The organism is Streptomyces sp. cg36 (genome assembly GCF_041080675.1).
In the GTDB taxonomy this organism is placed as follows: Bacteria; Actinomycetota; Actinomycetes; order Streptomycetales; family Streptomycetaceae; genus Streptomyces.
In genome coordinates this window covers 2,783,158-2,840,828 of record NZ_CP163520.1, presented here as the reverse complement: position 1 = coordinate 2,840,828, position 57,671 = coordinate 2,783,158, and the positions used below count along the sequence as shown (strand labels likewise).

48 protein-coding genes (1 of these 48 running past the window's edge) are annotated in these 57,671 nt (G+C 73.3%); 34 read left to right on the top strand and 14 right to left on the bottom strand.

All coding sequences use genetic code 11. The features are described 5' to 3' along the window. Positions 1–195: 195 nt before the first annotated feature. Entirely contained in the window at positions 196–1,056 is an 861-nt protein-coding gene (locus AB5J87_RS12495; RefSeq protein ID WP_369376553.1) for an alpha/beta fold hydrolase, read from the bottom strand. Between the two features lie 100 nt (positions 1,057–1,156). Then, positions 1,157–3,133, bottom strand: a complete 1,977-nt coding sequence (locus tag AB5J87_RS12490; RefSeq protein ID WP_369376552.1) for a DEAD/DEAH box helicase — start codon at positions 3,131–3,133, stop codon at positions 1,157–1,159. Between the two features lie 480 nt (positions 3,134–3,613). Here AB5J87_RS12490 and AB5J87_RS12485 point away from each other — a divergent pair, with 480 nt between their 5' ends. Continuing rightward, complete coding sequence (locus AB5J87_RS12485) at positions 3,614–4,384, top strand: ferritin-like fold-containing protein (protein WP_369376551.1); 771 nt, start codon at positions 3,614–3,616, stop codon at positions 4,382–4,384. A gap of 21 nt (positions 4,385–4,405) precedes the next feature. Here the strand turns inward: AB5J87_RS12485 and AB5J87_RS12480 are convergent, their stop codons facing one another. The 4 genes from AB5J87_RS12480 to AB5J87_RS12465 form a co-directional block, all read right to left on the bottom strand. Beyond that, positions 4,406–4,669 (bottom strand): hypothetical protein, encoded by a 264-nt coding sequence (locus AB5J87_RS12480; RefSeq protein ID WP_369376550.1) that lies wholly within the window; start codon positions 4,667–4,669, stop codon positions 4,406–4,408. A gap of 180 nt (positions 4,670–4,849) precedes the next feature. Further along, positions 4,850–5,077: a DUF3107 domain-containing protein gene (locus tag AB5J87_RS12475; RefSeq protein WP_067163735.1), complete on the bottom strand. Its 228-nt coding sequence runs from the start codon at positions 5,075–5,077 to the stop codon at positions 4,850–4,852. Positions 5,078–5,211: 134 nt separating this feature from the next. Next, a complete protein-coding gene (locus tag AB5J87_RS12470; RefSeq protein ID WP_369376549.1) occupies positions 5,212–5,853 on the bottom strand; it encodes a TetR/AcrR family transcriptional regulator in 642 nt (213 codons plus the stop codon). Between the two features lie 145 nt (positions 5,854–5,998). Then, positions 5,999–6,220: a hypothetical protein gene (locus AB5J87_RS12465; RefSeq protein WP_369376548.1), complete on the bottom strand. Its 222-nt coding sequence runs from the start codon at positions 6,218–6,220 to the stop codon at positions 5,999–6,001. A gap of 117 nt (positions 6,221–6,337) precedes the next feature. Here AB5J87_RS12465 and AB5J87_RS12460 point away from each other — a divergent pair, with 117 nt between their 5' ends. The 13 genes from AB5J87_RS12460 to AB5J87_RS12400 all read left to right on the top strand — a co-directional run bounded on the left by AB5J87_RS12460 (position 6,338) and on the right by AB5J87_RS12400 (position 22,276). After that, positions 6,338–7,306: an alpha/beta fold hydrolase gene (locus tag AB5J87_RS12460; protein ID WP_369376546.1), complete on the top strand. Its 969-nt coding sequence runs from the start codon at positions 6,338–6,340 to the stop codon at positions 7,304–7,306. 8 nt (positions 7,307–7,314) lie between these two features. After that, positions 7,315–8,697 (top strand): DUF3152 domain-containing protein, encoded by a 1,383-nt coding sequence (locus AB5J87_RS12455; protein WP_369376545.1) that lies wholly within the window; start codon positions 7,315–7,317, stop codon positions 8,695–8,697. Positions 8,698–8,785: 88 nt separating this feature from the next. Next, the gene (locus AB5J87_RS12450) at positions 8,786–8,881 is read left to right on the top strand and encodes an Ms4533A family Cys-rich leader peptide (protein WP_361422807.1); all 96 of its coding nucleotides are present in this window, start codon (positions 8,786–8,788) and stop codon (positions 8,879–8,881) included. A gap of 188 nt (positions 8,882–9,069) precedes the next feature. Continuing rightward, the gene (locus AB5J87_RS12445) at positions 9,070–10,791 is read left to right on the top strand and encodes an ABC transporter substrate-binding protein (protein WP_369376544.1); all 1,722 of its coding nucleotides are present in this window, start codon (positions 9,070–9,072) and stop codon (positions 10,789–10,791) included. A 2-nt stretch (positions 10,792–10,793) separates the two neighbouring features. Next, a complete protein-coding gene (locus AB5J87_RS12440; protein ID WP_369376542.1) occupies positions 10,794–11,789 on the top strand; it encodes an ABC transporter permease in 996 nt (331 codons plus the stop codon). Beyond that, positions 11,786–12,775: an ABC transporter permease gene (locus AB5J87_RS12435; protein WP_369376541.1), complete on the top strand. Its 990-nt coding sequence runs from the start codon at positions 11,786–11,788 to the stop codon at positions 12,773–12,775. Before AB5J87_RS12440 ends, AB5J87_RS12435 begins: the two co-directional genes overlap by 4 nt. Beyond that, positions 12,772–14,409, top strand: a complete 1,638-nt coding sequence (locus AB5J87_RS12430; RefSeq protein WP_369376540.1) for a dipeptide ABC transporter ATP-binding protein — start codon at positions 12,772–12,774, stop codon at positions 14,407–14,409. The genes AB5J87_RS12435 and AB5J87_RS12430 overlap by 4 nt, the downstream gene beginning before the upstream one ends. Before the next feature lie 190 nt (positions 14,410–14,599). Then, on the top strand, positions 14,600–17,230 hold the full coding sequence (locus AB5J87_RS12425) for a DUF3492 domain-containing protein (protein ID WP_369376539.1): 2,631 nt from the start codon (positions 14,600–14,602) through the stop codon (positions 17,228–17,230). Beyond that, a complete protein-coding gene (locus AB5J87_RS12420) occupies positions 17,227–18,609 on the top strand; it encodes a hypothetical protein (RefSeq protein WP_369376537.1) in 1,383 nt (460 codons plus the stop codon). Before AB5J87_RS12425 ends, AB5J87_RS12420 begins: the two co-directional genes overlap by 4 nt. Before the next feature lie 82 nt (positions 18,610–18,691). Continuing rightward, entirely contained in the window at positions 18,692–19,663 is a 972-nt protein-coding gene (locus tag AB5J87_RS12415) for an NAD-dependent epimerase/dehydratase family protein (protein WP_369376536.1), read from the top strand. Then, positions 19,651–20,400: a spherulation-specific family 4 protein gene (locus AB5J87_RS12410; RefSeq protein ID WP_369376535.1), complete on the top strand. Its 750-nt coding sequence runs from the start codon at positions 19,651–19,653 to the stop codon at positions 20,398–20,400. The genes AB5J87_RS12415 and AB5J87_RS12410 overlap by 13 nt, the downstream gene beginning before the upstream one ends. Positions 20,401–20,472: 72 nt before the next feature. Further along, on the top strand, positions 20,473–21,651 hold the full coding sequence (gene moeZ / locus AB5J87_RS12405; RefSeq protein ID WP_369376533.1) for an adenylyltransferase/sulfurtransferase MoeZ: 1,179 nt from the start codon (positions 20,473–20,475) through the stop codon (positions 21,649–21,651). Positions 21,652–21,784: 133 nt separating this feature from the next. Continuing rightward, positions 21,785–22,276 (top strand): hypothetical protein, encoded by a 492-nt coding sequence (locus AB5J87_RS12400; protein WP_369376532.1) that lies wholly within the window; start codon positions 21,785–21,787, stop codon positions 22,274–22,276. An 87-nt stretch (positions 22,277–22,363) separates the two neighbouring features. On the opposite strand, the gene AB5J87_RS12395 is transcribed toward AB5J87_RS12400, so the two are convergent. Both AB5J87_RS12395 and AB5J87_RS12390 read right to left on the bottom strand, forming a co-directional pair. Next, positions 22,364–23,929: an alpha/beta hydrolase gene (locus AB5J87_RS12395; protein WP_369376531.1), complete on the bottom strand. Its 1,566-nt coding sequence runs from the start codon at positions 23,927–23,929 to the stop codon at positions 22,364–22,366. Between the two features lie 91 nt (positions 23,930–24,020). Then, positions 24,021–26,945, bottom strand: coding sequence for a YbhN family protein (locus AB5J87_RS12390; protein ID WP_369376529.1), 2,925 nt, complete (start codon positions 26,943–26,945; stop codon positions 24,021–24,023). 233 nt (positions 26,946–27,178) lie between these two features. On the opposite strand from AB5J87_RS12390, the gene AB5J87_RS12385 reads away from it, so the two are divergent. From AB5J87_RS12385 to nudC, 6 genes are all read left to right on the top strand, one after another. Beyond that, positions 27,179–27,559, top strand: coding sequence for an MGMT family protein (locus AB5J87_RS12385; RefSeq protein WP_369376528.1), 381 nt, complete (start codon positions 27,179–27,181; stop codon positions 27,557–27,559). A 152-nt stretch (positions 27,560–27,711) separates the two neighbouring features. Further along, entirely contained in the window at positions 27,712–31,509 is a 3,798-nt protein-coding gene (locus AB5J87_RS12380) for an ATP-dependent helicase (RefSeq protein ID WP_369376527.1), read from the top strand. A gap of 108 nt (positions 31,510–31,617) precedes the next feature. Beyond that, entirely contained in the window at positions 31,618–32,499 is an 882-nt protein-coding gene (locus tag AB5J87_RS12375) for a hypothetical protein (RefSeq protein WP_369376525.1), read from the top strand. Between the two features lie 324 nt (positions 32,500–32,823). Next, positions 32,824–36,606 carry a UvrD-helicase domain-containing protein gene (locus AB5J87_RS12370; protein ID WP_369376523.1) on the top strand — a complete coding sequence of 1,261 codons (3,783 nt, stop codon included), beginning with the start codon at positions 32,824–32,826 and terminating at the stop codon, positions 36,604–36,606. 10 nt (positions 36,607–36,616) lie between these two features. Continuing rightward, positions 36,617–38,035, top strand: a complete 1,419-nt coding sequence (locus tag AB5J87_RS12365) for a dipeptidase (RefSeq protein ID WP_369376522.1) — start codon at positions 36,617–36,619, stop codon at positions 38,033–38,035. A gap of 232 nt (positions 38,036–38,267) precedes the next feature. Next, complete coding sequence (gene nudC, locus AB5J87_RS12360; RefSeq protein ID WP_369383492.1) at positions 38,268–39,173, top strand: NAD(+) diphosphatase; 906 nt, start codon at positions 38,268–38,270, stop codon at positions 39,171–39,173. A 99-nt stretch (positions 39,174–39,272) separates the two neighbouring features. On the opposite strand, the gene AB5J87_RS12355 is transcribed toward nudC, so the two are convergent. After that, on the bottom strand, positions 39,273–39,515 hold the full coding sequence (locus tag AB5J87_RS12355) for a mycoredoxin (RefSeq protein ID WP_358836176.1): 243 nt from the start codon (positions 39,513–39,515) through the stop codon (positions 39,273–39,275). A gap of 151 nt (positions 39,516–39,666) precedes the next feature. Here AB5J87_RS12355 and AB5J87_RS12350 point away from each other — a divergent pair, with 151 nt between their 5' ends. The 5 genes from AB5J87_RS12350 (at position 39,667) to AB5J87_RS12330 (ending at position 43,531) form a co-directional block, all read left to right on the top strand. Next, the gene (locus tag AB5J87_RS12350) at positions 39,667–41,850 is read left to right on the top strand and encodes an ATP-dependent DNA helicase UvrD2 (RefSeq protein WP_369376521.1); all 2,184 of its coding nucleotides are present in this window, start codon (positions 39,667–39,669) and stop codon (positions 41,848–41,850) included. Between the two features lie 191 nt (positions 41,851–42,041). Next, positions 42,042–42,374, top strand: a complete 333-nt coding sequence (locus AB5J87_RS12345; RefSeq protein WP_369383491.1) for a hypothetical protein — start codon at positions 42,042–42,044, stop codon at positions 42,372–42,374. 161 nt (positions 42,375–42,535) lie between these two features. After that, a complete protein-coding gene (locus AB5J87_RS12340; RefSeq protein ID WP_067163768.1) occupies positions 42,536–42,904 on the top strand; it encodes a WhiB family transcriptional regulator in 369 nt (122 codons plus the stop codon). Next, on the top strand, positions 42,901–43,224 hold the full coding sequence (locus AB5J87_RS12335; RefSeq protein ID WP_369376520.1) for a hypothetical protein: 324 nt from the start codon (positions 42,901–42,903) through the stop codon (positions 43,222–43,224). Before AB5J87_RS12340 ends, AB5J87_RS12335 begins: the two co-directional genes overlap by 4 nt. A 121-nt stretch (positions 43,225–43,345) precedes the next feature. Beyond that, positions 43,346–43,531 carry a hypothetical protein gene (locus AB5J87_RS12330; RefSeq protein WP_369376519.1) on the top strand — a complete coding sequence of 62 codons (186 nt, stop codon included), beginning with the start codon at positions 43,346–43,348 and terminating at the stop codon, positions 43,529–43,531. Between the two features lies 1 nt (position 43,532). On the opposite strand, the gene AB5J87_RS12325 is transcribed toward AB5J87_RS12330, so the two are convergent. Beyond that, entirely contained in the window at positions 43,533–45,002 is a 1,470-nt protein-coding gene (locus tag AB5J87_RS12325; RefSeq protein ID WP_369376518.1) for an ABC1 kinase family protein, read from the bottom strand. A gap of 65 nt (positions 45,003–45,067) precedes the next feature. Continuing rightward, positions 45,068–46,228 (bottom strand): ThiF family adenylyltransferase, encoded by a 1,161-nt coding sequence (locus AB5J87_RS12320; protein ID WP_369376517.1) that lies wholly within the window; start codon positions 46,226–46,228, stop codon positions 45,068–45,070. Positions 46,229–46,430: 202 nt separating this feature from the next. On the opposite strand from AB5J87_RS12320, the gene AB5J87_RS12315 reads away from it, so the two are divergent. The 4 genes from AB5J87_RS12315 (at position 46,431) to AB5J87_RS12300 (ending at position 50,318) form a co-directional block, all read left to right on the top strand. Then, positions 46,431–47,027, top strand: a complete 597-nt coding sequence (locus tag AB5J87_RS12315; protein ID WP_369376516.1) for a M48 family metallopeptidase — start codon at positions 46,431–46,433, stop codon at positions 47,025–47,027. A gap of 105 nt (positions 47,028–47,132) precedes the next feature. Next, complete coding sequence (locus tag AB5J87_RS12310; protein WP_369376515.1) at positions 47,133–48,851, top strand: TerD family protein; 1,719 nt, start codon at positions 47,133–47,135, stop codon at positions 48,849–48,851. Between the two features lie 13 nt (positions 48,852–48,864). Next, positions 48,865–49,545 (top strand): AIM24 family protein, encoded by a 681-nt coding sequence (locus AB5J87_RS12305; RefSeq protein ID WP_369376513.1) that lies wholly within the window; start codon positions 48,865–48,867, stop codon positions 49,543–49,545. Positions 49,546–49,562: 17 nt separating this feature from the next. Then, the gene (locus tag AB5J87_RS12300) at positions 49,563–50,318 is read left to right on the top strand and encodes an AIM24 family protein (protein WP_369376512.1); all 756 of its coding nucleotides are present in this window, start codon (positions 49,563–49,565) and stop codon (positions 50,316–50,318) included. 71 nt (positions 50,319–50,389) lie between these two features. Here AB5J87_RS12300 and AB5J87_RS12295 read toward each other — a convergent pair whose 3' ends face one another. After that, positions 50,390–50,911: an NUDIX hydrolase gene (locus tag AB5J87_RS12295; RefSeq protein ID WP_369376511.1), complete on the bottom strand. Its 522-nt coding sequence runs from the start codon at positions 50,909–50,911 to the stop codon at positions 50,390–50,392. Then, entirely contained in the window at positions 50,908–52,341 is a 1,434-nt protein-coding gene (locus AB5J87_RS12290) for a zinc-dependent metalloprotease (RefSeq protein ID WP_369376509.1), read from the bottom strand. The genes AB5J87_RS12295 and AB5J87_RS12290 overlap by 4 nt, the downstream gene beginning before the upstream one ends. 190 nt (positions 52,342–52,531) lie before the next feature. Between AB5J87_RS12290 and AB5J87_RS12285 the strand changes: the two genes are divergently transcribed. The 4 genes from AB5J87_RS12285 (at position 52,532) to AB5J87_RS12270 (ending at position 55,828) form a co-directional block, all read left to right on the top strand. Then, positions 52,532–53,638, top strand: coding sequence for an SDR family oxidoreductase (locus AB5J87_RS12285; RefSeq protein WP_369376508.1), 1,107 nt, complete (start codon positions 52,532–52,534; stop codon positions 53,636–53,638). A 78-nt stretch (positions 53,639–53,716) separates the two neighbouring features. After that, the gene (locus tag AB5J87_RS12280; RefSeq protein ID WP_369376506.1) at positions 53,717–54,178 is read left to right on the top strand and encodes a molybdenum cofactor biosynthesis protein MoaE; all 462 of its coding nucleotides are present in this window, start codon (positions 53,717–53,719) and stop codon (positions 54,176–54,178) included. Between the two features lie 255 nt (positions 54,179–54,433). Then, a complete protein-coding gene (locus AB5J87_RS12275) occupies positions 54,434–54,604 on the top strand; it encodes a hypothetical protein (protein ID WP_369376504.1) in 171 nt (56 codons plus the stop codon). Positions 54,605–54,739: 135 nt separating this feature from the next. Further along, entirely contained in the window at positions 54,740–55,828 is a 1,089-nt protein-coding gene (locus tag AB5J87_RS12270; RefSeq protein WP_369376503.1) for a PDZ domain-containing protein, read from the top strand. A 167-nt stretch (positions 55,829–55,995) separates the two neighbouring features. Here AB5J87_RS12270 and AB5J87_RS12265 read toward each other — a convergent pair whose 3' ends face one another. Continuing rightward, positions 55,996–56,562, bottom strand: a complete 567-nt coding sequence (locus AB5J87_RS12265; protein ID WP_369376502.1) for a PPA1309 family protein — start codon at positions 56,560–56,562, stop codon at positions 55,996–55,998. Between the two features lie 127 nt (positions 56,563–56,689). Between AB5J87_RS12265 and AB5J87_RS12260 the strand changes: the two genes are divergently transcribed. Further along, positions 56,690–57,671 carry the beginning of a UPF0182 family protein gene (locus tag AB5J87_RS12260; RefSeq protein ID WP_369383490.1) on the top strand. 1,913 nt of this gene lie beyond the right edge of the window, so only the first 982 of its 2,895 coding nucleotides appear in the window; it begins with the start codon at positions 56,690–56,692; its stop codon lies beyond the right edge, outside the window.

Genomic DNA, 57,671 nt, shown 5'->3' with positions numbered 1-57,671 from the left:
GGTTTGAAAGGGGCGCGGGGAACTGCGCGAGAAGCGGGCACGGTCCGCAGGCGAAGTCCCGGCTCAATAGGGGCGCGGGGAACTGCGCGAGGAGCGACCACCGGCCCGCAGGCGAAGTCCCGGCTCAATAGGGGCGCGGGGAACTGCGCGAGCGACCCACCACCGGCCCGCAGGCGAAGATCCGGCCCAATAGCGTCACGGTGTGCGTGTCGTCCAGAAGCGCGTCAGGGCCTCCGCCAGCACCCCGGGGTGCGACACGTTCGGGGAGTGGCCCGCGCCCGCGATCACCGTGTGGCGCGCGTCCACGGACCGCGCCAGCGCCCCCAGCTCCTCCACCGTCCACACCGTCTCCCCGTCCCCGTACGCGACGTGCAGCGGCACCGGAAGCGCGGCGATCTGCTCGGTACGGTCCGGCTCGGTCCTCAACTGCCGCCCGGTGGCGATGAGTTGGCCCGGCGAGGTGTTGAACCACCGCTGCCGCAGGAACTCCGCGACCTCGGGCGCCTCGGGCTCGTACGCCGGATCCCGGCTGTCCAGCCAGCTCGTCACCGCCCACACGGCCCCCGCCGGCAGCACCGGCAGCGCGGCCCGCAGCAGCCGGATCTTGGCGCGCTGCCCGGGCCCGACGTGCCCGGGCCCGGACGACAGCAGCGTCAGGGAGGCGAAGGAGGCGGGGGAGAGGCGGACGGCGGCGCGGGCCACCAGACCGCCGAAGGAGTGCCCCACCACGTGCACCGGCCCGGCGCAGAGCGCGGCGGCCTGGGCGACGGCGTCCTCGGCGAGCACGCGCGGGGTGTAGCCGGAGGCGCCGCGCGGCCCGGGGCTCTCGTGCTGGCCCCGGCCGTCCACCGCCACCGCCCGGTACCCGGCCCGCGCGAGCGGCTCCAGGAGGGCCAGGAAGTCCTCCTTGCTGCCGGTGAACCCGGGCAGCAGCAGCGCGGTCCCGAGCGCGGTCCCGGCGGGCTCGCAGTCGAGCACGGCGAAGCGCCCACGGGGCGTGTCCAGCGGGTACGCGCGCGTGCCGGACGGCAGGTCGAGGGACCGGGGCTTGCTCATATGCCGAGCGTAACCGGGGTGCGCGGGGGCGGGAGCGGTGCCCCGGACGCACCGCGGCCCGGCACCCCCGAAGGGGCGCCGGGCCACGGTGACGACGTGCTTACGCCTCGGGCGCGGCGACCTTGCGCGCGCGGGTGCGGCGCGGCTTGGCCTCGGCCTCGGGCGCCGCCTCGGGGGCGGCGGCGGCCTTCTTCGCGCGCGTACGACGCGGCTTGGGCTCGGCGGCGACGGACGCCTCCGGCTCGGCCGCGACGGCCTTCTTGCGCGTGCGCGCCGGCTTGGCGGCGGCCTCGGCGGCCTTCGCCGCGGCGATCTCCAGCGCGGCCGACTCCGGGGTCATGAAGCCGACCTCGGCGACCGCGGCCACCTTGCGCACCCGGCGGCGCGGCTTGGCCGGCGCCTCGGCGACGGCCTCCACGAAGGCCGGCTCGGCCACCTTGCGGGTGGTGCGGCGGCGCGGGGCGGCCACCGGCTCGGCGACGGCCACGGCGGCCTCGACGGCGGGCGCCGGGACGACGGGCGCCTCGACGACGGCAGCGGCGGTCTTGCGGGTCCGGGTGCGGCGCGGCTTGGTCTCCGCCTCCACCACGGCCTCGACGACCGGCGCGGCCTCGACGACCGGCTCGGCGACGGTGACCGGCTCGGCGACGGCGACGGCCGGGGCCGCCTCCACCGGGGCGACCCGGGTACGACGGCGGCGGCGCGGGGTGCGCGGCTCGGTGGCGTCGGCGGCGGGCGCCTCGGCGGGCTCCGGGGTCAGCGGCGCCTGGGCGTCGGCCTCGACCGCCGAGCCGCCACGGGTGCGGCGGCGCTGGCGCGGGGTGCGGGTGCGCTCGGGGCGCTCCTCGGTCACGACCGGGGCCGCGGCCTTGCGACCGCGCCCGCCCGTCTCGCCCAGGTCCTCCAGCTCCTCGGCCGCCAGACCCGCACGGGTCCGCTCGGCGCGGGGCAGGATGCCCTTGGTGCCCGCCGGGATGCTCAGCTCCTCGAACAGGTGCGGCGACGTCGAGTACGTCTCGACCGGGTCGTGGAACTTCAGGTCCAGCGCCTTGTTGATCAGCTGCCAGCGCGGGATGTCGTCCCAGTCGACCAGGGTGACGGCGGTGCCCTTGTTGCCCGCGCGGCCGGTGCGGCCGACGCGGTGCAGGAAGGTCTTCTCGTCCTCCGGCGACTGGTAGTTGATGACGTGGGTCACGCCCTCGACGTCGATGCCTCGGGCGGCGACGTCGGTGCAGACCAGGACGTCGACCTTGCCGTTGCGGAACGCGCGCAGCGCCTGCTCGCGGGCGCCCTGGCCGAGGTCGCCGTGGACCGCGCCGGAGGCGAAGCCGCGCTTGGCGAGCTGCTCGGCGATGTCCGCGGCGGTCCGCTTGGTGCGGCAGAAGATCATCGCGAGTCCGCGGCCCTCGGCCTGGAGGATGCGCGAGACCATCTCCGGCTTGTCCATCGAGTGGGCGCGGAAGACGTGCTGCGAGATGTTGGCGACGGTCGCGCCCTCGTCGTCCGGCGCGGTGGCGCGGATGTGCGTGGGCTGCGACATGTAGCGGCGGGCCAGGCCGATGACGGCGCCCGGCATGGTCGCCGAGAACAGCATGGTCTGGCGCTTCGCCGGAAGCATGTTGATGATCTTCTCGACGTCGGGCAGGAAGCCCAGGTCGAGCATCTCGTCGGCCTCGTCCAGGACGAGCGCGCGGACGTGGGAGAGGTCCAGCTTGCGCTGGCCCGCCAGGTCGAGCAGCCGGCCGGGGGTGCCGACGATCACGTCGACGCCCTTCTTGAGGGCCTCGACCTGCGGCTCGTACGCCCGGCCGCCGTAGATGGCGAGCACGCGGACGTTGCGGACCTTGCCGGCGGTGAGCAGGTCGTTGGTGACCTGGGTGCAGAGCTCGCGGGTGGGGACCACCACGAGCGCCTGCGGGGCGTCGGTGAGCTGCTCGGGCTTGGCCCGGCCCGCCTCGACGTCCGCGGGGACGGTGACGCGCTCGAGCAGCGGCAGACCGAAGCCGAGCGTCTTGCCGGTGCCGGTCTTGGCCTGGCCGATCACGTCGGACCCGGAGAGCGCGACGGGGAGCGTCATCTCCTGGATGGGGAAGGGGGACACGATGCCGACGGCTTCGAGGGCCTCGGCGGTCTCGGGAAGGATCCCGAGCTCTCGGAACGTAGTCAGGGTGCTGCCTCTTCTGTGAGACGCGGTACGGAGGCGAACGCGGCGGGTCGTACCGTGCCGGGTACATCCGGCCGGAGTCGGGAATCGACCGGGCCGGGTGGCGCGGGACCACTGCCGTCGCTCAAGCGCTCGTGCCGCTGAGGGTCCCTCATCTGCGATTACGCACTGTCACGTACCGCACCGGAGGGCTGTCGGGTCGGAGCCGACCGGGCGACCGACCGGGCATCCTCATTCATCGGGCGGCCCGCCGAACAGCATGATCCTCGGCAGGCTCATTACCACTGTACCCCGGATTCGCGCATGTGTGTTGGGCGAATTCCCGGGAAGCGTGGTGACGCTCTGGCTGACCAGGGCCTTCCCCCCTGCCGGGAGCGGGCTATTGTGCGCTGCATGGAGACGCCTGACAACGCCAACACGCCCGGCACCGAGGCCGCCGCAGCCACCGGGGAAACCGCCGCGGAACCCACCGGCATCGCCGCCCAGGACTGGGCGACGGCCTCGGCCGAGCCCCAGTACCGCGCCGCCGTCGTGGACCTGCTCGGCGCGCTCGCCTACGGCGAGCTGGCGGCCTTCGAGCGGCTGGCCGACGACGCCAAGCTGGCGCCCTCCCTCGCCGACAAGGCGGAGCTGGCGAAGATGGCCTCGGCCGAGTTCCACCACTTCGAGCGGTTGCGCGACCGGCTCGCCGGGATCGACGCGGAGCCGACGGCCGCCATGGAGCCGTTCGCCAAGGCGCTGGACGACTTCCACCACCAGACCGCGCCGTCGGACTGGCTGGAGGGCCTGGTCAAGGCGTACGTGGGCGACTCGATCGCCAGTGACTTCTACCGCGAGGTGGCGGCCCGGCTCGATCTGGACACCCGCTCCCTGGTGCTCACGGTGCTCGACGACACGGGCCACGGGAACTTCGCGGTCGAGAAGGTGCGCGCCGCCATCGAGGCCGACCCGCGCGTGGGCGGCCGGCTCGCGCTGTGGGCGCGCCGACTGATGGGCGAGGCGCTCTCGCAGGCCCAGCGGGTCGTCGCGGAGCGTGACGCGCTCTCGACGATGCTGGTCGGCGGCATGGCGGACGGCTTCGACCTGGCCGCGGTCGGCGAGATGTTCACCCGGATCACCAAGGCCCACACCAAGCGCATGGCCGCGCTGGGGCTGGCCGCCTGACGGGCGCCGTGCCCGCGCCGCCTACGCCGCTGACCGGCGCAGGCGGCCCGGCGGGCGCAGCAGCAGGGACAGCGCGACCACGGCGATGAAGGTCGCGCCGACGACGGTGGTGACCGCGTGGCCCGGGCCGATCGCGGAGTGCGTCAGGAAGGCGCCGAACAGGGCGGCCAGCGGGCCCGCCGCGAGGACGGTCCGGCGGTCGGGCAGACGGTGGCGCAGACGGGCGTCGGCGGTCCAGGCGAGGGCGAGTCCGAGAAGTACGGAGCCGAGCGCTTCCAGGAGCATCAGGCGTCCCTCCCGCGGTGTGGCCGGGCGATTCAAGGTCACAGCCGTCCTACCCGACGCTCGCGGAGCGCAATCCTCCCCTCACCGTGTGGAGCACAGCGGGGGTGCGGCGGGCGCACCGGAGTGCGGCCCCGCGGTCGATGACCGCGGGGCCGCACTCCTGCTCACACGTTCCGGGGGCTACAGCTGGCCGAAGCCCACCCGGCGAACCGTCGGCTCGCCGATCTCCACGTACGCGATCCGGTCGGCCGGCACCAGGACCTTGCGGCCCTTGTCGTCCTGGAGGCTGAGCAGCTGCGCCTTGCCGGCGAGGGCGTCGGCAACGGCGCTCTCGACCTCCTCGGCGGACTGCCCGCTCTCCAGAACGATCTCCCGGGGCGCGTGCTGCACGCCGATCTTGACCTCCACGGCTATGTCCCTCCGACGGTCTGCGGTGCGCGGTCAGCCGCGCCGTACCCCGCACACATTAGCCCGGTGAGGGGACCCGGACGGGCGCGGCGCCGCACGCTACGAGCGAACACCGCACCCCGGCCGACGTGCCGTCAGTGGGTCTCGGAGGCGTGCAGCGGGAAGCCCGCGATACCGCGCCAGGCCAGCGACGTCAGCAGCTGCACCGCCTTGTCGCGGGGGATCGGCGAGGAGCTGGAGAGCCAGTAGCGGGCGACCACCTGGGAGACTCCGCCGAGGCCCACGGCGAGCAGCATCGACTCGTCCTTGGACAGGCCGGTGTCCTCGGCGATGACGTCCGAGATGGCCTCGGCGCACTGGAGGCTGACCCGCTCCACCCGCTCGCGCACCGCGGGCTCGTTGGTCAGGTCGGACTCGAAGACCAGCCGGAAGGCGCCGCCCTCGTCCTCCACGTACGCGAAGTAGGCGTCCATGGTCGCGGCGACGCGCAGCTTGTTGTCGCTGGTGGAGGCGAGCGCCGTGCGCACCGCCAGGAGCAGCGCCTCGCAGTGCTGGTCGAGCAGGGCGAGGTAGAGCTCCAGCTTTCCGGGGAAGTGCTGGTAGAGGACCGGCTTGGAGACGCCCGCCCGCTCCGCGATGTCGTCCATCGCGGCCGAGTGGTAGCCCTGTGCGACGAAGACCTCCTGGGCCGCGCCCAGGAGCTGATTGCGGCGGGCCCGGCGCGGCAGGCGCGTGCCTCGCGGGCGCGCCGCCTCGGTCTGCTCGATGGCTGTCACGCCGCCTCCCAAAGTTGATCTCGTGCGCGATGGACGCGCGCCGCCATCGTACTTTTGGGTAACCCGGCTGTGCGCGGCGCGCACGCAGAATTTCACGGACCGGACGCGCGGGGTAGCCGGAGGAACACCCGGTTATGCGAACAAATCAGCGGTAGTCGTCCTCGTCGAGGGCCACCACCCGGGCCTGTTCCACCGCGTCCGCCTCGTTCGCCGCGTCCGGATCGACGCGGGTGAGCGGGTCGTCGCGGTCCTGCCGGACGTCCGTGTGCTGCTCGGCCGCGTCCGCCTCGGGCGTCTCCTGGGCGAGTTCGCCGGAGGTGTCGTCGCCTTCCTCGAACACTTCGGGATCACTGGGGTCGACGGACATGATCGCTCCCTGTCAGAGGGCCTGATACGAGCCTATGGGCTACCACTACCCAGCGCTACGCGATCTGTGACGGCGAACACATGAACCACGGTGTGATCGTCTCGTAACATTGCCCGCATGTCTTCGACCGAGCTGCCGGAACCCCTCGCCGCCGCTGTCGCCCCGGTCCCCCGGGTGGGCGCGGTCCGGGTGGCGGAGGGCGAGGAGCTGCGCTCGGTGAGCCTTCCCGGGCTGACGCTGACCGTGCGGTCGCGCCCCGGCACCCGTCCCGGCCTGGAGCCGGCGCTGTTCGTGCACGGCCTGGGCGGGTCCTCGCAGAACTGGTCGGCCCTGATGCCGCTGCTCGCCGACCTGGTGGACGGCGAGGCCCTCGACCTGCCCGGCTTCGGCGACTCGCCGCCGCCGGACGACGGCAACTACTCGGTCACCGGCCACGCCCGCGCGGTGATCCGGCTGCTCGACTCGGCCGGGCGCGGCCCCGTCCACCTCTTCGGCAACTCGCTCGGCGGCGCCGTCGCCACCCGGGTCGCGGCGGTCCGCCCCGACCTGGTGCGCACCCTCACCCTCGTCTCGCCCGCGCTGCCCGAGATCCGCGCCCAGCGCACCGCCTGGCCCACCGGGCTCCTCGCGGTGCCGGGCGTGGCCGCGCTCTTCACCCGGCTGACCCGGGAGTGGACCCCCGAGGACCGTACGCGCGGGGTGATGGCCCTCTGCTACGGCGACCCGGGCCGGGTGAGCCCCGAGGCGTTCCGGGCGGCCGTCGAGGAGATGGAGCGGCGCCTGGCGCTGCCGTACTTCTGGGACGCGATGGCCCGCTCGGCGCGGGGCGTCGTCGACTCGTACACCCTGGGCGGCCAGCACGGGCTGTGGCGGCAGGCCGAGCGGGTGCTGGCGCCGACGCTGCTGGTCTACGGCGGCCGGGACCGGCTCGTCGGCCACCGGATGGCCCGCAGGGCGGCCGCCGCGTTCCGCGGGTCGAGACTGCTGACGCTGCCCGACGCCGGGCACGTGGCGATGATGGAGTACCCGGAGGTGGTCGCGCAGGCTTTCCGGGACCTGGTCGACGACTGCGGAAACAGGAGCTGATCCGGCGCGTGGGACGACACAGCCGACCCAAGAGCGCCCCGGCGGGGCCTTCCGAGGCGACCGCCACCGGCCGACTGCCCGTCGCCGAGGGCGAGGGCGCGGGCAGACGCCGCCGGTCCGAGGGCCCCGCGACGGGTGAGCTGCCGCGCGTGCGCCCGCTGCCCGAGCACCCCTTCCCGCAGCACCGGGGCGACGGCACCCCCGCGCACGGCGTGCCGCAGGCGCGCGGCGGCCACCCCGAGCACCACGAGGGCGGGGGCGGCTGGGGCGAGCCGCCGACGGGGCCCGACGCGGAGTGGGGCGCCCGCCCGGCCGCGTCCGGACCGGGCGCCGCCGTCCGAATACCGGGACCGCGCGGTGAGTATCCGGACGCCTTCGACGGCCGGGGGCGCACGGCCCGGCAGGACCGGCGCGACCACCAGGACCGGGCGGACACCGGCACGCACCGCGTGGCGGCTGCGGCGGCCCCCGGGCCCGTCGTGCCGCGCCCGGCCCCGGTGCCCGACCCGGTGCGTCCCGTGCCCGTGCCCGAGTCCGGCGGCAAGGCCGGCAGGCCAGGCAAGCCGGCCAAGTCCGGCAGGGGCTCCAAGGGGCGTACGTTCACCGGCATCGCGGCTGCCGCCGTCACCGCCGCGCTCGCCGTGGCGGTGGCCGGTCAGGTCACCTCCGAGGGCGACCACCACAGCGGCGCGCAGTCCGCGGAGGACAACGGCCGCGGCGGCGCGGACGGTCCGGCCTCGCGCTCCAAGGACCGCTCCACGCCCGCGCAGGCGGCCCCGGCCAAGCCGGTCTCGTACGAGGAGAAGATGGCGCTCCAGTACCCGATCGACCCGAAGCTGAAGGGGTCCGGCCAGTTCGAGACCGTGCCCGGCTTCGAGGCGGCGCCGGGCAAGGGGCGCAAGTACCGCTACCGGGTGGACATCGAGAAGGGCCTCGGCCTGGACGGCGCCCTGTTCGCGGAGGCCGTGCAGAAGACGCTCAACGACGACCGCAGCTGGGCGCACGAGGGGGCGAAGACCTTCGAGCGCGTCTCCTCCGGCCGGCCCGACTTCGTCGTCACGCTGGCCAGCCCCGGCACCACCGGGGTCTGGTGCGCCAAGTCGGAGCTGGACGTCACCGAGCAGAACGTCTCCTGCGACTCGGCCGCCACCGAGCGCGTGATGATCAACGCGTACCGCTGGGCGCAGGGCTCGGAGACGTACGGGGCCCGTGCGATGTACGCCTACCGGCAGATGCTCATCAACCACGAAGTGGGACACCGGCTCGGCCACGGGCATGTGAACTGCGGCACTCCCGGGGCGCTCGCGCCGGTGATGCAGCAGCAGACCAAGTCCTTGGACATAGACGGGATCAAGTGCCGCGCCAACCCGTGGCCCTACCCGACCGGTTGAGCCCGCCCGAGCCCCGCTGTCCACGATGTGGGACAACTGTCTCAATCTCGGTTGACAGTGGACAGCGGGGCTTTGCATAGTTCTTGCCATGCCGCACCGCCCCGTCACCCCCGCCCGCGCCGCCATCGAGCTGGCGCTGATCGGCGTGACCGGGCTCTGCGTCGCCGACGTTCACTGTTGCTGACGCCCGCCCGCGCGCCCCTCCTTCTCCTCCCTCCGCGCCCGGGTACTCCGTCTCCGTTCCTTCGCGGGCGCGCAGCTTCCCTCTTCCTTTCGGCCTTCGCCGAAGATCCATGACGCCGTCATGGGCCGGGACCGACGCCCGCGTCCCCTTTGCCCCTGTACGGCAGTCACCGAGAGGTCTTCAGTCCGATGCGCCAGATGTCCGGAAACGTCGCAAGAGCGGCAGCGATAGCCGTGGTTCTCGCCGTGGGCGCCGTCGCCTGCGGCCCCGACGACAGCGGCGCCAAGAACGCCGGGGGCGGCTCGGACGCCAAGCCGCAGAAGGGCGGCACGCTCTCCGTCCTCAACAACGAGCCGCAGACCGACTTCGACCCGGCGCGGCTCTACACCTCCGGCGGCGGAAACGTTCCGTCCCTGGTCTTCCGCACGCTCACCACCCGCAACCGCGAGGCGGGCGCCGAGGGCACCAAGGTCGTCCCCGACCTCGCCACCGACACCGGCAAGCCCAACGCCGACGCCACCGTGTGGACGTACACCCTCAAGGACGGCCTCAAGTACGAGGACGGCTCGCCCATCACCACCGCCGACATCAAGTACGGCATCGAGCGCTCCTTCGCGGCCGAGCTCTCCGGCGGCGCGCCCTACCTGCGCGACTGGCTGGTCGGCGGCGACAAGTACGAGGGCCCGTACAAGGACGGCGGCAAGGGCCTGGCCTCCATCGAGACGCCCGACGCCAAGACCATCGTCTTCCACCTGAACAAGCCCGAGGGCGAGTTCCCGTACCTGGCGACCCAGACCCAGTTCGCGCCGGTCCCCAAGGCCAAGGACACGGGCACCAAGTACGAGTCGCACCCCGTCTCCTCCGGCCCGTACAAGGTCGTCAAGAACGAGAGCGACGGCGAGCACCTCGTCCTGGAGCGCAACACCAACTGGTCCGAGGCCACCGACGCCGAGCGCAAGGCGTACCCGGACACCATCGACGTCCGCTCCGGTCTCGACGCCTCCGTCATCAACCAGCGGCTCTCCGCCTCCCAGGGCCCGGACGCCGCCGCCGTCACCACCGACACCAACCTCGGCCCCGCCGAGCTCGCCAAGATCGGCGGTGACAAGGCGCTCGCCGGGCGCGTGGGCACCGGCCACTTCGGCTACACCAACTACATCGGCTTCAACCCGAAGGTGAAGCCGTTCGACGACCCGAAGGTGCGCCAGGCCATCGCGTACGCGGTGGACCGCAGCTCGGTCGTCAACGCGGTCGGCGGCTCCTCGCTCGCCGAGCCCGCCACCACCTTCCTGCCCAACCAGAAGGCGTTCGGCTACACCGAGTTCGACCACTTCCCGGCGGGCGCCTCCGGCAACGCGGCCAAGGCCAAGGAGCTCCTGAAGGAAGCGGGCCACCCGGACGGCCTCACCGTCACGCTGACCCACACCAACGCCAAGGGCGGCCCCAAGGGCCCCGAGGTCGCCACCGCCCTCCAGGACGCCCTGAAGAAGGCCGGGATCACGGTCAAGCTCCAGGGCCTGGAGGCCAACGACTACAACGACACCATCCAGAGCGTGGACAAGGAGCCCGGCTTCTTCCTGCGCGGCTGGGGCGCCGACTGGCCGTCCGGCGGCCCGTTCCTCGCGCCGATCTTCGACGGCCGCCAGATCGTCAAGGACGGCGCCAACTTCAACACCGGCTTCCTGGACGACCCGGCGGTCAACAAGGAGGTCGACGAGATCAACAAGCTCACCGACCTCGCCGCCGCCGCGCCGCGCTGGGGCGCCCTGGACAAGAAGATCGGTGAGCAGGCCGTCGTGGTCCCGCTCTTCCACCCGGTCTACAAGCGCCTGGTCGGCAAGGACGTCAAGAACGTCGTCATCAGCGACTGGACCGGTGTGCTCGACGTCTCCCAGGTCGCGGTCAAGTAGTCATGAGTGAGGCCCTGTTGGCCTCGGAGACGGGAGCGGCCCAGGTGGCCGCTCCCGCTTCGGGGGCCCGTCAGTTCTGGCGGCGGCTGCGCGCCCAGCGCGCCGTGACCGTCGCCGCCGTCGTCTTCGCGCTGCTCGTGCTCGTCGCGCTCGCCGCGCCCCTGCTCACCGCCCTGGAGGGGCAGGACCCGAACACCTACCACCCGGCGCTCGTCGACTCCGTCGCGGGCGGCGTCCCCAAGGGCGCGTTCGGCGGGATCAGCTCCGAGCACTGGCTCGGCGTCGAACCGCAGACCGGCCGCGACCTGTTCGCCCGGCTCGTCTACGGCGCCCGGGTCTCCCTCGGCGTCGCCTTCATCGCCACCCTGGTGCAGGTCTTCATCGGGGTGAGCCTCGGACTGCTCGCCGCGCTCGGCGGACGCTGGGCCGACCAGGCCGTCAGCCGGATCACCGATGTGATGGTCGCGCTGCCGCTGCTGGTCATCGGGCTCGGCCTGATCGCCGTCGTCCCGCAGTCCGTGCCCCGGCCCGTCCTGGTGACCCTGATCATCGCGCTGGTGCAGTGGTCCGGCATCTCCAAGATCGTGCGCTCGTCGGCGCTCAGCCTGAAGTCGCTCGACTACGTGGCCGCGGCCCGGCTGAGCGGCTGGGGCGGCTTCGCCGTCGCCCGCCGCGAACTGCTGCCCGCGCTCGCCGCGCCCGTCATCACCTACAGCGTGCTGCTCGTCCCCGCGAACGTCTCCGTCGAGGCGGCGCTGTCGTTCCTCGGCGTCGGCATCAAGCCGCCCACCCCGTCCTGGGGACAGATGCTCACCGACGCCAACACCTGGTACCAGTCGGCGCCGACCTATCTGCTGCTGCCCGCCGGGTTCCTGCTCGTCACCGTGCTCTCCCTGACCGTCGTCGGCGAGGGCGTGCGCACCGCGCTCGACCCGCGCGCGGCCTCCCGGCTCCGGGTCGGCGTCAAGTCCCGCAAGAAGAAGGAGGCATCGAAGTGACGGGCTTCCTGCTGCGGCGGCTCGCCGGTGCGGCCTTCGTGCTGCTCGCCCTCTCCGTCGTCGTCTACCTCGTCTTCTACGCCGCCCCCGGCAACGTCGCCCAGATCGTCTGCGGCGAGCGCTGCTCCCCGGCGCAGGTCGCCCAGGTGCACGACCGCCTCCAGCTCGGCGACCCCCTCTACGCGCAGTACTGGCACTTCCTCCAGGGCCTGTTCGTGGGACGCGACTTCTCCTCCGGCGTCGGCGTCGTCCACTGCGACGCGCCCTGCCTCGGCCTCTCCTACCGCCAGGACTCGCCGGTCACCGAGATCCTCCTGAACAAGCTGCCCGTCACGGCCTCGCTGGTGCTCGGCGCGTTCGTGCTGTGGATCCTGCTGGGCGTCGGCACCGGACTGCTCTCCGCCTGGAAGCGCGGCGGCGCCGTCGAGCGGACGCTGACCGGGATCACCCTGGTCGGCGTCTCCACCCCGGTCTTCGTGATCGGCCTGGTGCTGATCATCGTCTTCTGCTCGACGCTCGGCTGGCTGCCGTTCCCGCAGTACACCCCGTTCGCCGACGACCCCGAGCAGTGGTTCTGGGGACTGCTGCTGCCGTGGATCTCGCTGGCGCTGATCGAGAGCGCCAAATACGCCCGCCTGGTGCGCAGTTCGATGCTGGAGACCCTCGCCGAGGACCATGTGCGCACCTTCCGCGCGTACGGCGTGAGCGAGCGGGCCATCGTCGGCCGGCACGCCCTGCGCGGCGCGCTCGCCCCGGTGATCGCGCTCGGCGCGCTCGACGCGGGCTCGGCGGTCGGCGGCGCGGTGCTCACCGAGTCGCTCTTCGGACTCCAGGGCATCGGCAAGCTCCTGGTGGACTCGGTCCGCCAGGTCGACCTGCCGGTGGTGGTCGGCGTCGTGATGACGACCGGATTCTTCGTCGTACTGGCCAATGCCGTCGCGGACGCGCTGTACGTGGTGGCCGACCGACGGGTGGTGCTGCGATGACCGAGGTCAGCAACCAGGCCCTGGTGGAGGTCTCCGGCCTCTCCATCGACTTCGCCGGGAACCGGGCCGTCGACGGGCTCTCCTTCACGCTGGCGCCCGGCGCCGCCCTCGGCGTGGTCGGCGAGTCCGGCTCCGGCAAGAGCGCCTCCGCGTACGCCCTGCTCGGGCTGCACCGGGGCACCGGCGCCGTGGTCGAGGGAACCGTGAAGGTCGCGGGCACCGACGTGCAGAACGCCTCCGACGCCGAACTGCGGCGGCTGCGCGGGGGAGTGGCGGCCATGGTCTTCCAGGACCCGCTCTCCTCCCTCGACCCGTACTACACGATCGGCGACCAGATCGCCGAGGTGTACCGGGTGCACCGGGGCGGCTCCAAGCGGGCCGCACGCGCGCGTGCCGTCGAGGTGCTCGACCGCGTCGGCATCCCGGACGCGGCCCGCAAGTCCCGCTCGCGCCCGCACGAGTTCAGCGGCGGCATGCGCCAGCGCGCCCTCATCGCGATGGCGCTCGCCTGCGAACCCAGGCTGCTGATCGCCGACGAGCCGACCACCGCCCTCGACGTCACCGTCCAGGCCCAGATCCTCGACCTGCTGCACGGGCTGCGCCAGGAGACCGGGATGGGGCTGCTGCTGGTCACCCATGACGTGGGCGTGGCGGCCGAGAGCGTCGACGACGTCCTCGTCATGCGCCAGGGGCGCGCGGTGGAGCGCGGCCCGGTCCGGGACGTGCTGGGCGCGCCCGAGGCCGCGTACACCAAGGAGCTGCTGTCGGCGGTGCCGCGCCTGGACACCGCCAAGGCGGCCTCGGCCGCCCCCGGCGAACCACTGCTCGAAGCCCGCGACCTGCGCAAGGTGTTCGGCCGCGGCAAGTCGGCGTTCACCGCCGTCGACGGCGTCTCGCTCACCGTGCGGCGCGGCGAGACGCTCGGCGTGGTCGGCGAGAGCGGCAGCGGCAAGACGACGCTCGGCCGGATGCTGGTCGGTCTGCTCGACACCACCTCCGGCACGATCGCGCGCGAGGGCACGGCCGTCCAGATGGTCTTCCAGGACCCGGTCGCCTCCCTCAACCCCCGCCGCTCGATCGGCGAGTCCGTGGCGGATCCGCTGCGCGCCTCGGGCGTACGGGACGAGAAGCGCATCCGCGCGCGCGTGGGCGAACTCCTGGACCGCGTCGGACTCGACCCGGACCGCTACGACAGCTATCCGCACGAGTTCAGCGGCGGCCAGCGCCAGCGCGTGGGCATCGCCCGGGCGCTCGCGGCCGAGCCGCAGCTGATCGTCTGCGACGAGCCGGTCTCCGCGCTCGACGTCACCACGCAGGCCCATGTCACCGAGCTGCTGGCGGAGTTGCAGCGCGAACTGGGCCTCGGCCTGGTCTTCATCGCGCACGACCTCGCCGTGGTGCGCCAGGTCAGCGACCGGGTGGCGGTGATGCGGCGCGGCCGGGTCGTGGAGGAGGGCCCGGTCGAGGAGGTGTACGGCTCGCCCCGCGACCCGTACACGCGCCAGCTGCTGGCGGCCGTCCCGACGGTCGACCCGGTGCTGGCGGCCGTGCGCCGGGCGGCCCGCAAGGAGCTGCGCGAGCAACTGCGCGCGGAGGCCGACGCGGCACCCCGCGACGAAGTGGCCGCAGCCTGACGCAGAGTGACTTTCCCGCCCCGTAGCGCGACAGAACGCGACGAGGGAGCGAAAGTTACGTGCATTCACCCCTTCCGGTGGCGCGATGGACAACCGTCCATCGCGCCACCGGTGTATCCGCTTACGTTCTTCCCGCTGCGAGTCGCCGGTGCCACGGCGGCCGCCCACCAGGGAGATCGGGGGTGCGTACATGCGGGTCGGACTGCTCACCGACGGCGGATATCCGTACACGACCGGCGAGTCCAGGCTGTGGTGCGACCGGCTCGTGCGCGGGCTCGCGCGGCACGAGTTCGACATATACGCCCTGAGCCGTACGGCGGCTCAGGAGGAGCGCGGCTGGGTGGCGCTGCCGCCCCAGGTCCGCCGTGTCCGCACGGCCCCGCTCTGGGCCCCCCAGGACGGCGGCCACCCCTGGACCCGGGGCCGCGCGGGCCGGGCCTACGGCCGCCGCGAGCGGCACCGCTTCGCGGGCTGCTTCCGCGAACTGGCGGACGCCATCTGCGCGGACGGGACGCCCGGCGACCCGGGCCCGGCCGCCGACCGCCCGGCCCCCGCCCGGCACGCGCGCGAAGGCGCGGGAGGCGACCCGGGCCGGGGCGCGGCCGGGGGCGCGGGGCTGGCGGGGATGCCCGGAGTGGCGTTCGCGGGAGCCGCGTTCGTGGGCGGACCCGTCGCGGGCGCGGCCTTCACCCCCGAGGAGGAGGCCGCGACGGGCCCGGCCGCCGCCCCGGCCGGCGGGGCCGCCCGGTTCGCCGAGGCGCTGTACGGACTGGCCGACCTGGCCCGCGAGAGCGGCGGCCTGCACACCGCGCTCCGCTCCGAGACGGCCGTCCGCATCCTGGAGGCCGCCTGCCGCGCCCCGGGCGCCAACCGCGCGGTGGCGACCGCCCGCGTCCCCGACTACCTCGCCTTCGCCGACCTCCTGGAGCGCGCCCTGCGCCCGCTCTCGCTCGACTGGTACGACGAGGCGGGCCTCGGCGACGTCGACCTCTGCCATGCGGCGGGCGGCGGCTCCGCCGCCCTCCCCGGTCTGCTGGCCAAACGCTTCTTCGGGGTCCCGCTGCTGGTCACCGAGTACGGGGTGCAGCTGCGCACCCAGTACCTCGCGAGCAGCGAAGTGCCCGCCCCCGTGCGCGCGTTGCTCGCCGCCTTCCACCGCCGTCTCGCCGTCGAGGTGTACGAGCGGGCCGCGCTCATCACCCCCGGCAACACCCACACCCGCCGCTGGCAGGAGAAGTGCGGCGCCGACCGCGCCAAGCTGCGCACGGTGTACCCCGGCATGGCCGCCGAGCGCTTCCAGACGGTCGGCGAGGAGCCGAACGGGGGCGACCCCGCCACCCTGGTCTGGGTCGGCCGCATCGACCCCACCAAGGACCTGATCGCCCTGCTGCACGCCTTCGCGGAGGTCCGCCGGGCCGAGCCGGACGCCCGCCTGCGGATCTTCTACGCGGCCCGGCCCACCCCGTCGTACGGCCCCGCCGCGAGCGTTCGCGGGGGCCGGGGAGAGCCTGCCCCCGACGGGCAGGCGTCCGGCACGGACGGGTACGCCTACGGACGCGGGCCCGGGGCCGGTGGCCCCTGCGGCCCGGACGGCGGCGCGGGCGGGTTCGGGACCGGCGGGTTCGGTACGGGCGGGACCACGAGCGCCCCGGCCGGACACTCCGGGGCCGGGCACGCCGCCCCCGGCGGTCAGGGGTACGGCCCGGCCGCGTACGGCGGCTTCGGCGCCGGCGGGGCGCACGGGTACGCCGGTGCCGCCGGACTGCCCCCCGAGTCGGCCGCCTACCTCGCCCACTGCCGCGCCCTCGCCGCCCAGCTCTTCCCCGACGAGGCCGCCGACGCGCACGCGGTCGGCGACAACCCGGTCTCCTTCGAGGAGATCGGCGGCCCGGAGGCGCCGGAGCTCGCCGACGCGTACGGCTCGGGCAGCGTCGTCGTCCTCTCCAGCGTCGTCGAGGGCTTCCCGGTCAGCCTGGTGGAGGCGATGTTCTGCGGCCGGGCCACGGTCTCCACGGACGCGGGCGCCGTGGTCGAGGTCATCGGCGGCACCGGTCTCGTCGTACCGCCCCGCAACCCGCGCGCGCTCGCGGACGCGTGCGTGGCGCTGCTGCGCGACCCGGAACGCCGCGAGCGCCTCGGCGCCGCCGCCCGGGCCCGCGCCCTCGAACTCTTCACCGTCGAGCAGAACCTCGCGGCATTTCGCGGCATTTACCTGGAGCTGATGTCGCACTGCCCGGTCCAGCGCGACACGCTCGACGGCAGCGGCGACCCGGTGCCCTTCGCCCACCCCGCCGAGGCCCACGTCCCCGGCAACTGGACGGCGGCGACGGCCCCGGCCACCGGGCGCGCCCCGAGCTGGGCGGACCCGGCGGCGCGTACGGAGGCCGCGTCCCGCCCCCCGGCCGCACCGAAGACGCCCGCCGCCCGCACCGACACGGCACGCCTCGACACCGCACGTACGGACGAAGCCGCACGTGCCGACAACGCCGTGCACCTCGACGACACCGTGCGCCTCGACACCGCACGTACCGAAGAAGCCGTGCGTGCCGACGACACCGTGCGCCTCGAAGCCGTGCGCGCCGACGCCGCACGGCGGGCCGGTGCCGCGCCCGTGCAGCCGGTGTCCAGCGGTGCGGAGCCGACCGTCGTGATCCCCCGGGCCTCGACGTGCCCGGGCTGCGCGCACCAGACGGCCACGGCCCCCACGCTCACGGACCTGACCGTCACCGGCCTCTCCGTCACGGACCTGACCGTCACCGATCTCTCCGTCACCGACCCGCCCGGCTTCGGCTCCGCCCACGCCGAGGAGGCGACGCGATGACCCCGCCCACCACCCGCCCGACGGACGGCCCCGCCGAGAGCGACATCCCGCGCGCCCCCGAGAGCGCCGGCGCCTGGGACATCCGCTCGGAAGCCCTGCTCGCGGACCCGGTACCGAGACGTCCCATCCCCTCCCAGGCGCTCGGCAGCGAAGTCGAGTCGAGGGAGGACGCGGCCACGGACGACGCCCCCAACGGGGAAGCCGCGGAAGGGGATTCGGGCCCCGCCCCGACGAAGGCCGCGAGTACGCGAGCGGCCCCGGCCACCCCCGCCCCCGGCACTCGCCCCCGGCGCGGACCCGCCGACCCCGTCAAGGCCCTCATGCACCGCCATCGCGAACTCTGCGAACGGGCCGTCGACCCACTGGAGATCGCCGCCGGGCTCGAAGCGCACGGGATGACCGACCGCACCGCCGCCCGGTTCCGCCACCGGGACGTCTTCTCGCTCGCCGAGGAGCTCTACGCGCGCGTGCCCCGGGGCAGCGAGCCGCTCCGCGACGACCCGGACCCCGCGCCCCCGCGCTCCGGCCGGGCGCTCAGGGTGCTCGGCGCGCTGCTGCCCGGCGCCCTGTGCGCCGTCACGGTGACGGCGGGTCGGCTCACCGTCGGCGGGGTGCGGCTGGCGGTGCTCGCCGCCGGTACCGCCGCCGTCGGCGCGGCCCTCGCCCACGCCCTGCGCCACGGCCCCCTGCGGGCCGGCCGGGGCGCCGGGCTGCCGTGGGCGCTCTGGCTCGCCGCCTACGCCGTCGCGGGCGACGGACTGCTCGACGCCCTGCTCACCGGCGGCCCCGACACCGGCCCCGGGGGCGCCCCGGGCGACTGGGCCGCCGACCCCGCCGCGGCCGTCGGACTCACCCTGGCCGTCGCCCCCGCCGCCTGGTGCGCGCGGCTCTTCGCCGTACGGGCCCGGCGCGGCCTGGTCACCAGCCGCGGCCTGGAGGAGTTCGCGGGCCGCTCCCGCCCGCTGCTGCTCGGCGCGGTCGCCCTCTACCTCGCCGCCCTCGCCGCGCTCCTCCTGATCGGTCGACTCGCGTACGGACACGGCTCGTTCGCGTCCGCCGCCGCGCCCGGCGCGCTGCTCTTCCTGGCCCGGCTGCTGGCGCTGCACGGCTTCGCCGCGCCCGCCGTGGCCGGGCTGCGGGCCGCCGCCTGCGCCGAGGCCGGCGTCCTCGCCCTGGTTCTCGCCGGGCGGCTGCCGGGCTGCGGCTTCCTGGCGCGGCCCGTCGAGGCCGCGGTCACGGCGGGCGGCGCCGGAGCCGTACCGGCCGCCCTGTGCGGCGCCGTCGCCCTCGTCCTGCTCGTCCGGGCCACCGCGGTCCTCGCCCGCGCCTCGGCCCACTCCGCACCTCCACCGACCCCCGAACAGCACTACACGCATTGACGCGCACTGATGCCCGAAGGAGAACGAGACACATGACCGCCCTGCCCCCGGCCTCCTGCCGACCGCACGGAAAGGCCGTGCGATGAGGGTGCTACTGCTCGGTGCCAACGGATATCTGGGCCGTTTCGTCGCCGACCGCCTGCTCGCCGACCCGGCCGTCCAGCTCACCGCGCTCGGGCGCGGCGACGACGCCGACGTCCGGTTCGACCTCGCCTCCGGCAGCCCGGGAGCCCTCACCCGCTTCCTGGACGCCGTCCACCCCGGGGTCGTCATCAACTGCGCCGGCGCCACCCGCGGCGGCGCCCGCGAACTGACCCGGCACAACACCGTCGCCGTCGCCACCGTCTGCGAGGCCCTGCGCCGCAGCGGCTGCGGCGCGCGCCTGGTCCAGCTCGGCTGCGCCTCCGAGTACGGACCCTCGCAGCCCGGCTCCTCCACCGCCGAGGACGCCGTACCGCGCCCCGGCGGCCCGTACGGCGTCAGCAAGCTCGCCGGTACCGAACTCGTCCTCGGCTCCGGCCTGGACGCCATCGTGCTGCGGGTCTTCTCGCCGGTCGGCCCCGGCACCCCCGCCGGGTCCCCGCTCGGCCGGCTCGCCGAAGCCATGCGCCGCGCCATGCAGTCCGGCGACGGCGAGCTCAAACTGGGCGGCCTGGGCGTGCAGCGCGACTTCGTCGACGTGCGCGACGTGGCGCGCGCCGTGCACGCCGCCTCCCTCTCCGCCGCCCAGGGCGTCGTCAACATCGGGACCGGCCGCTCGGTCAAGCTCCGCGACGCCGCCGCCGTCCTCGCCAGGGTCGCCGGATACGGCGGCGCGCTGCACGAGCTCGACGGGCCGCCCGGGCTGCGCGGCGGGGTGATCGGCGCGCCCCGCCCGTCCGCCGACGCCGTCCTGGAGCACCTGGCCGGGGCCCCGGCGCCGTACCCCGACGGCTGCGGGAGCTGGCAGCAGGCCGACGTCCGCACCGCGCGCGACCGGCTCGGCTGGCGGCCCCGGATCAATCTGGAGGAGTCGCTGGCCGACATCTGGATGGAGGCGGCGTGCCGCATCTGACCACCACCGGCGCCACGCGCGCGACGACCTCGGGCGGGGTCGGCTTCGGCGTCCCCGGCTGTGCGCACCCGCTGGTCGCCCCGGCCGAGTGGGCCGAGCTGACCCGGCCGGGCACCCCGCTCCACTGGACCGTCCTCAACGTCGCGGACGGCCCCGGCTCCCGCCCCGACCCGCACTGCCTGGAGGCCGCCGGGAAGCTGCGCAACGCGGGCGTGCGGGTCCTCGGCCACCTCGACTGCGCGCACGGGACCCGCCCCTTCGGGGAGCTGGTCTCCGACGCGCACCGCTTCCTCGACTGGTACCGGGTGGACGGCTTCCTGCTGGACCGCTGTCCCACGGACCGGGACGCGCTGGCGGAGGTGCGGCGCACGGTGTCCACCCTGCGCGCCCTGCGCGAGGGCGCCCACCTGGTGCTCGGCCAGGGCTCCCACCCGTATCCGGGCTACGCGGAGACCGCCGACCAGCTGGTCACCTTCAACGGGCCGTGGAGCGAGTACCGCTGGTCCCAGGTGGCCGAGTGGACCGCCGACCACCCGCCGGAGCGCTTCTGCCACTTCGTCCACGGGGTGCCCCGCAACCACCTCGAAGAGGCGCTGCGGGTCGCCCGCTGGCAGGGGGCGGGCACGATCTACTTCACCGACCGGGGCGACCGGGGAGGCCAGGACGACCCCTTCGAGACGCTGCCCGGCTACTGGGACGAAATTGTCTCGCGGATCGGACCTGGTATCTCGGAATGAGGAGTGCCGTGGCAGTGTTACGAAGAGAACAACCGTACTGACATACCGACCGACTGCGTAATAGAGGTTCACGTGTCGCTGCCACCCCTGGTAGAGCCGGCTGCCGAGCTCACCGTAGACGAGGTCCGCAGGTACTCGCGCCACCTGATCATTCCCGATGTCGGGATGGACGGGCAGAAGCGACTGAAGAACGCCAAGGTGCTCTGTGTGGGCGCCGGCGGCCTCGGCTCGCCGGCCCTCATGTACCTGGCGGCAGCCGGTGTCGGCACGCTCGGCATCGTCGAGTTCGACGAGGTCGACGAGTCGAACCTGCAGCGCCAGATCATCCACAGCCAGGCCGACATCGGCCGCTCCAAGGCCGAGTCCGCCAAGGACTCGGTGCTGGGGATCAACCCGTACGTGAACGTCGTCCTGCACGAAGAGCGGCTCGAGGCCGACAACGTGATGGACATCTTCAGCCAGTACGACCTGATCGTCGACGGCACCGACAACTTCGCCACCCGCTACCTGGTGAACGACGCGTGCGTGCTGCTGAACAAGCCGTACGTCTGGGGCTCCATCTACCGCTTCGACGGCCAGGCGTCCGTCTTCTGGTCCGAGCACGGCCCCTGCTACCGCTGCCTCTACCCGGAGCCCCCGCCGCCGGGCATGGTCCCCTCCTGCGCCGAGGGCGGCGTGCTGGGCGTGCTGTGCGCGTCCATCGGTTCCATCCAGGTCACCGAGGCCATCAAGGTCCTCGCGGGCGTCGGCGAGCCGCTGGTCGGCCGACTGATGATCTACGACGCCCTGGAGATGCAGTACCGCCAGGTCAAGGTCCGCAAGGACCCCGACTGCGCGGTCTGCGGCGCCAACCCGACCGTCACCGAGCTCATCGACTACGAGGCGTTCTGCGGCGTCGTGTCCGAGGAGGCCCAGGAGGCGGCGCTCGGCTCGACCATCACTCCCAAGCAGCTCAAGGAGTGGATCGACGCCGACGAGAAGATCGAGATCATCGACGTCCGCGAGCCGAACGAGTACGAGATCGTCTCGATCCCCGGCGCCAAGCTGATCCCGAAGAACGAGTTCCTGATGGGCAACGCCCTCCAGGACCTCCCGCAGGACAAGCGCATCGTGCTGCACTGCAAGACCGGCGTCCGCTCGGCCGAGGTGCTCGCGGTGCTGAAGTCCGCGGGCTTCGCGGACGCGGTCCACGTCGGCGGCGGCGTGATCGGCTGGGTCCACCAGATCGAGCCGGAGAAGCCCGTCTACTGAGCGAAGGGCCGGTCCCGGGCCCGTAGGACATTTGTCCTGCGGGACCCGGGACGGTCATCTCTGCCGAGGTCAGTGCCCCCTGAGCGAAGCTTTCTCCTGTCAGCGGGAGAGCGCACGCGAAGGGGGCACTGTGATGAGCACGGTGGCAATCGAGAACCAGGTCCGTACGGTCGGAGCCGAGGACGCCGAGGCGGGGTTCGGGGCGGAGGCCCCGGCCAGGGCGGAGACCGCGGTTCAGCCGGAGATCAAGGGCCTGCCCAACTGGTACTTCCCGCTGGTCGGTTGCTTCGCCGGGATCTTCGACATCGCGCGCGCGTACCCGGTGGTCTACTGGGCGATCCCGGTCGTCGCCGTCCTCAACATCGCGCTCACCCTCACCGTCCTCAAGGCGCGGATGCGCTACATGCGGGCGCTGTGGAAGAACAAGCGCACCCGCCTCCTCGCCCTCGGCCTGCTCGGGCTGCGCTTCGCGGTCCGCTTCGGCCTGGGCCTGGCCGGTCTCGCGATGGGCGCCGCCAGTGGCAGCCTGGCCGTCGGCATCGTGATGGCGGTGCTGGGCACGGCGATGGCCTGGGGCGACCAGTGGCTGATCCTGCGCACCCTCAAGCGCGCCCAGCAGGTCTGACGCACCCTCAAGCGCGCCCAGCGGGTCTGACGCACCCTCGACGGGCAGCGCCCGCTTGCCGGAAGCGCCCCGAACCGGGCCCCACGGCTACTGGCAGACGGTTCCCGCCGCTGGTGCCCTGCCGTCCAGCAGATACGAATCCACCGCGTCCCGCACGCACTTGTTGCCGCTGTTGTACGCGCCGTGGCCCTGCCCCTTGTACGTCAGCTCCACGCCCACCCCCGGGCCCAGCTTCTCCACCATGTGCTTGGCCCCCGCGTACGGCGTGGCCGGGTCGCCGGTGTTGCCGACGACGACGATCGGCGCCGCGCCGGGAGCGCTGACGTCGGGCGTGCTCCACTGGCCCGGCACCGGCCAGGCGGTGCAGCCCAGCAGGCCCCAGCCGAGGTAGTCCCCGAAGACGGGGGAGGCGGCGCGGAACTCGGGGAGCTTGGCCTTCGTTTGCTCCAGTGAGTAACGATCCTTGAAATCAGCACAGTTGATCGCCGTGTTCGCGGCCTGGATGTTGCTGTACGTGCCGTCCTTGGACCGGCCGTTCATCGCGTCCGACAGGGCGAGCAGCAGGGCGCCGCTCCCGCCCTCCGCCTCGTCCACGCCCTGTTCGAGGAGCTGCCAGTACTCCTTGGAGTACAGCGCCTGCGCGATGCCGTTGGTCGCCTCGGTCTTCGTCAGCATGCGGGTGCCGCTGGCCGGGATGGGCTGCTTGTCCAGGCCGGCGAGGAGTTTGACGATCCCGGCCTCGACCTCCTTCACGTTCGCCCCCGCGAGCTGGCACTTGTCGCCCCGGTCCACGCAGTCCTTGGCGAAGTTGTCGAGGGCGAGCTGGAAGCCCTTGGCCTGCCCGAGCGAGCCCTGCTCGGAGGTGCTGGTGGGGTCGACGACGGCGTCGAACACCGCCCGGCCGACGTTCTTGGGGAACAAGTGGGCGTACACCCCGCCCAGTTCGGTCCCGTAGGAGATGCCGAAGTAGTACAGCTTGTCGTCGCCCAGGACCTGGCGGATCAGGTCCATGTCGCGCGCGGCGTTGGTGGTGCCGACGTGGGGCAGGACCCGCCCCGAGTTGGACTGGCAGGTCGCGGCGAACGACTTCATGTTCGTCAGGAGGCTCTTCTCCTCGGCCGCGTCGCCCGGCATGAAGTCCTGGGCGAAGTAGCGGTCGAGCTGGCTGTCGCTCTCGCACTCCACGGGCGCGCTGGAGCCGACCCCGCGCGGGTCGAAGCTCACCAGGTCGTAGCGGGCCCGGAGCTTGTCGTAGTCGCTCGCGGCGGCGGGCAGGGTGGTGACCCCGGATCCGCCGGGCCCGCCGAAGTTGAAGACCAGCGAGCCGATGCGCTTGTCCTTCTCCCTGGCCTCGGTCCGGATCAGCGCCAGCTCGACCGACCCGGCGTCGGGCTTGGCGTAGTCGAGGGGCACGCGCAGGGTGGCGCACTTCCACTCGCCCCCGCCGGGCGGCGGCGAGGGCGCGTCCCCGGTCCCCTCCGCCTGGGAGGGCGCGCCGCACTTCTTCCAGTTCAGCTTCTGGGAGGCGAGCGACGACGCCTTGGCCGGGGACGACTGCTTGGTCCCGCCGTCGGAGCAGCCGGTGGCGGCGAGCAGGACGGCGGTGGTCGCGGTGGCGAGAGCGGCGGCACGCAGGGCGGCGGAGTTCTCCATGCTCCCCATCGTGCGGCCGTCCGCCGTCGGCCGCGCGAAACCGCAGGCCATGCGGGTGGTGGCGGCCCGAGCGGGCCGCCGGCTCACGCGCTCAGAGCTCGCCCCTGCGGGTCAGGTAGTTGAAGCACAGCCACCCGGGAAGGACCGGCAGCCAGAACGTCAGCAGCCGGTAGAGGAGCACGGCCGAGGCCGCCGTCTCGGCCGGCAGGCCCGCGATGGTCAGGGCCGTGGAGAGGGCCAGCTCGACCGCGCCCACACCGCCGGGCGTCGGGGCGGCCGAGCCCAGCGCGTTGGCGGTGAGGAAGACGACCGCCACGCTCGCGTAGCTGAGGGTGTTGTCGCCGGAGCCGAACGCCCGGATCGACGCGTCCAGGCACATCACGAAGGTGCCGGTGATCAGCAGTATCCCGCCGAGGCCGGTGAGCAGCTTCTGCGGGCGCTGGAGCACGTCGAGCATGCGCGGCACCACGCCCGCGAAGAGCGACCGCACCCGGGTGACCACGAACTTCCGCAGGAACGGGATCGCGGTGACCACCAGGATCAGCACGGCCGCCGTCAGCAGACCGGCGATCACCGTCCGGGACGGCGACAGGTCGGGCGTCTTCTCGGTGCCGGTCACATAGCCGAAGACCAGCAGCAGCGAGATGTGCGAGGCCAGCCCGAACAGCTGGGAGGCGCCCACGCTCGCCACCGCGAGCCCCGGCCGCACGCCCGCGCGCTGCAGGAACCGGGTGTTCAGCGCCACTCCGCCGACCGCCGCCGGGGCGACGAGCTTCACGAACGACCCGGCGACCTGCGCGATCACGGCCCGCCAGAACGGCACCTTCTCGGGGACGAAGCCCAGCAGGCTCGCCGCCGCGGCCGGGTAGGAGAGCGCCGAGAACAGCACGGCCGCCGCCACCCAGCCCCACTGCGCGTTGGCGACGAGATCGCCGAACTTGATGTGGGTGATCTGCACCAGCAGGTAGTACGCGGCGATGGCACCGGCGACGAACGTCAGCAGCGTCTTCACCTTGATGCGCTCCAGGCGCACCGGCTCCACCGGCGCCTGCGGGCGGATCAGGAGCACCTGGCGGCGGATCTGGGTGAGGAGGTCCTCCTCGCGCGCGTTCTCCAGCGCGACGTCGATGGCCTCCTTCTCGGCCTTCTTCTCCGCCCGCACCGCCTTGCTCTCGGCCTTGGCGTCGGCGCGTACGGCCTTGCGCTCCTCGCCCGCGGCCAGGGTCTGCTCCGGCGCGCTCTCGCGCGCGTGGCGCGCCCGTGCCTCGGCCGCCTCGGCGGCCCGCGCCTCCTTGGCCGCAAGCGACGCCTCGATGACCGCCTCGCGCTCGCGCTGCGCCTGCTCGCGGGCGAGCCGCCGCAGCGTCGCGCGCGTGGTGCGGCTCAGCGCGATCGGCTGGAGCAGCGGCAGGCTGTCGGCGACGGTGTCGGGGCCGAGGACGTCGACGGCCGCGGCCACCGCGCGCTCGGCGCCCACCCGCAGCCCCAGGGTGACCAGGAGCTGCGCGATGTCCATGCGCAGCACGAGGTCGCCCGCGGCGATCTCGCCGCCGCGGAGATCCGTCAGTACGACGGTGCCGGAACGATCCACCAGGATCGCGTCCCCCGCGAGCCTGCGGTGGGCGATCCGGCGCGACTGGAGCGCGCGCACCTGGCGCCAGGCGCCGCGCATCAGCTCGTCGGTGATCTCCTCGTCGGCCAGCGAGTCCAGGGACCGCCCGCCGGTGTGCTCGTACACCAGCATCACGGCGTCCGGGCCGAGCTCGGAGGTGGCGATCAGCTTGGGCGCGTTGGCCCCGGCGGCGATCGCCGCGTAGGCGAGGAGCGCCTCCTGCTCCAGCGCCTGGCGCAGCGACTGGAGGGAGCGCCGGGTGGTGATGGAGCGCAGGGTGAGGCGCCGCCAGACCCGGTAGAAGAAGCCCTGCGCCTGCTGTTCGCGGTCGACGACGGTGACGTCGAGCGGTGGCGCGTCCTCCAGCGTGACGAAGTAGCGCCTGCCCCGGTCGCCCTGCTCCAGGGAGTCGGGCGCGTCCTCGGCGCGCATCGCGGTCAGCGGCCGGAAGCCGACGTTGCGCAGCCCGGCGAGCAGGGTCTGCCCGGTGGGCCGGACATTGGGCGAGCCCACCGCGTACAGCGTTCCGTACGCGACGGTCCAGCCGATCAGGACCGTGACCAGGATCGAGAAGGCGGTGGTCTGGCCGCCGACGAGCACGGCGAAGGAGTTGAGCAGCAGCACCGCCCACAGGGCGACCCGCCACCGTGGTCTGCGGGCCATGCCGACGGCCGTCATATAGGCGATGACCGGCGCCAGATAGCCGTGCACGGGATCGGTGAGACCGCCCGTGCCCGACGGCTGGGTCAGCGCGTCGGTGATCGACTCGGGCGCCGAGCGGGCCACCCACAGATCGGTGGCGAGGGCGACGCCGTGGGCGAGCACGGCCGCGAGCACACCGTCCGCGATGCGCAGCCCGTCGCGTTTGATCAGCCGCTCGATGGCGAACGCGACGGGCAGGATCAGCACCGCGATCGACGACACCAGACCGGCCAGCCGGATCAGCACGTCCGGCGCCTGGTCCGAGCCCTTGCTGATGTCCTGTTCGAGGCCGGACGTGGTGTGGTGGGCGATGGCGGCGATGGCCAGCACGATCGCGATGGCCAGGACACCGCTGATCAGCCGTACGAGGTCGGAGGGCCGGTGCACACGGGCGGGCAGCAGCGGTTCGTCCACGGAGACGCGGTCCAGGGCGCCGATGCCCTCGCACGCCTCGGTGCCGGGGTCGGTGTCGGAGCCGGTGGCGGACGTCTCGGACCGCTGCGGCGCGGAGCCGGAGTCGGAGCCGGGGCCGGGGCCCGAACCGGAGCGCGAGACGGCCGTGGCGCCGGCCGGGGCCGGGCGCGCGGGTTTCGCGCCGGAGGCGCCCGCGGGCGCGGAGGCGTCCTCGTCGCTGGAAGAGGGCATGCCGGGGTCCGCCCCCGCCTGTGGGGTGCTGCCGGCCGCCGCTTCGGGTGGCTGCACGCCCCGCTCCTTCGCCGTCTGGTCCGCTGTCTCGCCGGTCTGGTCTTCGGTCTGGTCTTCGTGCTCTCGTATCACCGGTCACCGCCCGCATGATGGTGGCATGACCAGGCCCCCGAGGGGGGCATCAGGGTGCGCCGAGGGGGCGTACGCCGTGCGGTACGCGCCCTATTGCCATGGTGCGCGCGGTTCGCACGAGCCGGTTCCCGGCTCCACTGTCCGTGGCGTACGGCAGGATGAACAGGGTGAGCGATGAGCTGCCGGAACTCCCGGAGTATGCCGAACGGGTCCTGGACCTCGCCGACCAGATCCCGCCCGGCCGGGTGATGACGTACGGGGACGTCGCCGAATGGCTGGGCGAGGGCGGCCCCCGCCAGGTGGGCCGCGTCATGGCGCTGTACGGCGGATCCGCGCCCTGGTGGCGCGTGGTGCGCGCGGACGGCACCCTGCTGCCCGGCCACGAGCTGCGCGCCCTCGGCCACTACCGTGAGGAGTCCACGCCGCTGCGCGGGGCGAGCCGGGCCGCCGAGGGGCACCTGCCGCGCCTGGACATGCGGCGGGCGCGCTGGGACGGCGGCGCGGAGCGCGAGGTCGGCGGCGGGACGGCTCATATCTGACAGCTTCGACCATCGCGGGGCGCCGGGGGCGACCGCAGGCCCGTACGGATGACCCGCTGCGTGCCGGACGCGATCCGGCGTACCGTCGACAGTCGGCACGGCCCCCGTCCCCACCATCACCACCAGCACACCCACCAGGACCGGCGATCCACGTGAGCTCCTCCTCTTTCACCGGGCGTACGACGCACCCGCAGGTACGACGGCGGTCCGCCGGCGCGTACCGACTGGTGCGTACGCCGCCGAGGACCGTGGACCCCCCTGTGCTGGACGCGCGGCAGCGGGCGGTGGTTGACCATGCCCGAGGGCCCCTGCTGGTCCTCGCCGGGCCCGGCACCGGCAAGACGACCACCCTCGTCGAGGCGGTCGCGGCCCGGGTGGCCGCCGGGACCGACCCCGAGCGGATCCTCGTCCTCACCTTCAGCCGCAAGGCCGCGGTCGAGCTCCGCGACCGGATGGCCCTGCGGCTCGGCGGCACCCGCGGACCGCAGGCCACCACCTTCCACTCGTACTGCTACGCGCTGGTCCGCGCCCACCAAGACGCCGACCTCTTCGCCGAGCCGCTGCGGCTGCTCTCCGGCCCCGAGCAGGACCTCGCGGTCCGCGAACTGCTGGCCGGCCAGCTCGGCCTGGAGCGCTCCGGCCTCGCCCATGTGCGCTGGCCCGACGAGCTGCGCGCCTGCCTGACCACGCGCGGCTTCGCCGACGAGGTGCGCGCGGTGCTCGCCCGCAGCCGCGAGCTCGGCCTGGCCCCCGACTCCCTCGCCGCCTTCGCCCGCCGCACCGGCCGCCCCGACTGGCGTGCCGCCGCCGCGTTCTTGGCCGAATATCTCGACGTCCTGGACCTGCAGGGAGTCCTCGACTACGCGGAACTGGTCCACCGGGCCGTCCTGCTCGCCGAGCGCGCCGCCCGCTCCGGCACGTCGTCCCACGTCTCCTCCTCCGCCCCGCCGTACGGCGCCGCTGTGGCCGATGCGTACGACGCGGTGTTCGTGGACGAGTACCAGGACACCGACCCCGCACAGGTCCGCCTGCTGCGGGCCCTCGCGGGCGGTGGCCGCACGCTGGTCGCCTTCGGCGACCCGGACCAGTCGATCTACGCGTTCCGCGGCGCCGACGTCAACGGGATCCTCGAATTTCCGGACACCTTCCGCCGCTCCGACGGCGCTCCGGCACCGGTCGAGGTCCTGACCACGTCCCGCCGCTCCGGCGAGAAGCTCTTGGCCGCGACCCGGCTGCTGACCCGGCGGATGCCGCTGCCGCGCCTGCCGTCGGAGAAGGTACGGGCCCACCGCGACCTCGCCGCCGTGCGCGCGGGCGGGCGCGTCGAGGCGTACACCTACCCGACGGCCTCCACGGAGCTGGAGAACATCGCGGACATCGTCCGCCGCGCCCACCTCGAAGAGGGCGTCCCCTGGCGGGACATGGCGGTCCTCACCCGCGCGGGCACCCGCGCCCTGCCCGCCCTGCGCCGCGCCCTGACCTCGGCGGGCGTCCCGGTAGAGGTGGACGGCACGGACGTCCCCCTGCGCCACGAGCCCGCGGTGACCCCCCTGCTCACGGCCCTACGAGCGGTGGCGACGGCGGCGGTGACGGGGGTGGATGCCGCGGGTGCGGGTGCGGGTGCGGGTGCGGGTGCCGGTGCGGGTGCTGGTGCCGGTGCCGGTGCCGGTGCTGGTGCCGGTGCTGCGGGTGCGGGTGATGCCGTGGCTGCCGCCTACACCGATGCCGACGCGGGAGCCGAGGGCGCGGGCGCGGGTGCCGGTGGCGCTGTGGGCGCCGCCGCTCTCACCGGTGCCGACGCGGAGGTCGATGGCGACGCCGATGGCGCGGGCGCAGCTGCCGATGCCACGGGCCCGGGTGCCAGTGACGCCGTGGCTGCCGCCCCCACCGACGCGGAAGCCGACGCCGACGCGGGAGCCGAGGGCGCGGGCGCAGCTGCCGATGCCACGGGCCCGGGTGCCAGTGACGCCGTGGCCGCCGCCCCCACCGATGCCGACGCCGATCCGGAGGCCGAGGGCGCGCGCGCCCGCGCCGCCGTGGCCGCCAGCGGCGCCGCCCGGTCCTTCGCCGCGCCCGCCTGGCTCGACCCCGAGACCGCTCTCGATCTGCTCACCTCGCCGCTCGGCGGCATGGACACCGCCGACATCCGGCGCCTCGGCCGCGCCCTGCGCGACGAGGAGCGGGCGGCGGGCAACCGGGTGCCGCCACCGTCCGACGTCCTCCTCGCGCGCGTGCTCGCCGAGCCGGAGCGGCTGGTCGCGCACGACCCCGCGTACGCCCGGGGCGCCCAGCGGCTGAGCGCGCTGCTGCGCAAGGCCCGCGAGCTGCTGGAGGGCGGCGGCACCGCCGCCGAGGCCCTCTGGGAGCTGTGGAACGGCACCCCGTGGCCCCAGCGGCTGGAGCGCGCCGCCCTGCGCGGCGGCCCGGCCGGCCGCAACGCCGACCGCGACCTGGACGCGGTGTGCGCGCTCTTCGACACCGCCGAGCGAGCCGAGGAGCGCACCGGCGGCCGGGGCGCGCTCAACTTCCTGGAGGAGGTCGACGCGCAGGACATAGCCGCCGACACCCTCACCCGCCGGTCCGTGCGCCCCGACGCCGTACGCCTGATGACTGCCCACCGCTCCAAGGGCCTGGAGTGGAGCCTGGTCGTCGTCGCGGGCGTCCAGGAGGGCCTCTGGCCCGATCTGCGCCGCCGCGGCTCCCTCCTAGAGGCCGACCGCATCGGCCGCGACGGCCTCGCCGAGCCGCTCACCCCGGGCGCCCTGCTGGCCGAGGAGCGCAGGCTGTTCTACGTCGCCGCCACCCGCGCGCGCGACCGTCTCGTCGTGACCGCGGTCAAGGCCCCGGCCGACGACGGCGACCAGCCCTCCCGCTTCCTCGCCGAACTCGGCGAGGAGCCCAAGGACGTCACCGGCCGTCCCCGCCGCCCGCTCGCCGTCGCCGCCCTCGTCGCCGAACTGCGCGCCACCACCGTCGACCCCGAGGCGTCGGACGCGCTGCGCGACGCCGCCGCCCGCCGTCTGGCCCGCCTCGCCGCGCTCGCCGACGACGAGGGCCAGCCGCTCGTACCCGCGGCCCACCCGTACCGCTGGTGGGGGTTGAACGAACCGACCCGGTCCGCGGTTCCCCTGCGCGACCGCGATCACCCGGTCGCGCTGTCCGGCAGCGCCCTGGACCAGCTCGCCAACACCTGTGCGCTCCAGTGGTTCCTGGGCCGCGAGGTCAAGGCGGACGCGCCCGCCACGGCCGCCCAGGGATTCGGCAACGTCGTGCACGTGCTCGCCGACGAGGTCGCCTCCGGCCGTACGCCCGCCGACCTGGCCGTGCTGATGGAGCGGCTGGACTCGGTGTGGGACGCGCTGGCCTTCGACGCGCCCTGGAAGTCGCTCCAGGAGAAGAACAACGCGCGCGTGGCGCTGGAGCGGTTCCTGCGCTGGCACACCCTGGACCGCACCGGGCGCACCCCCGTGGCGACGGAGCACGACTTCGACGTGACGCTGGAGGCGGGCGAGTACGAGGTCCGCATCCGGGGTTCCATGGACCGGGTGGAGCGCGACGAGGCGGGCCGCGCCTACGTCGTCGACTTCAAGACCGGCAAGCAGGCCCCCACCGCCAACGAGGTCGCCGCCCATCCGCAGCTGGCCGTCTACCAGCTGGCGGTCGGCCAGGGCGCGGTCGACGACGCCTTCGCCGGCGAGCGCCCGCCGCCCGGCGGCGCCGAACTGGTGCACCTGCGCCAGCCCGCCGCCAAGCGGGAGGGCGGCGAGGCGTACCCGAAGGTCCAGGCCCAGGAGCCGCTCGCGGGGGAGTGGGTCGGCGACCTGCTGGCCACGGCGGCGGGCCGGGTCTTGGACGAACACTTCACCCCGAGCCCGGGCCAGCACTGCACGACCTGTACCTTCCGGACGTCGTGTTCGGCCCAGCCCGAGGGGCGCCAGGTACTGGAGTGACGGATGTGAGGGGAGTCATAACCCCTCCCGTACATCCTTCGAGGGCTCACAGCGATCACACAGGTTCGCGAGGCCCTTTGCCCTCACGCCCCAATTAGGAGAAGACAGATGCGGGTCAATCGGAAGTTCCTGGTCGCAGCGGTGGTCTGTACGACCGCTGTCGCCGGACTTGCCGGGTGCGGCGGCGACGACGGCAAGAAGGCGTCCGACGCCAAGGCGAAGCCGTCCGCCCCGTCGAAGCCCGCCGACCCGTTCGCCGGGATGACCGCCGACGCGATAGCCGACAAGGCCGTCACCGCCACCAAGGCGGCGACCGCCTTCAAGATGACCGGCGAGGGCACCTCGGACGGCGAGCACATGCGCCTCGACCTGACCCTGAACCGGGTCGGCACCTGCTCGGGCAAGATCGCCATGAAGGGCGGTACGGCCGAGGTCGTCAAGGTCGACAACAAGTCCTTCTACATGAAGGGCGACGAACGCTTCTACCGGGCCATGGCCAAGGAGGACGGCACTCCCAAGCGGCAGGCCGACGCCATGGTGGAGATCCTCAAGGGCCGCTGGATGAAGATGCCGGTGAGCGCCGTGAGCGGCAAGTCCAAGAAGGGCGGCAAGGCCCCCGGCGACGACCTGGCGACCATGTGCGACATCGGCGCCTTCATCCAGTCCCTGGACGAGGACAAGAGCGAGCGCACGGGCATGACCCGGGGCGCCGACACCGTCGTCGCCGGTGTGCCCGCCATCCCCGTCACCAAGAAGAAGGCGGAGGGCGGCACCCTGACGATGTACGTCTCCAAGAAGGACCCCGGCTACCTCCTGAAGGTCGACGACCAGGACGGCACCGACCCGGGCGTCGTCACCTTCAGTGACTACAACAAGCCGGCCACGATCACGGCGCCGCCCGCCGACCAGATCATCGACCTGGAGAAGATGGGCATGAAGCCCGGCGCGGGCGGCTCCGGCTCCGGCGGGACGGACGAGCTGACGGCGTAGCACCACCAGCTGACGGCGCGGCCCACCGACTGACGGCGCGACGCCGCCCACTGGAGGCATGGCCGTCGGCCGCCGAAGGCAACGGCGCCGCCGGAAGGCGGGGGCACCACCCGCCGCAGGCGTGATGCCCCCGACGGACGCGCAGCCCCGCCCGCCAAAGGCACGGCGCCACCCGAACACACAGCGCCACCCGCCGCAGGCGCGGCACCACCCGCCAAAGGCACCGCACCACCCCTCGCGCCCCGGCCCCCGCACCACCGTGCGGCGGCCTCCGCGACCCCACGGGGACCATCGATGTCGGTGGTCCCCGTTAGCCTCTTACGGGTGCCCATCCTCAGCGACCCCGAAGAGCTCAAAGAGCTCCTCGGCATCCCGTTCACCCCGGAGCAGACGGCGTGCATCACCGCGCCGCCCGCCCCGCAGGTCGTCGTGGCCGGGGCCGGGTCCGGGAAGACCACCGTGATGGCGGCCCGGGTGGTCTGGCTGGTCGGCACCGGGCAGGTCGCCCCCGAGCAGGTGCTCGGCCTGACCTTCACCAACAAGGCCGCCGGAGAGCTCGCCGAGCGGGTGCGCACCGCGCTGGTCCGCGCGGGCGTCACCGACCCCGACGCGATCGACCCGGACCACCCTCCGGGCGAGCCCCGCATCTCGACGTACCACGCCTTCGCAGGGCAGCTCCTGACCGACCACGGCCTGCGCATAGGGCTCGAACCGACCACGCGGCTGCTCGCCGACGCCACCCGCTTCCAGCTGGCGGCCCGGGTGCTCCGCGAGGCCCCCGGCCCCTACCCGGCGCTCACCAAGTCCTTCGCCTCCCTGGTCGGCGACCTGCTGGCGCTCGACGCCGAGCTCGCCGAGCACCTGGTCGCACCGGAGGCCCTGCGCGCGCACGACCGGGCGCTGCTGCGCGAGCTCGAGGGCGCCAGGCTCACCAACGCCGACCTGCGCAAGATCCCCGAGGCCGCCGCCGGACGGCTGGAACTCCTGGACCTCACCGTCCGTTACCGCGATGCCAAGAAGTCCCGCGACCTGCTCGACTTCGGCGACCAGATCGCGCTCTCCGCCGAGCTCGCCCTGACCCGCCCCGAGGTCGGCCGCATCCTGCGCGACGAGTTCCGCGTCGTGTTGCTCGACGAGTACCAGGACACCTCCGTCGCCCAGCGCCGGCTGCTCGCCGCCCTGTTCGGCGAGGGCACCGGACACGCCGTGACCGCCGTGGGCGACCCCTGCCAGGCCATCTACGGCTGGCGCGGCGCCTCGGTGGCCAACCTGGACGACTTCCCGCGCCACTTCGCGTACGCGGACGGACGCCCCGCCACCCGCCACTCGCTCAGTGAGAACCGCCGCAGCGGCGGTCGCCTCCTGGACCTCGCCAACGGGCTGGCCGCGCCCCTGCGCGCGATGCACGAGGGCGTCGAGGCCCTGCGCCCCGCCCCCGGCGCCGAGCGCGACGGCACCGTCCGCATCGCCCTGCTCGACACCCACCAGCAGGAGATCGACTGGCTCGCGGACTCCCTCGCCCACCTGGTGCGCACCGGCAAGGAGCCCGGCGAGATCGCCGTCCTGTGCCGCACCGCGGGCGACTTCGCGCAGCTCCAGGGCGCCCTGGTGGCCCGCGACCTGCCCGTGGAGGTCGTCGGCCTCTCCGGGCTGCTCCACCTCCCCGAGGTCGCCGACCTGGTGGCGGTCTGCGAGGTCCTCCAGGACCCCGGCGCCAACGCGGCGCTGGTCCGGGTCCTGACCGGCCCCCGCTGGCGCGTCGGCCCGCGCGACCTCGCCCTCCTCGGCCGCCGCGCGCGCCGGCTGGTGCGGCGCGAGCGGGCCGGGACGGACGACCCCGACCAGCGGCTCGCGGACGCCGTGGAGGGCGTCGACCCGGCCGAGGTGATCTCGCTGGCCGACGCGCTCGACACCTTCCTGGAGACGGCCGACGGCGAGGACGACGGACTGCCCTTCTCCGCCGAGGCACGCGTGCGCTTCGCCCGGCTCGCCGCCGAACTGCGCGACCTGCGCCGCTCGCTCGCCGACCCGCTCATGGACGTCCTCCACCGCGTCCTCGCCACCACCGGCCTGGAGGTCGAGCTCTCCGCCTCACCGCACGCGCTGGCCGCCCGCCGCCGCGAGACCCTCGGCAACTTCCTGGACACAGCGGCCGGCTTCGCCGCCCTCGACGGCGAGGCGTCCCTCCTGGCCTTCCTCGGCTTCCTGCGCACCGCCGCGCAGTACGAGAAGGGCCTGGACAACGCCCTGCCCGGCGGCGAGAACACGGTGAAGATCCTCACCGCCCACAAGTCCAAGGGGCTGGAGTGGGACGTGGTCGCCGTCCCCGGCCTGGTCAACGGCACCTTCCCCGCCACCCAGGCACGGGAGGCGTGGACGGCCCAGGCGAAGGTCCTGCCGCACGCCCTGCGCGGCGACGCCCCGACCCTGCCCGCCGCCCCCGAGTGGGACGCCAAGGGCCTCAAGGCGTTCAAGGAGGAGCTCAAGGAGCACCAGCACACCGAGGAACTGCGCCTGGGGTACGTCACGTTCACCCGCCCCCGCTCACTGCTGCTCGGCTCCGGGCACTGGTGGGGCCCCAGCCAGAAGAAGCGGCGCGGCCCGTCCGACTTCCTGCACGCGCTGTACGCCCACTGCGAGGCCGGGCACGGCGAGATCGAGGTCTGGGCCGACGAACCGGCCGAGGACGCGGAGAACCCCGCCCTGCGCGAGTCCGCGGCCACGCACGCGTGGCCGCTCCCGCTCGACCCCGCGTCCCTGGCCCGCCGCCGGGCCGCGGCCGAGACGGTCCTTGCGTACCTGGACGGCGAGGGCGCCGCCGCGCACGACGGCCCCCACGCGCGTGTGAGGCCCACTTCGGCGGGCGCGTACGACGGCCCCCACGCACGCGTGGCGCCCGGCCCGGCGGACTTCCCGGGCGAGGCGGCGTACGACCACACGGACCCGTTCGCGGCCGACGAGCCGTACGCGGCCGACGACCCGTTCGCCGACCTCTCCCCCGAGGGCGAGCCGTACGGCCGCGAACCCTCCGAGGGTGATCCGTACGGCGGCGGCACCGATCCGTACGACGAGGAGCCCTACCCCGACGAGGCTCCCTACCCGGACGAGGGCGACCCGTACGGGGCGGAGCCCTTCCCGTACGAGGACGGCGCCCACGAGGACGGCCGCCCCGAGGGCGACGGCGGCCCGCACGACCCGCGCCCCGGCATGCCCACCCAGCGCCCGGCCCCCGCGGCGGCTTCCGCGCACCCCGACGTGCCCGTCCAGCACAGCCGCCCCGCCGACCCCGCGCCCCGCACGGCCGCGCAGCCCGTCCTCACCCCCGAGGAGCGCCGGGCCATCGCCTCCTGGGACCGCGACCTGGAGGCGCTCACCACCGAGCTCCGCCGCAACCGCGCCACCACCCGCGACGTCCCCGTCCCCGCCTCCCTGACCGCCTCCGACCTGCTGCGGCTCGCCGCCGATCCGGACGGCTTCGCCCAGGAGCTGGCCCGGCCCATGCCCAAGCGCCCGCAGCCCGCGGCCCGGCGCGGCACCCGCTTCCACGCCTGGGTCGAGTCCCGCTTCGAGGAGCTGCCGCTGCCGATGCTCGGCCCCGACGAGCTGCCCGGCGGGGACGACAGCGACATCGCGGACGAGCGCGACCTCGCGGCCTTGAAGGAGGCGTTCGAGCGCTCCCCGTACGCCCGGCGCACCCCGCTGCGCACCGAAGCGCCGGTCCAGCTCACCTTGGCGGGCCGGGTGATCCGGGGCCGTATCGACGCCGTGTACGCGGGCGAGAGCCCCGGCACGTACGAGATCGTCGACTGGAAGACCGGCCGCGAGGCCACCGGCGACCCCCTCCAGCTCGCCGTCTACCGCCTCGCCTGGGCCGAGCAGCACGGCGTACCGCCGGAGTCGGTGACCGCCGCCTTCCTGTACGTGCGCACGGGGGAGACCGTCCGCCCCGCGCGGCTGCCCGGCCGGACCGAGCTGGAGCGGATCCTGCTCGGCGGCGCGGGCGGCGCCGCCCGGACCGGTGGGCACGGCCACGCGCGCGAGGCCGAGGCGCCCCCGCCCGCGGGGGCCGGGGCACCGGCGGACATGCCACCACCGCAGGCCGGATAGGCTCAATGGCATGAGCGAGACCCCGGACAGCGCCGTCCAGACCGCGGCCGACGACACCGTGCGCGCCTACATCGAGGAGCACCGCACCGCCTTCCTCGACGACCTGGCGCAGTGGCTGCGGATCCCGTCGGTGTCCGCCCAGCCCGAGCACGACGCCGACGTCCGGCGCAGTGCCGACTGGCTCGCCGCCAAGCTCAGGGAGACCGGGTTCCCGGTCGCCGAGGTCCTGGAGACCCCCGGGGCGCCCGCCGTCTACGCGGAGTGGCCCTCCGGCGACCCGGCCGCCCCCACCGTGCTCGTCTACGGCCACCACGACGTGCAGCCCGCCGCCCGCGAGGACGGCTGGCACACCGAGCCCTTCGAGCCGGAGCTGCGCGACGGGCGCCTCTACGCGCGCGGTGCGGCCGACGACAAGGGCCAGGTGTTCTTCCACACCCTGGGCGTCCGCGCGCACCTCGCCGCCACCGGCCGCACCGCCCCCGCCGTCAACCTCAAGCTGCTGGTCGAGGGCGAGGAGGAGTCCGGCTCGCCGAACTTCCGCGCGCTCGTCGAGGCCCACGCCGACCGCTTCGCGGCCGACGCCGTGATCGTCTCGGACACCGGCATGTGGTCGGAGACCACGCCCACGGTCTGCACCGGCATGCGCGGCCTCGCCGAGTGCGAGATCCGGCTGTACGGGCCCGACCAGGACATCCACTCCGGCTCCTTCGGCGGCGCCGTGCCCAACCCGGCGACCGCCGCCGCCCGCCTGGTCGCCGCCCTGCACGACGCCGACGAGCGGGTCACCGTGCCCGGCTTCTACGACGGCATCGCCGAGCTGACGGACGCCGAGCGCGAACTCGTCGCGGAGCTGCCGTTCGACGAGGCCGAATGGCTGCGCACCGCCAAGTCCCGCGCCCCCCACGGCGAGGCCGGGTACTCCACGCTGGAGCGGGTCTGGGCGCGGCCGACCGCCGAGGTCAACGGCATCGGCGGCGGTTACCAGGGCCCCGGCGGCAAGACGATCATTCCGTCCTCGGCCATGGTCAAGCTGTCGTTCCGCCTGGTCGCCGGGCAGGACCCGGACCGGATCGAGAAGCTCGTCACCGACTGGGCAGCGACCCAGGTCCCGGACGGCATCCGGCACGAGATCGCCTTCAGCGCCGGCACCCGCCCGTGCCTCACGCCGCTGGACCACCCGGCGCTGCGGTCCGTCGCCCGCGCCATGGGCCGCGCCTTCGGCCAGAAGATCCGCTTCACCCGCGAAGGCGGCTCCGGACCCGCCGCCGACCTCCAGGACGTGCTGGGCGCACCCGTGCTGTTCCTGGGGATCTCCGTCCCGTCCGACGGCTGGCACGCGCCCAACGAGAAGGTCGAGATCGACCTCCTCCTCAAGGGCGTCGAGACCACCGCCCACCTGTGGGGCGACCTCGCCGCCGCGAGGCTGTGAGCCCGCCGCCGCCCCCACGCGTCCCGTACGCGCGCGCGTGGCCGCGTCGGAGGAGAGCAGCCGCGAGGACGGCGCGTCCCGTTACGCGCGCGTGGCTGCGGCCACCGGGACACCACCGTCGAACGAACACCGCTGAACCCATCCACCGGGGGAGTTGGAAGCACCTGTGAGCACCACCAGCACCACCAGCAGTGACACCACCGCGGACCGGCCGGCCGGCCTCGCCACACCGATCAGCCTCACCGAGCCCAGCGGCATCGACCGCGCCGCCCACCACCGCCTCGACGAGGCATGGCTGGCGGCGGCCTGGAGCCACCCGTCGACCCGGGTCTTCGTGGTCTCCGGCGGGCAGGCGCTCATCGACGACACCGCCGACGGCCGCACCGAGCTGGTGATGACCCCCGCCTTCGAGGCGCCGGTCACCGAGACCCACCGCTACTTCCTGGGCACCGACAACGACGGCGTCAGCTACTTCGCGCTCCAGAAGGACTCGCTGCCGGGCCGCATGGACCAGTCCGCCCGCCCCGCCGGGCTGCGCGAGGCCGGACTGCTCCTGTCGCCCCGGGACGCGGGCCTGCTGGTCCACGCCGTGGCCCTGGAGAACTGGCAGCGCCTGCACCGCTTCTGCTCCCGCTGCGGCGAGCGCACGGTCATCGCCGCAGCGGGGCACATCCGCCGCTGCCAGGCGTGCGGCGCCGAGCACTACCCGCGCACCGACCCGGCCGTGATCATGCTCGTCACCGACGACCAGGACCGTGCGCTGCTCGGCCGCCAGGTGCACTGGCCCGAGGGCCGCTTCTCCACGCTGGCGGGCTTCGTCGAGCCCGGTGAGTCCATCGAGCAGTCGGTGCGCCGCGAGGTCTTCGAGGAGGCGGGCGTCACGGTCGGCGAGGTCGAGTACATCGCCAGCCAGCCCTGGCCGTTCCCCTCCAGCCTGATGCTCGGCTTCATGGCGCAGGCCACCTCCCGCGAGATCAACGTGGACGGCGAGGAGATCCACGAGGCCCGCTGGTTCTCCCGCGAGGACCTGCGCGCCGCCTTCGAGTCCGGCGAGGTCGTGCCCCCGTTCGGCATCTCGATCGCGGCCCGGCTCATCGAGCTCTGGTACGGCGAGCCGCTGCCCAGGCCCACGCACTGAGCCCGGCCGCGCCCGGCAACGCGCAGGGCCCCCACCGCGTCGGTGGAGGCCCTGCGCACATCCTGGGAACTCGCTCCGCAGCCGCGCGACGAGCGCGGCTCAGACGCCGATCTTCTGCTTGACCTGCGCGAGCGACGGGTTCGTCAGCGTCGAGCCGTCGGGGAAGAGCACGGTCGGGACCGTCTGGTTGCCGCCGTTCGCCTTCTCGACGAAGGCCGCGGACTCCGGGTCCTGCTCGATGTTGATCTCGTTGTACGTGATGCCCTCGCGGTCCATCTGGCTCTTCAGCCGACGGCAGTAGCCGCACCACGTGGTGCTGTACATCGTCACAGTGCCCGGCATGCTCTCGCACTCCTCATGTTCGGCTCGATGGGTGAACGCCAAGGTCTTGAACGTACGCGACCGGGCCACCATTCCCGCATTAGTACGAACAATCGCGCCCCCTGTGGACAACGCGTCCCGTCCGCCTCCCACGACCTGGCAGCATGGCGGGGTGACAGCAGCAACGCACTCCTCCCTCTTCCCACAGGTCCCCGACTCGGCGGACGCGGTGCTCGACGGGCTCGACCCCGAGCAGCGCGAGGTCGCGACGGCCCTGCACGGGCCGGTGTGCGTACTGGCGGGCGCGGGCACCGGCAAGACCAGGGCGATCACCCACCGCATCGCCTACGGGGTGCGCGCCGGGATCCTGCAGCCCAGCAGTGTGCTCGCCGTCACCTTCACCAACCGCGCCGCGGGCGAGATGCGCGGTCGGCTGCGCCAGCTCGGCGCGGGCGGCGTTCAGGCCCGCACCTTCCACTCCGCGGCCCTGCGCCAGCTCCAGTACTTCTGGCCCAAGGCCGTCGGCGGCGAGCTGCCCCGCCTGGTCGAGCGCAAGATCCAGCTGGTCGCCGAGGCGGGCGCCCGCTGCCGCGTCCGCCTCGACCGCAACGAGCTGCGCGACGTCACCAGCGAGATCGAGTGGGCCAAGGTCACCCAGACGGTCCCCGCCGACTATCCGGCGGCCGTCGCCAAATCGGTGCGCGACGCCCCCCGCGACCCCGCCGAGATCTCCCAGATCTACGCCACGTACGAGGAGCTCAAGCGCGACCGGGGCATGATCGACTTCGAGGACGTGCTGCTCCTCACGGTCGGCGTCCTCCAGGACCGCCACGACATCGCGGAGCGCATCCGCAGCCAGTACCAGCACTTCGTGGTCGACGAGTACCAGGACGTCAGCCCCCTCCAGCAGCGCCTCCTGGAGCTCTGGCTCGGCGACCGAGACAGCCTCTGCGTCGTCGGCGACGCCAGCCAGACGATCTACTCGTTCACCGGCGCCACCCCCGACCACCTGCTGAACTTCCGCACCCGCCACCCGCAGGCGACCGTCGTCAAACTCATCCGCGACTACCGGTCGACCCCCCAGGTCGTCCACCTCGCCAACGGACTGCTCACCCAGGCCCGGGGCCGCGCCGCCGAGCACCGCCTCGAACTCGTCTCCCAGCGGGACCCCGGCCCCGAGCCCGCCTACACCGAGTACGGCGACGAACCCGCCGAGGCCGAGGGCGTCGCCCGGCGCATCCGCGACCTCATCGCCTCCGGCGTCTCCGCCGGGGAGATCGCCGTGCTCTACCGGATCAACGCCCAGTCCGAGATCTACGAGCAGGCCCTCGCCGACGCGGGCGTGCCCTACCAGCTGCGTGGCGCCGAGCGCTTCTTCGAGCGGCCGGAAGTGCGCGAGGCGGGCGTCGCCCTGCGCGGCGCGGCCCGCGCCGGAGGCAACGACTCCCTGCTCGACGACGCCGTCGACCTGCCCTCGCAGGTCCGCGCCGTCCTCGGCACCAAGGGCTGGACCAGCACTCCGCCCACCGGCTCGGGCGCCGTCCGCGACCGCTGGGAGTCCCTCGCCGCGTTGGTCCGCCTCGCCGAGGACTTCGCGCGTGCCAAGCCCGGTGCAACCCTCTCCGACCTGGTCGCCGAGCTCGACGAGCGCGCCGCCGCACAGCACGCGCCCACCGTCGAGGGCGTCACCCTGGCCTCCCTGCACGCCGCCAAGGGCCTGGAGTGGGACGCCGTCTTCCTGGTCGGCCTCACCGAGGGCATGATGCCGATCACATACGCGAAGACCGACGAGCAGATCGAGGAGGAGCGCCGCCTGCTGTACGTGGGCGTCACCCGCGCCCGTCTCCATCTGGCCCTGTCCTGGTCCCTCTCGCGCTCTCCCGGCGGTCGCGCCTCCCGACGCCCCAGCCGCTTCCTGAACGGCCTGCGACCGGGCTCCGCGGCCCTCGGCGCCCGCGCCGCGTCCACGGGCGGCACGGGCGGAATCGAGCGCGGCGCGGCCCGCAAGCGCACCCGGCGCGGCCCGGTCCTGTGCCGGGTCTGCGGCAAGACGCTCACCGAGGCCGGTGAGATGAAGCTGATGCGCTGCGAGGACTGCCCCTCCGACATGGACGAGGGTCTGTACGAGCGGCTGCGCGACTGGCGGGCGGGCCAGGCACGGCAACTGGGCCAGCCGCCGTATTGCGTGTTCACCGACAAGACCCTGATGGCGATCGCGGAGGCCGTGCCGTCCACCGGCGGGGAGCTCGCGGTCATCTCCGGGGTCGGCGCCCGCAAGCTGGACCGGTTCGGCACCGATGTCCTTGCCATCTGCGCAGGTCAGGAGCTTGAGGAGGGCGACGGGGCGGCTTCCTGAAAACTCATCGAAAAAATAGTTTGCGCCCGCCCCGCGAATCCCCATAGGTTCTTAACCACGGAGACAGCGGCTTCTCAGAGGCCCTGCGTCCGTGTTCTACTTGCTGTACTTATCCGAATACGCATGGGATCAAGGCCCCCGGGCCGAGCTCCCCGAGACGCCGAGAGGAGGCGAGACCAGTGACCAGCTTCATGAACTTCACCAGCTTCAGCACCACCAAAATGACCGATCGCTCGGTCGTCGCCACCTGCCCGCTCGGTTCCTCGGCCCAGGGCACCGGTCTGTCCACCGGTGTCTCCGGTCTGCGCGGCCTCTCGGTCGTCATTCCGGTCTCCCTGGCCAATCTCCCCGTGCGGAACGGCAATGAGCGACCGACCCAGGCACCGGCAGCAGTAGTGGCAGAGGGACAGGCCATGGCCTATGCCTTTGCGGCCGCCGGTGCCGGAGCCGAAAAGCAGACGACGACGCAGCACCACAAGATGTGGGCCTTCCGTGGGCTCGAACCCTGGAGTGATCCAGCCTGATCCAGGATCAGGCAGGCGCCTTCAGGGCCGCGGAACCCCACCCGGGATCCGCGGCCCTTCTGTTTGCCCCGAACAGGGCAAGACAGCGCGAAGGGGTCTCGGTACCAGCCGAAACCCGGCCGACCGGCCGGACCGACAACAAAGACGAGGAAGAAAACACCGTGCAACTCGAAGCGCACGCCCCGTCCGTACCGCCCGCCCAGACGATCCCCCCGCCCGGTCTCACGGAGGACCCCGCCTTGACTCCCCTCACCGCGCTCACCGCGCTCGACGACGCCATCGAGAACCTCGGCGTACCCGTCCCCTGCCGCTCGTACGACCCGGAGGTCTTCTTCGCCGAGTCCCCGGCAGACGTCGAGTACGCCAAGTCCCTCTGCCGCACCTGCCCGCTGGTCGAGGCATGCCTCGCCGGGGCCAAGGAGCGGCGCGAGCCCTGGGGCGTCTGGGGTGGCGAGCTCTTCGTCCAGGGCGTGGTCGTGGCCCGCAAGCGGCCCCGTGGCCGCCCGCGCAAGAACCCGGTCGCGGCATGAACCGCCCGGGAACCATCGACCGCCCCCTCACGAACGACCCCCAGAAGCAGGCCCCGATGACGACGTCCGCCAGCGAGCCCAAGGGCTCCGCGACCCCAGACTTCTCCACTGCCGGCGCGAACACCTCGCGTCAGAACAGGACCCTCGAAATGCAACTCATGCCAGAAGCCCTCGCCCGTGCCCATATGCACGACCGCCTGCGGGAAGCCGAGGCCGAACGGCAGGCCCTGCGTCTGCTCGCCGCCCGGCGCATGCAGCGGCGCGCCGAGCGCGTCTCGATGCGTGCCCGCCGCGCCCTCGCCATGGCCGTCATGCAGTAACAGCCGCACGGCAGGGCAGCGCGAACACCGATGAACAGCCCGCGGGGGCCGGTCCGAACGGACCGGCCCCCGCGGTGCGTTGTGCCCAACGAACCAGCGGCCGTGGCGGTATCGTCACGAAATGGACGACCCGACTCAGCCGGACGCCGAGACCGTTGTGTGCTCGCGCTGCGGCACGCCCGCCGAGAGCACTCCGCCGACCTGGACGTACTCCGTGGAGAACGGCACCCGGCTCTACTTCTGCGACGCGTGCGCGCGGGCCAACATCAGGGCGATCGAGAGCAGACTCGACTCCGTCTGGTGGTGACTCAGGCCCCCGCGGGCTGCTCCTCCTCGTCCGCCTCCGCTTCCCGCGCGCTCCCTCCGTCGGCGAGCGGCGCCAGAAGCACCGGCCCGGCCAGGCCCTGCGAAGTCCCGGCCTCCGTCTCCGTCCCGGCCTCCGCCTCGTCCGGAGGCAGAAACCCCGGAACCCACTCCTCCAGTTCGTCCCGCAGACGTACCGTCGCGTCCAGCTGACACAGCACGCCGATGGTGGAGAGCGTCACCCGGTGGATCAGGAGGTAGGAGGGCGGCAGGTTGAGCTGCTTGCCCAGCTGGTGCGCGGGGGAGCGGGGGTCGGCGATCCGGGCCGCCTGTCCGCGCATCCAGGCACGGGTGAAGGTGAACTCCTCGACCCGCGCCGGTTCGATGATGGGCAGGAGGTAGTCGAGGACCGCGTCCGGGTCGAGGGCTATGGACTCCTTCACGAAGCCCTCCTCGCACAGCAGGGCGTAGATCGCCTCCGCCTCGCCTTCGAGGGTCATCCGCAGCGAGTCGCCGATCGTCCGGGGCAGACCGCCCGGCAGCCGGTCGACCGTGCCGAAGTCGAGCACGCCCAGGCGCGCGGGGCCGCCCTCCTTCTCCGGGGGCAGCAGCCGGAAGTTGCCCGGATGCGGGTCGGCGTGGAGCAGCCCGGTCCTGGCGGGGCCGGAGAACAGGAACCGCGCCAGCAGCTGTCCGGCCCGGTCGCGCTGGTCCGGGGTGCCGTCCGCGATCACTTCGGAAAGCGGGGTGCCCTCGATCCACTCGGTCACCAGGACCTGGTCGCTCTGGTGCACCACATCGGGCACCACCACGTCCGGATCGTCCGCGAACTCCGCCGCGTGCTCCCGCTGGGCCTGCGCCTCCAGTGCGTAGTCGAGCTCCTCCGAGACCCGGTCGCGGAGCTCGGAGATGAGCGGCTTGATGTCCATGCCCGGTATCAGCGGGCCGAGGAGCCGGGCGAACCGGCTGAGCTGGGTGAGGTCGGAGAGCAGCGCCTCCCCGGCGCCCGGGTACTGCACCTTGACGGCGACCTCGCGCCCGTCGTGCCAGACCGCCCGGTGCACCTGCCCTATCGAGGCCGCTGCCGCGGGCTTCTCCTCGAACTCCAGGAACAGCTCCCGCCACTGCTCCCCGAGCCGCTCGGCCAGCACCGCGTGCACGGTGCGGGTCGGCATGGGCGGGGCCGCCTCCTGGAGCTTGGTGAGCGCGGCCCGGTAGGGCCCGGCCACTTCCTCGGGCAGCGCCGACTCGAAGACGGACATGGCCTGCCCGAACTTCATTGCCCCGCCCTTGAGTTCGCCGAGGACCTTGAAGAGCTGCTCGGCGGTGCGCTGCTGCAACTCGCGTCCGACCAGCTCGGCGGACTTGCCTCCGATCCGCTTGCCCAGGCCCCAGGTGGCACGTCCGGCGAAGCCAAGTGGCAGCGCGGCCAACTTGGCGGTCCGGGTGACCGCCTTCCGGGGAAGATCAGACATACGCCCCTCCAATTCCCAGCCGGCCGTGCCGCGGGTGCCATGCGGCAGTGCGTCGTCGACAGCGGTTACCGGGCCATTGTGTCCTGCGTCCGCGCGCCCCCCGAGGCGTCCTCCCCCTGAGTGTCCCCCGCCGCGCCGCAGGAACAGTCGAGGCGGGCCCCGACGGGCCGCGACCGCCAGTCCAGCAGGGGCAGCGACGCCTCCCAGCGGGCGCCGGTGGCGGCGGGCAGGTCGCCGTCCAGGAAGGTCAGCGCATGCCCGGCCGCCAGCCCGGCGACGGCGGTCGCGAGGGCGAGGTCGCAGGAGGGCACGGCCCCCTGGCGCCGGCCCGAGCGCCACTGCGCGAGCATCCGGGGCCAGCCGGGGTCGCGCGCGGCGCGGTCGAGGGCGAGACAGCCCGCGCACCCCGTGCCACCGGGCAGGACGAGCGGGCCCACCAGGCCGGTGGTCTCCAGGACTCCCGCGTACAGATGGGGGATGCCCGCCGCCACCCACTCCTGGGCGAGGGCCGCATCCGGTGCGTAGGCATCCAGGCCGTCTCTCGGGGCCACCACGATCAGCGACAGCCCGGCCGGGTCCGCGCTCTCGGCGGCCCGGGGCGGGCGCTCGGGCGCCGAGGCGCGCACCAGCTGCCGGGCCGCGGGGCCGCGGCGCTCACCGACGGACTGGTCGGACAGCCCGCCGGGGGCCACGTCACACGGCTGCACCGTCCCGCCGTCGAGGACGTCGACCCGCCCCACACCCGCCCCGGCCAGGAGCGCGGCGATGGTCGCCCCCACCCGGCCCGCGCCGCGCACCTGCACCCGCAGGGCGCGGCGGGCCGCGAGACGCCGGGCGCCGCCGCCCGGCTCGGGGTGGACCAGGGAGAGGGAGGCGAGGTCGGCCCGGGTGCGGTCGAACGCCGTGGTCCGCCCGTACGGGGTGCCGGGCGCCGGGGCCGCGTCGGCCGGTCGGCCCGGGCGGGCCGCGATGGTGGGGTCGTCCAGGACTCCCGCCCTGGTCAACCGCTCGACCAGCGCGTCCACTTGGGCGGGCGAGAGATCGAAGGCGCGCGCCTCCTCGTACAGCAGCGGCAGGCCGCGGGTGCCGTCGAGGAGGCCGAGGAAACTGCCGGTCGCCGTGTCCACCGGTGACAGCACGACCGCCCGCGCCGGGGTCACGCCGAATTGCACGGTCTGCCGGTCCCGCCATGCCCGGCGCAGTGCCGGTTTCATCATTGGATGCATTGCCGCCCCCGTTGTCCTTTTCTTCCGCTCTGGTGCTGTTCGGTCGGTCCGTTGCCAGAATGCCCGGCCGGGCGGACGGGTGCGGAAAGTTGTCCACAGGGGTGGGGTATTAGTCATTCAAATGGTGCGCGGCGCGAATGGATCACGGGGGAACCGTCCCGGAGGCGGGACTTCCCCCACTGACAGCGGGTAACGTCGGGGCGTGCCCGCCGACCCACTGCAGAGTGCCGGAAGCCCGCCCCGCAGTCCCACAAGTCCGCCGCCCCGCGGTCATGCGACGAGCGCGGTCGAGGTGCGCAGGAGCACCCGGCGCAGCAGGACGGTGTCGGCGTACCGGGAGGGCGACCGCACCATCGTGCTGATCCCGGCGCGGATGTCGGAGGCCGAGGAGCAGCGCTGGGTGAGCGTGATGCTCGACAAGCTGGCCGCCCAGGAGAACAAGCGGATGCTGGGCGACACCGAGCTGGCCGAGCGCGCCGAGCGGCTGTCCGAGCTGTATTTCGAGGGGCGCGCGCGTCCCGCGTCGGTCCGCTGGGTGACCAACCAGAACACCCGCTGGGGCTCGTGCACCCCGGCCGAGGGCAGCATCCGCCTGTCGCACCGGCTGCAGGGGATGCCCGAGTACGTCGTGGACTACGTGCTGGTCCACGAGCTGGCGCACCTGCTGGTGCCGGGGCACGGGTCGCGGTTCTGGCGGCTGCTTGAAGCGTATCCGCGTACGGAACGCGCGCGTGGATACCTCGAAGGGGTGGTGGCCGCGGACCGGCTGCCGCATCTGCCCGCCGCTCGCGGAGAGTGATCTCCCCGATTGTGTACCGAACGCGTACCGGCTTGGCCGATTGTCGCAGGCAGCCGTTAGCCTGGCGCGACCAATCACACTCGGGATGGGGGACGGTCGTTACGCATGGCCAGGGAATTCCAGCGCGGCCACAAGGCCAGGATCAGTGACCTGACAGCAGGGACGGATCTGTATGTAGGTGTGCAGATCGGCGCCCCCGGACTGACCTTCGACATCAGCTGCTTCGGTCTGGACGCGAATGAGCAGCTGTCCGACGACCGGTATTTCATCTTCTTCAACCAGCCGAAGTCGCCCGAGGAGTCCATCCAGCTCCTGGGTCCCCAGGCCGGTGACACCGAGTCGTTCCGGGTCACCCTGGATCGCGTCCCGGCGCATGTGCACAAGCTGTCGTTCACCGCGACGATCGACGGCGCGGGCCAGATGTCGCAGGTGGGGCCCGGGTACATCAGGGTGGTCGCCGGTGGTGAGGAGGTGGTGAGATACGCGTTCACGGGCGCGGAGTTCTCCACCGAACGCGCGGTGATGCTGGGCGACTTCTACCTGAAGGACGTGTGGCGCTTCGCCGCCGTCGGCCAGGGCTTCGACGGCGGCCTGGAGGCGCTGCTGAAGAACTTCGGCGGCGAGGTCGCCGAGGAGGAGCCCGCGGCGCCGCAGCAGCCGCAGGGCGCGGCTCCCGGCTTCGCGCCGCCCGCCCAGGGCGCCCCGGCGCAGAGCGCGCACGCGCCCCGGTTCGGCGCCCCGGCCGCGCCGCAGCAGCCCCAGGCCCCCCAGCCCGCCCCGCAGTTCGGCTCCCCGGCGCCCGCCCACCCGCAGGCGCCCGCCCCGGCCGCGGCCCAGCACTACGCGCCGCCGCCCGGGTCCACGCCGCCCCCGCCGCCCGCGCCCAGCCCGCAGATCCACGCGGCACCGACCATCGCCGCGCCCATCAGCATGCCGCCCGGCACCATCCCGCCCCCGGCCCCGCCCGGCGCGTACGGACAGCCGCAGCAGCCTTCGTACGGGCAGGTCCCGGGCGTTCCCGGCCAGTACCCGGGCCAGCTGCCGCCGCCGGGCGCCCCGGCCCCGTACGGCCAGAGCGCGCCCTACGGTCAGCCGGCCCCCTACGGACAGCCCGCGCCCTACGGGGCGCAGCCCGGGATGCCGCCGCAGGGCATGCCGCAGGGCGGTGGACTCGCGGCGGCCATCCAGCAGTACAAGGAAGTGCCCACCGGGCAGCGCTGGACGTCGCAGAACAAGCAGCTGGTCCGCGTCGACCTCGGTGTCGGCGGCTCCCCGGTGCTGGCCCGCCAGGGCAGCATGGTGATGTACCAGGGCAAGGTGGACTTCGGCTACAAGGGCGCCGGTTTCGCGGGCCGCATCGTCGGCAACGCGACCGGCCAGGAGATGCAGCTGATGCGCTGCAGCGGCCGGGGCCAGGTCTTCCTCGCCGAGAACAGCACCTATCTGCACCCCATCGAGCTCCAGGGCGACGGCATCTGCGTCTCCGCCGAGCACGTCCTGGCGTTCGACGAGTCCCTTCAGTACGAGGTCCGCCGCATCGAGGGCCACGGGATCCCCGGCGGTGCGCTGTTCACCATGCAGTTCCAGGGCACCGGCACGCTCGTGGTGATGACCCACGGCACCCCGGTGGTCCTGCCGGTCACCCCGACCACGTTCGCCGACAGCGACGCCATCGTGGCCTGGTCGGCGGCCTCGCAGGTGATCGTCTCCAGCCAGGTCCGGCTCCGCCGCAACGCCTATCCGGGCCACAGCGGCGAATCCGTCAACCTGCAGTTCCGCGGCGCGCCCGGGAACTTCATCGTCGTCCAGCCGTACGAGGTCTGAGGGAGCCCGATCAATGAACCAGCAACTCGCGGGCTACGCCCCCGCACCCGTCGCCGCCCGGATGGAGAACCACGGCAGCGCCATGCTGAAGGTGGCCATGACCACCGGACAGGACCTCTTCGCGCGCGTGGGCTCGATGGTCGCCTACGAGGGGTTCGTCCAGTACGAGCCGAACCCGCCCGCCGTACGGCAGATCGCCCGCGACTGGATCACCGGTGAGGGCGCCCCGCTGATGAAGTGCACCGGCGACGGACTGCTCTACCTCGCCGACTACGGGGCCCATGTGGTCGTCGTCCAGCTCAACAACGACGCCCTGTCGGTGAACGGCACCAATGTGCTGGCCTTCGACGCGAGCCTCCAGTGGGGCGTGGAGCGGGTCAAGGGACTGGCCAAGTTCGCCGGACAGGGCCTGTTCAACGTGAAGATCTCCGGCACCGGCTGGGTCGCGCTCACCTCGCGCGGCACCCCGGTCGTCGTCGACTGCGGCAGCGGCGAGGACGAGACGTACGTCGACCCGGACGCCCTCGTCGCCTGGTCCCCGAACCTCAAGGTGAAGGGCAAGCGCAGCTTCAAGGCGTCGTCGCTGATCGGGCGGGGCAGCGGAGAGGCGTACCAGATGGCCTTCTCGGGCCAGGGCATCGTCGTCGTACAGCCGAGTGAGGACAGCACCGACCGCCTGCGGGCCCGGGGCTGAGGGGGAGCGAACACACCATGCAGAGCCCGCTTTTCAGCTACACCGAACAGCAGTCGCAGGAGCGCTACAGCGCGCAGAACGCGCAGCTGCTGCGGGTGGTGCTCACCGGCCACGACGACATCCTCGCCCGCAAGGGCTCGATGGTCGCCTACCAGGGGCTGATGGAGTTCGACGGCGAGTACCAGTCGCGCGGCCAGCAGAACGCGCGCGTGCACACCGGCGAGGGCCTGGACCTGATGCGCGTCTCCGGCCAGGGCACCGTCTACCTCGCCAATCTGGCGCAGTACGTCCATGTGGTGGACGTGGACCGGGACGGGCTGACCGTCGACGGCGGTTACGTCCTCGCGATGGACTCCTCGCTGCACTACGAGGTCCTCGCGGTGGACAGCCAGTACGGCGTCTCCGGCACCGGCAAGTACCAGCTCAACATCACCGGCACCGGCAAGGTCGTCCTGATGACCTCGGGGCAGCCGCTGATGCTCCAGGTCACCCCGGACAAGTACGTCAACGCCGACGCGGACGCGATCGTGGCCTGGTCCACCTCGCTGCGGGTGCAGATGCAGGCGCAGACGCACTCCACGGGCGTCTGGCGGCGCCGCGGCAACACCGGCGAGGGCTGGGAGCTCAGCTTCCTCGGGCAGGGCTTCGCGCTCGTCCAGCCCAGCGAGGTGCTGCCCCCGCAGAACGCGGTGATCGGGCAGGGCCTGCGCGCCCAGTACGGCGTGGGCCAGCAGGGCGCCCACGCCCAGAACCAGGGCAACGCCTGGAGCTGACCCCCGTCGGCACAGCGGTAAGGGGCGGTCGCCATGGCGACCGCCCCTTACCCGTGCCCGCCGTCAGCGGCTCACAGCCGGGCCCGGGTCGCCTCCAGTAGCTGGACGACCGACTTGTCGGCCACCGTCGCCACCTCGTCGTAGCCGAACCAGCGCAGGTCCAGCGACTCGTCGCTGATCGCCTCGACCGCGCCGGCCGGGGCGAGCGCCGCGTACTGGACGTCCAGGTGCCAGTTGCAGGGGGCCGGGATGGGGTGGCGGTCCAGGCGGACGGGGCCGCCCGTCAGCAGGGTGAGACCCGCCACACCCGACTCCTCGGTGGCCTCGCGCAGGGCGGCGGCCGTCAGCGAGGTGTCCTGCGGCTCGCAGTGGCCGCCCATCTGCAGCCACATGTTGAGCTTGCGGTGCAGCGTCAGCAGCACCCGCTCGCGCTCCGGGTCGACGACCAGCGCGCTCGCCGTCAGATGCCCGGCCGCGCACGCCTTCCACATGCCGTCCGGATGCGCCGACAGATGGTCCAGATATGTCCGGCGCAGCTCCGGCTGGTCCTCGTACGCCTTCAGTACCAGGACCGCGTCCTCGTGCAGGCTCACTTGCCGTCGTCGCCCTTGCGCTCGTCGTCCTCGCCGCCGTCGGCCCTGCCCGTGCCGTCGCTCCCGGGCTTCTCGTTGCGGGAGGCGGCCTCGCCGAGCATCTTGTCGATCTCGGAGAAGTCCAGCTGCTCGCGGTGGACGAAGCCGTCCGGGTCGTCCAGGTCGGAGGCGGTCGGCAGCATGTCCGGGTGCTCCCACAGGTCGTCGCGGCCGTCGACCCCGCGCGCGTCCGTGAGCGAGGCCCACAGGCGCGAGGCGTCCCGCAGCCGGCGCGGACGCAGCTGGAGGCCGATCAGCGTGGCGAACGTCTGCTCGGCGGGGCCGCCCGTCGCCCGGCGCCTGCGCAGCATCTCGCGCAGCGCGTCGGCCGAGGTCAGACGGGGCTTGGCGGCCTCGTGGACCACCGCGTCGACCCAGCCCTCGACGAGCGCCAAGGCCGTCTCCAGACGGGCCAGCGCGGCCTTCTGCTCCGGGGTGTCCTCCGGCTGGAACATGCCCTGCTGGAGGGCTTCCTGAAGCTGCTCCGGGTTGGACACGTCGAGCTGGCCCACCGCGTCCTCCAGCTTCGCGGTGTCGACCTTGATCCCCCGCGCGTACCCCTCGACCGCGCCGAACAGGTGCGAGCGCAGCCACGGCACATGGGCGAAGAGCCGCTGGTGGGCGGCCTCGCGCAGGGCCAGGTACAGCCTGATCTCGTCCTTGGGGACGCCCAGGTCCTTGCCGAACGCGTCGATGTTCAGCGGCAGCAGCGCCGCCTTGCCGGCCGGGCCCAGCGGCAGCCCGATGTCCGTCGAGCCGACGACCTCGCCCGCCAGGACGCCGACGGCCTGTCCGATCTGCTGGCCGAACATGGCGCCGCCCATGGAGCGCATCATGCCGATCAGCGGGCCCGCCATGGCCTGCATCTCCTCGGGCAGCACCCCGCCCATGGCCGCGCCCACGCGCTCGGCCACCGGGTCGACGAGCTCCTTCCAAGCGGGCTGGGTCGCCTCGACCCACTCCGCGCGGCTCCACGCGACGGCCGTGGACGCGCCCGAGGGCAGCGACGTCACTCCGTCGAGCCACAGGTCGGCCAGGCGCACGGCCTCCTCGACCGCGGCTCGCTCGGCCGGGCCCACGCTCTCGTCCTTGGTGCCGTCCGCGGTGCCCTGGGCCACCGTCTGGCGGGCGATCTGCTTGGCCATGTCCCAGTTCACGGGACCGCCCTCGTAGCTCAGCATCTGGCCGAGCTGCTGGAAGGCGGCTCCCAGGTCGTTCGGGTTCATGGAACCGAACATCGCGGCGAACGGATTGTCCGCGCCGCCGGCCCCGGCACCGAACCCGAACGGATTCGCCGGGCCGCCCTGGTTGCCCTTGCCCTTCTCCTTGCCCTCGTCGCCGTTCTCCGGCTCCTCCGGCGGAAGGCCGAATCCGAATGGGTTGTCACTCACGGGTTTCCTCGGCTCCTAGGGCCGCCGGCTCTCTGCCGACGGCGACTGCCCACCAACACCACCAGCGTAGACATCCGGGCCGGATAAGGGCTCGGTGCTCCGCCGACTCTTGGCCTGCGGCAGGATGGACGTCACCTGGTCCGTACGCGTCATTCGTGTACGTACTGAAGACAACCGCTGGAGACGCCCGGTGAGTTCCCCAGATCCGCAGGTTCGCGCAGCGCGAAACCCTTCCCCCGCAGCAGCGCGGGGTCCCGTCGTCGCGGTCACCGGTGCCGCGACCGGGATCGGCGCGCTGCTCACCGCGCGGCTCGCCGCGTCCGAGGAGATCAAGCAGGTCATCGCGATCGACGAGCGCCGGGGCGAGGTCTCCGAGGCCACCTGGCACGTCCTGGACGTGCGCGACCCGGCGATCGCCGAGAAGCTGCGCGGCGCCGACGTCGTGGTGCACCTGGCGCTCGACCTCGACCTGGAGTCCGACGACGCCGCCCGTACGGCCTACAACGTGCGCGGCACCCAGACGGTGCTGACCGCCGCGGCGGCCGCCGGGGTCCACCGGGTCGTGCTGTGCACCTCGGCCATGGTCTACGGCGCGCTGCCCGACAACGACATCCCGCTCTCCGAGGACGCCGAGCTGCGCGCCACCGCCGAGGCGACCGGCGTGGGCGACCTGCTGGAGATCGAGCGGCTCGGGCGCCGCGCCCCGCGCGCGCACCCCGGGCTCAACGTGACCGTGGTGCGGCCCGCCGTCCTGGTCGGCGGCACCGACACCGCGCTCACCCGCTACTTCGAGTCGCCGCGCCTGCTGGTGGTCGCCGGATCCCGGCCGACCTGGCAGTTCTGCCACGTCGACGACCTGTGCAGCGCGCTGGAGTACGCGGCGCTGGAGAAGGTCGACGGGGAGTTCGCGGTGGGCTGCGACGGCTGGCTCGAACAGGAGGAGGTCGAGGAGCTCAGCGGGATCCGGCGGATGGAGCTGCCCTCGGCGGTGGCGCTCGGCGCGGCGGCCCGGCTGCACCGGATCGGGCTGACGCCGTCCCCGGCCGGCGACCTGGCGTACACGATGCACCCCTGGGTGGTCAGCGTCGGGCGGCTGCACGACGCGGGCTGGCGGCCCCAGTGGACCAACGAGGAGGTCCTGGCGGAGCTTCTTGAGGAGGTCGCGGGGCGGCACACCGTGGCGGGACGCCGGCTGGGCCGCAAGGACGCGACCGCGGCCGGTGCGGCCGGTGCGACCGTGGCCCTGCTGGGCGCGGCGGCGGTGGTGCGCAGGGCCCGCAAGCGCCGGGGTCTGTAGGACCCTCCTACGGAGGGTCGTGGCGACCGGGTGAACGAGCAATACCGGGATGTCCGCGCGGTACGGCACGATGGCCCCATGGCACGCACGTACCCCGACCATCCCGGTGAGCAGGCAGCGCAGGACCCGATCCGGCTGCTGGAGATCCGTGACACCCCGCTCTCGCTCGACGAGGTGTTCGCCGCGGTCGGCGACTCCTCCGCGGGCGGCACCGCGCTCTTCGTCGGCACCGTGCGCGATCACGACGGCGGCTCGGACGTGGCCAAGCTCGGGTACTCGTGCCATCCCACGGCCGAGGCGGAGATGCGCCGGGTGGCGGAGCGGGTCGCCGCCGCGTTCCCGGTCCGCGCGCTGGCGGCCGTCCACCGGGTGGGCGATCTGGGGGTGGGCGATCTGGCGGTGGTCGTCGCCGTCTCCTGCCCGCACCGCGCGGAGGCGTTCGAGGCGTGCCGCCGGCTGATCGACGACCTCAAGCACGAGGTGCCGATCTGGAAGCACCAGCAGTTCTCCGACGGGACCGACGAGTGGGTCGGCGCCTAGAGCCTGACGGCGGGCCCCGGGACCGGGGTCCGCGTGATGATCATCGGACCGGCTCCGGCATCCGATGATCACTCCACGAGGTGCCCCCAACGGGTGAACGGGCTGTCCGGTTCGGGGGTCTGAAACCCTGTCGGGGGGATCCGCCCCGATTTGCGTAACCGCACCCCTGCCGGGAGCGTTGATCTCGCAGATGGTTAATCTGCTGATCTGTCAGTTGCCGCGGTTGCGGTCGCTCTTTGGGGACGGGAGGACGGGATGGCTGCTCTCGCCTGGCTGCTGATTCCGCTTTTCGCTGCTGTCGGCGCGGCGATATGGGCGAGCTGGGCAGCCCGCAATCGCACCTCCGGCGACGTCGCGGAACTCGACGGCTACAGCCGCTTCCGAGAGGCGATGGAGAAATCCCACTCCGGAACCGAGCCCGCCTGACCTCCCGCCCGGCTCCTCCCCGCCCGGCCCCCACGGGCGCGCTCCCCGCGCCGGGCCCGTACGGCGGATGCCCGTCCTCCCCGGACGGACCGGCCCCGGCGGTGCACTGACAGACACGTCCCGTACTGTCGTTCCATGCCACGCCGCACCGCGACGATGCTCGCCTCCACCTTGATCCTGATCGCGCTGCTCTGCGCAGGCGTCCTCATCAAAGTGCCGTACGCGGAGATGTCCCCCGGTCCCACGGTGAACACCCTGGGCGAGGCGCGCGGCGAACCGGTGCTCCAGATCTCCGGGCACAAGACGTACCCGACGACCGGTCACCTCAACATGACGACGGTCCGGGTCACCGGCGCGAACTACAAGATGAACCTGTTCGAGGCGGTCTACGGCTGGCTGTCCCACGACAACAAGATCGTGCCGCACGACACGCTCTACCCGGACGGCAAGACCGAGGAGCAGTCCTCGCAGGAGAACGCCGAGGAGTTCAGCCAGTCGCAGGAGAGCGCCAAGGTGGCGGCCCTGGGCGAGCTGAAGATCCCGGTGAAGTCCCGGGTCGTCGTGGGGTCCGTGGTCAAGGGCAGCCCCGCCCAGGGCAAGCTGCACGCGGGCGATGTGATCAAGTCGGTCGACGGCTCGGCCGTCAAGGAGCCCGGCGACGTGGCCAAGCTCGTCACCAAGCACCGCCCCGGTCAGAACGTGGTCTTCACCGTCGTCCCCGCCAAGGACGCCGCCGCGGCCGAGAAGGCGGGCAAGGAGCCCGAGGGCACCGAGAACGTGACGATCACCACGGACAAGGCCAAGGACGGCGACCGCGCGATCGTCGGCATCCAGGCCGGGACCGACCACACGTTCCCGTTCTCCATCGACATCAAGCTCAGCGACGTCGGCGGCCCCAGCGCGGGCCTGATGTTCGCGCTCGGCATCGTCGACAAGCTCACCCCCGGCGATCTGACCGGCGGGAAGTTCGTCGCCGGGACCGGCACGATCGACGACACGGGCAAGGTCGGTCCGATCGGCGGCATCGAGCTCAAGCTGATCGGCGCGCGCAGCGCGGGCGCCCGCTACTTCCTGACGCCCGTCGACAACTGCGCCGCAGCCGCCTCGGACCCGCCCGGCGGGCTGACCCTGGTCAAGGTCGCCACCATCGCGGACGCCACCAAGGCGCTGGAGAAGATCCGCACCGGGGACTCGGCCGGTCTGCCGAGCTGCTCGGCGAAGTGACCGACCGCGCGCCGCGCGCGTGGAGCGAGGCTGCACACGCTCCGCGCGCGTAGGGCGAGCGCGATTCCGAGCCTCGTGGCGGGCCACGGCGAGAGCCGCGCCCCGCGCGCGTAGACGCGTAGAAGGGGGCGCCCGCCCGGTGCGGGCGCCCGCTCCACGCGTGCGTGTCAGTCCGCGAAGGTCGCGGAGAGCGCCTCGGCCAGCCCCGGCACCAGACCGGCGCCGGTGAGCACCTCGGTGGCCGAGTCCTTCTCGCGCAGCCGCACCGCCGACTCGCGGGCGCCGTCGCGCAGCACCGCCACGGTCATCCGGACCTCCTGGCGGTCGGGGTGCTTGGCCACCCACTTCGCCAGCTGCTTGTCGTTCAGGCCCTCCGGCACGGACGTCTCGGCGGACGGGGGCAGCATCAGCCGCTCCACCGTCAGCGCGCAGCCGACCACCGCGTCGGGCCAGGCGATGGTGCCCAGGAACTCGTCGAGGGGGCGGCCGGCCGGGATCTCCTCCTGCTCGATGGGGGTCAGCGCGGCGGCGCTGTCGCCCTCGTCGAGGCCGAGCTGGGAGGCCAGGCCCGGCTCCTGGGTGCGGAGCCGTGCGGTGTCGACGAGCGCGAACAGCCGGGCCGGCTGGTCCCAGCCGAGGCCGGAGGCGTACTCGTCGATTTCGAGCACGGCGCGGGTGAGCGGGCTCGCGGCCATCGGGGGGCCGGAGGGGGAAACATTGGACATGAACAACATCCTGCCCTCTTTCACCCCGGGATCGGGAACTGAGTAAAGCCTCAGTAAGTTGCATGAGTGGGCTCTACGATCGCGGGGCCTGCTCAATCGACAGCGAATCTTCGAGGTGCGCACCTTGGCTTTCCAGATGCCGGACCGCGGCGGAGGCCCGTCCGGGCCACGGATCAGAGTCGGCCGGCCGTCCCGCCGGGTCCGGACCCTGCTCATGACACTGGGTGTCCTGGCCGTGCTGGCCATGGCGTTCGTCATGTTCGCCGGATTCTGGACGGACTGGCTCTGGTACCGCTCGGTGCACTATTCATCCGTCTTCACCACCACCCTGTGGACCAAGATCGGCCTGTTCGCCTTCTTCGGCGTGCTGATGGCCGTGGCCGTCGGGGTGAACATCTGGCTGGCGCACCGGCTGCGACCGCCGCTCAGCGCGATGTCGCTGGAGCAGCAGAGCCTGGACCGCTACCGGATGGGCATCGCCCCGTTCAAGAAGTGGCTGCTCCTGGGGATCACCGCGCTGGTCGGCCTCATCGCCGGCGCCTCCGCCTCCGGGCAGTGGCGCACCTGGCTGATGTGGGTCAACGGGGTGCAGTTCGGCCAGAAGGACCCCCAGTTCCACCTGGACGTGTCGTTCTACGCCTTCGACCTGCCCTGGTACCGGTTCCTGCTCGGCTTCGGCTTCGCGGCCACCGTGCTCTCCCTGATCGCCGCCGCCCTCACGCACTACCTGTACGGCGGGCTGCGCATCACCAGCCCGGGCGCGCGCGCGACGGGCGCGGCCACCGGGCACCTGTCGGTGCTGCTCGGCGTCTTCGTCGCCCTGAAGGCTGTGGCGTACTGGCTCGACCGGTACGGGCTGGCGGTGAAGTCCAGTGACTTCAAGGCCAGCAGCAACTGGACGGGCCTGCGGTACGTGGACGCCAACGCCTACCTTCCGGCGAAGACGATCCTGTTCTGCATCGCGGTGATCTGCGCGCTGCTCTTCTTCGCGACGCTGTGGCGCCGCACCTGGCAGCTGCCGGTGATCGGCTTCGGCCTGATGGTCCTGTCGGCGATCCTGATCGGCGGGCTCTACCCGGCGATCGTCCAGAAGTTCCAGGTCCAGCCGAACGAGCAGG

Bases quoted from the DNA above. Each gene is read 5' to 3' on its own strand.
- AB5J87_RS12465 (WP_369376548.1), bottom strand. From the start codon at position 6,220: ATGTCCGTCGACCCCAGTGATCCCGAAGTGTTCGAGGAAGGCGACGAC.
- AB5J87_RS12270 (WP_369376503.1), top strand. From the start codon at position 54,740: ATGCCACGCCGCACCGCGACGATGCTCGCCTCCACCTTGATCCTGATC.
- AB5J87_RS12460 (WP_369376546.1), top strand. From the start codon at position 6,338: ATGTCTTCGACCGAGCTGCCGGAACCCCTCGCCGCCGCTGTCGCCCCG.
- AB5J87_RS12425 (WP_369376539.1), top strand. From the start codon at position 14,600: ATGCGGGTCGGACTGCTCACCGACGGCGGATATCCGTACACGACCGGC.
- AB5J87_RS12320 (WP_369376517.1), bottom strand. From the start codon at position 46,228: ATGCATCCAATGATGAAACCGGCACTGCGCCGGGCATGGCGGGACCGG.
- AB5J87_RS12430 (WP_369376540.1), top strand. From the start codon at position 12,772: ATGACCGAGGTCAGCAACCAGGCCCTGGTGGAGGTCTCCGGCCTCTCC.
- AB5J87_RS12275 (WP_369376504.1), top strand. From the start codon at position 54,434: ATGGCTGCTCTCGCCTGGCTGCTGATTCCGCTTTTCGCTGCTGTCGGC.
- AB5J87_RS12375 (WP_369376525.1), top strand. From the start codon at position 31,618: ATGCGGGTCAATCGGAAGTTCCTGGTCGCAGCGGTGGTCTGTACGACC.
- AB5J87_RS12400 (WP_369376532.1), top strand. From the start codon at position 21,785: ATGAGCACGGTGGCAATCGAGAACCAGGTCCGTACGGTCGGAGCCGAG.
- AB5J87_RS12490 (WP_369376552.1), bottom strand. From the start codon at position 3,133: ATGACGCTCCCCGTCGCGCTCTCCGGGTCCGACGTGATCGGCCAGGCC.
- AB5J87_RS12325 (WP_369376518.1), bottom strand. From the start codon at position 45,002: ATGTCTGATCTTCCCCGGAAGGCGGTCACCCGGACCGCCAAGTTGGCC.
- AB5J87_RS12480 (WP_369376550.1), bottom strand. From the start codon at position 4,669: ATGCTCCTGGAAGCGCTCGGCTCCGTACTTCTCGGACTCGCCCTCGCC.
- AB5J87_RS12345 (WP_369383491.1), top strand. From the start codon at position 42,042: ATGAACTTCACCAGCTTCAGCACCACCAAAATGACCGATCGCTCGGTC.
- AB5J87_RS12445 (WP_369376544.1), top strand. From the start codon at position 9,070: ATGCGCCAGATGTCCGGAAACGTCGCAAGAGCGGCAGCGATAGCCGTG.
- AB5J87_RS12355 (WP_358836176.1), bottom strand. From the start codon at position 39,515: ATGCCGGGCACTGTGACGATGTACAGCACCACGTGGTGCGGCTACTGC.
- AB5J87_RS12485 (WP_369376551.1), top strand. From the start codon at position 3,614: ATGGAGACGCCTGACAACGCCAACACGCCCGGCACCGAGGCCGCCGCA.
- AB5J87_RS12495 (WP_369376553.1), bottom strand. From the start codon at position 1,056: ATGAGCAAGCCCCGGTCCCTCGACCTGCCGTCCGGCACGCGCGCGTAC.
- AB5J87_RS12385 (WP_369376528.1), top strand. From the start codon at position 27,179: ATGAACAGGGTGAGCGATGAGCTGCCGGAACTCCCGGAGTATGCCGAA.
- AB5J87_RS12440 (WP_369376542.1), top strand. From the start codon at position 10,794: ATGAGTGAGGCCCTGTTGGCCTCGGAGACGGGAGCGGCCCAGGTGGCC.
- AB5J87_RS12365 (WP_369376522.1), top strand. From the start codon at position 36,617: ATGAGCGAGACCCCGGACAGCGCCGTCCAGACCGCGGCCGACGACACC.
- AB5J87_RS12310 (WP_369376515.1), top strand. From the start codon at position 47,133: ATGGCCAGGGAATTCCAGCGCGGCCACAAGGCCAGGATCAGTGACCTG.
- AB5J87_RS12395 (WP_369376531.1), bottom strand. From the start codon at position 23,929: ATGGAGAACTCCGCCGCCCTGCGTGCCGCCGCTCTCGCCACCGCGACC.
- AB5J87_RS12420 (WP_369376537.1), top strand. From the start codon at position 17,227: ATGACCCCGCCCACCACCCGCCCGACGGACGGCCCCGCCGAGAGCGAC.
- AB5J87_RS12450 (WP_361422807.1), top strand. From the start codon at position 8,786: ATGCCGCACCGCCCCGTCACCCCCGCCCGCGCCGCCATCGAGCTGGCG.
- AB5J87_RS12305 (WP_369376513.1), top strand. From the start codon at position 48,865: ATGAACCAGCAACTCGCGGGCTACGCCCCCGCACCCGTCGCCGCCCGG.
- AB5J87_RS12280 (WP_369376506.1), top strand. From the start codon at position 53,717: ATGGCACGCACGTACCCCGACCATCCCGGTGAGCAGGCAGCGCAGGAC.
- AB5J87_RS12265 (WP_369376502.1), bottom strand. From the start codon at position 56,562: ATGTTGTTCATGTCCAATGTTTCCCCCTCCGGCCCCCCGATGGCCGCG.
- AB5J87_RS12330 (WP_369376519.1), top strand. From the start codon at position 43,346: ATGGACGACCCGACTCAGCCGGACGCCGAGACCGTTGTGTGCTCGCGC.
- AB5J87_RS12415 (WP_369376536.1), top strand. From the start codon at position 18,692: ATGAGGGTGCTACTGCTCGGTGCCAACGGATATCTGGGCCGTTTCGTC.
- AB5J87_RS12335 (WP_369376520.1), top strand. From the start codon at position 42,901: ATGAACCGCCCGGGAACCATCGACCGCCCCCTCACGAACGACCCCCAG.
- AB5J87_RS12300 (WP_369376512.1), top strand. From the start codon at position 49,563: ATGCAGAGCCCGCTTTTCAGCTACACCGAACAGCAGTCGCAGGAGCGC.